This is a genomic window from Rhodococcus sp. P3_B8 (assembly GCF_056402775.1).
The window spans coordinates 1-57,671 of record NZ_JBFUGT010000007.1 but is presented as its reverse complement, the minus strand read 5'-3'; the positions used below and the strand labels follow the sequence as shown (position 1 = coordinate 57,671).

Below are 57,671 nucleotides of genomic sequence, written 5' to 3'. Positions count from 1 at the left end.
AGCAGACTAAACGTCACGTACGGACGGATGATCGCAATTGCGCCCCGCCCCTCGACTGGGATGCTCCCAGGCACGCACCGAATGAGAAGCAGCCCACCATGTTGATCACGAGGGTTGTAACGGAAACTCGGCGTCGCCATCTGGCCATCAATTTCACAGATTGTATCAAGGGGCCGTGTGGGCTGTGGCGGCTGTATGAGGTGCCATTTGGCGACTAATTGCCGCAAGCCGGCACGTTCACCGTGACGGCCGGATTATCCACCAGCGGCTGTACCGGAACTCGCGCCTCACCGGGAGAGGTGGGCTCTGTCAGCTCGTATTTGACCTCGGTCGTCTGCCCCTGTCGAACCGGGACCAGCACGTCGAACAGGGGGTGGCCCAACTCCTTACCGGTAAGGAAGATGGTCGGCTTACCATCCACCGTCACTTTTCGGAGCTGTGCACCTTGCGTGGCAAGGAGCGACACAGCAGACACGTTAGTGCCCTTAGGGACATTGAGTGTATTGATGAATGTTCCCGCAACGTAGTCGGGGAAGTTGCCAGCCGGGGTGTTGTTTGTCAGCTTCACCGTGACACTCGAGCGGCGGGTGTCGCCGCCCGTGCAACTCTCAGCCGTGTAGTCGATCTCACGCGTCGAGTGGTAGTCCAGTTTCCCGCCGGCCTGGTTGTTGATGACCACACCGGCAAACGGGGCAGAGTCGTCGGGCACGGTGTGACCAAGGACGGTCCCGGCGAGAATCTCCTGTTCCTCAGGGTAAGAGCTCCACACCGCAATGCGGCGCTCACCGGCCGCGCGGCCGAGGGCGTCGAGAAGCTTCTGGGGGGACGTGATCTCACCGGTCATCTTGTCGATCACACGGGCGGCCACTGTCTGAAGATATTGCTTACGGGCGTTGTTGTCGTCCGCAAACCGGACGTAGGCGGTCGACTCGGTTAGCTCCACGACATTGTCGGCGTTGATCACCTCTCCGTCCGGCATTTTGATCGGGCCGATGGCGCCAAGCACATAACTGAGCGCAATCGGGTCGGTGGCAATGGCACCGTCCACCTGCTCGCCTGATTCCTGGGCCCACATCGATTTCCAGATCTGCGCAGCGTAAGGAAAGTGTGAACTCAAGTTACTGTTACGAATATCTGTGGTTGGGCGGCTCTGCCCGTATTGGGCGGCGAATTCTGGACCCAGGTCCAACGGCGCTGCTGCGCCGACAAGGTCCGAGTTCCGTCCCAGTGTGTCTACCCGCGCCACACCGTCATTCGCACGAATGACACCGTAGCCACCCAGCAGGCCGCCCGTACCGCGAGCCTCGGCGTTGGTTTGGAAGGCCATGAAGTAGTTGCGTGGGCCGTCTGCGCCCAACATCGTTGGTGCCAGCTTTGCACCAATAGCGGTATTTCCCAACAGTTTCGACAGCTCCGAAAGCTGGTCCTGCAGTTGTGTACGGGCATCGGAAACCGACGTCAGGTATGTCGGTTCGTCGATGGCCTGTGCCTGATCGTTCCACCGTTGCGCAGCGACGGCAGTCTGATCCAGTACTGGTGCAGCTTCCTGCAGGGGCTGCAAATTCACCTTGCCGCCTGAGGCGATGAGTTGGTTTGGCGCCAGAGAAGTTCCGGCTGCCACGGCCGGTGTGAGCACCTCCGACGTCAGGCCGCGTACCACCTCGGAGATCTGCTGCGAAGTCTCGAGCGGGCTGCCCAGCCATGGAATGGCGGACGCGACACTCCACGGGACATTGTGGGTGTAGTCGTAGGCCTTGTTCGCATACTTGTCGGCGTCGGCCGATGACCGCTCCGCGTCTTCGGTATTACCGTCCAGTAACGCGTCTTTCGCGAGCTGCGCGTGGTTGCGTGCCTCGTACAGATTTGCGCGTGCTTCCCTGGCTGAATAGCCGAGCCACAGACCCAGTGCCACCACTACCAGCAAGGCCGCAAAACCGCCCGTGATCAGGCCACGCTTGCGTTTATAGGACTTGCTGCGGACATTCGTTCGCTTGCGGATGCGACGAACCGAGGGCTCGCCCGCGGAAGTGCCCGAAGCGCCGGGGTTCTCGGCGTCACCGCGGGAATGATCGTTCACGGATCGTGGCTCCTGTCATCGTGGTTGCGTAGAGGATACTGTGACGTGCGTCGCAGGTTTGACCCCCGCGTGGTGAGCAACGCGCTTGCTCATTATTGTCTGAGTAGCGAATTTCGCGAACCGGGGAGTCAGCAAGGTTCAGGCCCATCCAGATCGAGGGTGGGCCAATTCACAGTAACGAAGCGGCGTGCAGGCCCGATTTCTGCTCGGATCGGGAAACATGGACGGGGGACAATCACTGTGAGTGAGTTCCCCCTGTCGAGAGCGCAACAGGGAATCTGGTTCGCCCAGCAACTCGACCCTAGCGTTCCCCTCAACGTCGCCCAGTATGTGGAGATTCAGGGGCACGTCGACGTGGGGTCCCTGGTGGACGCCACCGACCGTGCATGCCGCGAGCTCCAGTCACCCTGCGTCAGCATCATCGACAACGGCGACGAGGTTGTGCAGGTGGTGGATGTCGAGATCGACGATGCGATCTCCTACCGCGACCTACGCGCCGTCGACAATGCAATCGCCGAGGCCCACCGCTGGATGACCGCCGAGTACAGCCGTCCGCTCGACGTGCTGAAAGACCGGCTGATCATGGCCAGCCTGCTGCACGTCGGCGACGACCATTACTTCTGGTTCTCCCGCGTCCACCACATCGTCATCGACGGCCACGGCGGCATGGTGCTCACCAACCGTGTGGCCGAGATCTACAGCCACCTCGTGAACGGCACCGAACCGCCGCCGTCCAAGGCGCTGAGCCTGCGCGAGCTGTACGACGCCGAAGACGCCTACCGATCCACGAGCCGGTTCGAGACGGACGGAAACTACTGGGCCGAGCGCATCGCCGGCCTGCCCGACCCCGCCCGGCTCACCGACCGGGAAGCGCCACCCGTCGCACCCTCACTTCTCCTCGGCGGCACCATCGCCGACGGCATTTCCCAGAGCATCGGCGACGTTGCCCGACGCTGGAATTCGTCCGGCGTCCCCGTCGTCGTCGCCGCATTCGCCGCCTACCTCGCACGGATGACCGGCACCACCGACATCGTGCTGAGCCTGCCTGTGTCTGCCCGCACCACCGCGGCCACACGTCGTTCGGCGGGCATGGTGTCGAACATCGTGCCGCTGCGCGTGCAGGTGGACGGCGAGGTGAGCGGTGCGGAGCTCGTCCGACGGGTGCAGCTCGAGCTCACCGGGGCACTGCGGCACCAGCGCTACCGCTACGAAGACATGCGACGCGACCTCCCCGACGGCGGTGCGCGGCGCGGCGGCTTCGGCCCCACCGTGAACCTGATGATCTACCACCAGGAGATCGTGCTCGGAGACGTCGTCGGTGTCTTCCATCCACTCACCAGCGGTCCGGTGGACGACCTCGCCCTCAATCTTTACCCATCGGTAACTGGGCGGGGTACACGCATCGACTTCGAGGCCAACCCCACGCTCTACGAAGAACGCGAGCTGCACACTCGTTACCGCCGGTTCCTGGACTTCCTCGAGACGTTCGTCCGCGCGGAGGACGACACCCCGGTCGGGGCACTGCCGATTCTCGATGAGGCCGAGCAATCGGAATTGGCGCCCTGCGCCGGCCCGCCCGCCGTCCCGCCGGCGACTCTGCCCGAATTGCTCGACGCCGGACTGCGTGACCCCGACGCAATCGCACTGCGGCATGCGGGTGCCGACCTTTCCTACGGACAGCTGGACGCATGGTCGAACCGGCTCGCCCATCGGCTGATCGAGCGCGGTATCGGCCCCGAAGACGTGGTGGCCGTGATGCTGCCGCGCTCACCCGAATCGGTGGTGGCACTGTGGGCCGTCGCGCGCTCGGGCGCCGCCTACCTGCCCGTCGACCCCGGCTACCCGGCAGAGCGGATCGCGTTCATGCTCGCCGATTCCGGGACCACGGTGGCATTCGCCGCGGACGCCTCGGTGGTGCCCGCCGGAATCGACTGGGTTGAGGTGACAGACCGGCCCGGCGACTCGTCACCCGTTGGCGACGCCGATCGTGTCCGCCCGCTGCGCATCGACCACCCCGCGTACGTGCTCTACACGTCCGGCTCCACCGGAACGCCCAAGGGTGTGACGGTGACGCACCGGGGCCTGGCTGGCCTTGCCCACGCGCGCGACGGACTCTACGACGTCGACGACTCCGCCCGCGTCGCGCACTTCGCCTCCCCGTCGTTCGACATCTCCCTGGACGAACTGCTGCTCGCGTTCACCGCCGGAGCCACGCTGGTGATCGTGCCGCCCGACGTCTTCGGGGGCGAGATTCTGACGGAGCTGTTGCGCACGGAGCGCGTGACGCACGCCATACTCACCCCCGCGGTCGTAGCCACCCTGGTGCCGTCGGACCTGCCCGACCTCCGAGTCCTCGACGTCGGCGGCGAGGCTCTGACCGGCGCACTGGTCGAGGCGTGGGCCCCCGGCCGCGTCATGGTCAACGGCTACGGGCCCACCGAGGCCACCGTCACCACCCTGTTCAGCCCACCGCTGATACCGGGAGAGCCGGTCACGATCGGCCGTCCCGTGCCGGGCACCGACGCACTCGTGCTCGATACCCGACTCCGTCCGGTCCCGGTCGGCGTGGTCGGGGAGTTGTATCTGGCGGGGGAGAGCGTCGCGCGGGGATATCACCGGCGCACCCGGCTGACAGCCGAGCGATTCGTCGCCTACCCGCACGGCGCCGGGTCGCGGATGTACCGCACCGGTGACCGAGTGCGGTGGACCCCCGACCACCTGCTCGAGTTCGTCGGCCGCACCGACACCCAGGTGAAGATCCGCGGCTTCCGGGTGGAACTCGGCGAGATCGACGCCGTGCTCACCACCGCGCCCGGCGTCGACCATGCCGTCACCGTGGTGCACGGTGGCGGAATATCCTCGGGCACAGTGGTGTCGTACGTCAGCGGCGCGACCGACCCATCCGCAGTGCTCGATTTCGCCACCGCCCGGCTGCCGCACTACATGGTGCCGGCCTCGGTGACCGTGCTCGAGCAGATGCCGCTCACCCCCAGCGGCAAGATCGACCGCGCACACCTCCCCGAACCGGTCGTGTCACCGTCCCGTGCGCCGCACGGCGAGGTCGAAGAACTCGTGGCCGCGGTGATCGCCGAGATTCTCGGACTGCACTCCGTCGGAGCCGACGCCGACTTCTTCGCGATGGGCGGAAATTCGCTGTCCGCCACGCAGGTCGCTGCCCGGCTCTCGGCCCGGGGACACGCGGTAGGGGTGCGCGACATCTTCGAGGCACCCACCATCGCGCTGCTGGCCGCCAGGGTCGGCGCTTCGCATTTGCGCGTGGACACACCGCCGCTGCGGCCTGCCGACTCGGACGGGGGCGCAGCACCACTCGCGCCGGCGCAGCAGCGACTGTGGCTCCTGGCGCAGGCCGCGCCTGAATCGCCCGCCTACAACGTGCCGTTCGTCGTCGAACTCGACGGTGAGCTGGATGCGTCGAGTCTGGCTGCGGCGGTGCACGACGTCCTCGACCGGCACGTCCTGCTGCGCACCGTCTACCCCGACACCGACAACGGTCCCGTGCAGGTGGTCACTCCTGCCGTCGTGAATCTGACACCCATTCCGCTCGTGCCCGAGGCACTCGACGCCGCCGTGGCCGAACTGGCGGGCCGCGGCTTCGACGTGACCACCGAGACGTCGGTGCGCATCCGTCTCTACCAGCTCGCCCCCACCCGCCACGCCCTCGTCGTGATCGCCCATCACATCGCGATGGACGGTTTGTCGTTCGCGCCGCTCACCCGTGACGTGATCACCGCCTACGAGGCACGTCGCTCCGGCACCGCGCCGGGCTGGCCCGAGCTCGACGTGCAGTACACCGACTACGCCCGATGGCATCGCGACATCGTGGAGGCCGCCGCCCCCGGCGACATCGACTACTGGACCACCCAACTCGATGGTGCGCCCGAGTTGCTGCCGCTGCCCACCGACCGCCCGCGTCCCACGGCAGGGTTGCACCCGGCAGGGGCAGTACCGCTGGCGTTCGACGCCGCCCTGCACCGGTCGGTGGAAGAATTCGCGCGGACGCATGATTCGACGCCCTTCATGGTGGTGCACGCCGCGCTGGCAGTCACATTGAGCGCGCTGGCGGGCACCGACGACATCGCCATCGGGACCGCGGTATCGGGGCGCACCCATCCCTCGCTCGACGCGCTGGTCGGCATGTTCGTGAGCAATGTCGTGCTCCGCACCCGGGTATCCGCGCATCAGACCTTTGCCGACGTGCTGTCGGACGTTCGCCGCACCGACCTGGACGCCTTCGCACATTCCGAGACACCGTTCGACCAGGTGGCCGATGCCGTGACGGGTGGGGTGTCGGCGCCGCATCATCCGCTGTTCCAGGTCGCCCTGGCATTCGAGAACGCCGCCACCGAACCCGAACTGACCCTGGGCGATCTCACGGTGCGCCCGTACGCCGTCCCCGCTCCGGTCGCACGTTTCGATCTGGAACTGGCATTGGCCGAAAGGCATTCACCGGACCGTTCTGCGGCCGGGTTGCTCGGTGCCGTCACGTACTCCCGCGCACTGTTCGACGACACCACCGTGCGCCGCTGGACGCGACTGCTCGAACGGGTGCTGCGAGCCATGGTCGCGCGCCCCGACAGCCCAGTGCGGACGGTGGACCTGCTCGACCCCGCCGACCGGGCCGCACTGATCCCGCAACACGGACCCGCCGCCGCACCGGCCGTCACCCTGCCCGCGCTGCTGGACGGCACCGGCATCGCAGTCGTGAGCGATTCCGTCGAGCTCACCCCCGCGGAACTCGACGATCGGGCCAACCGGTTGGCGCACCAACTGATCGAGCGCGGCCTCGGACCCGGCGACGTGGTGGCCGTGCAACTGCCGCGGTCCGTCGAGTGGGTGACTGCGCTGTGGGCGGTCACCCGCACCGGTGCGGCGTTCGTGCCCATCGATCCCACCTACCCCGAATCGCGTGTGGCGCACATACTCGCCGACTCCGGGGCGCGCGCTGTACTCACCGACAGCGACATGCAGCACCTCGGCGACAACCCGTCCCCGGTCGCCGACGCCGACCGGGTGCGCCCGCTGTGGGTGGACGATCCCGCGTACGTCATCTACACCTCCGGGTCGACCGGAACTCCCAAGGGTGTCGTCGTCACCCATCGCGGGCTGTCGAGTCACGCTGCGGCCCTCCGTAAGTCCTACGCCGTGGACAGCGGGTCGCGGGTACTGGCGTTCGCGTCGCCGAGCGTCGACGCCTCCGTCCACGAACTGCTGTCGGCGTGCGGCGCGACTCTGGTCCTCGCGCCCACCGACGTCTATGGCGGCGACGAACTGACGGAACTCCTGCAGCGTGAGCGCGTCACCCACTGGACCACCACCCCGGCCGTCCTTGCTCTCACCAAGCCCGACGGTCTCGACCGCCTGCGTGTCGTCGCCGTGGCCGGGGACGTGTGCCCGCCGGAACTGGTGTCGCGGTGGGCGCCCGGCCGAACCCTGCTCAACCTGTACGGGCCCACCGAGGCCACCATCTGGGCCACCGGCACCGCACCACTGGCCGCGGATGACCCGGTAACCATCGGCAGTCCCATCGACGGCATGTCGGTGCTGGTGCTCGACGCGGCGCTGCGTCCGGTCCCCGTCGGCGTCGTGGGGGAGCTGTACCTGGCCGGACCGGGCCTCGCCCGCGGATACGTCGGCAGACCCGGGTGGACGGCGGAACGCTTTGTCGCCAACCCGCACAGCGACGGTCGCGTGTACCGCACCGGGGACCTCGTCCGGTGGACCGCCTCGCGCCACCTCGACTTCGTCGGACGCGCAGACGATCAGGTGAAGATCCGCGGCTACCGCGTAGAACTCGGCGAGATCGATGCGGTCCTGGGGGCGGCGCCCGGCGTCGACACGGCGGTCACGATCGCGCGCGGCGACACCCTGCACTCCTACGTCCACGGAACCGACGTGGACACCGACGCGGTGACGGCCTTCGCGACGCAGCACGTGCCCCGGCACCTGATTCCCGCATCCGTGACCGCCCTCGAGCACCTCCCGCTGACGCGTGGCGGGAAAGTCGACCGGACGGCGTTGCCCGAACCCGTGATCCGGACAGCATCGAGCCGGGAAGCGCGCACCGCGACGCAGGAACTGGTGGCCGCCGCCTTCGCAACCGAAATCGGGACCCCGGACGTCGGTCTCGACGACAGCTTCTTCGACCTCGGCGGAAACTCGCTGGGAGCGACACGTCTCGCCGCCCGTGTGGGATCGGCGCTCGGGCGCCGGGTCTCGGTGCGCGACATCTTCGACCACCCCACTGTGGCCGAACTGGCCGCCCACGTGACGGGGGCCGCCGATCGCCCGGCGCTCGGCCGCCGCGAGACGGCGGGCCCGGTGCCGCTGTCGGCGCAGCAGCAGGGACTGTGGCTGGTCAACCAGCGCGACCCCGCCGCCGATCCGTACGCCATGGGATTCGAGGTGGACCTCGACGGCACCCTTGACGTGGAGGCTCTGCGGAGCGCTGTCCGGGATGTGCAACACCGGCATCGGATGCTGCGCACGGTGTTCCCCTCGCTGGACGAGCAAGTGGTGCTCGAGGAGGCGGACTGCGTTCTGGAGGGCGTTGCCGGCTCAGGAATCGACCTCACTCGTGAGGTTCCGATTCGTGTGACCCTGTCGCAGCGTGCCCGCGACCGGCACACCGTTGCCATCCTGCTGCACCACATCGCCGTCGACGGACTGTCCCTGCGGCCGCTGCTGCGCGACCTCGCCGTCGCCTACTCCGCGCGCACCGCCGGCCGCGTCCCCGACTGGGCGCCGCTGCCCGTGGAGTACTCGAGCTACGTGCTGTGGCAGCGAGAAGTACTGGGAGACGCGGAAGACCCTGACAGCCTCGCCGCCCGCCAACTGGGCTATTGGGCAGAGGCATTGGACGAGCTTCCGGCGGTGTTGCCGTTGCCGCTGGACCGACCGCGGCCCGCCGGCGCGCTGACGCTGGGACACACAACGTTCGCTGTGGGCGCCGAACAGCACCGTGCGCTGGTCCGGTTGGCACGCGAGCACGACGTGACTCCGTTCATGGTTCTGCACGCAGCGGTCGCCGTCCTGCTGCGTGCCCTCACCGGTACCGACGACATCGTCGTCGGTACTTCCACGGGTGGTCGCGCGGATCCGGCACTCGACGATCTGGTCGGCATGTTCGTCGGCACCCTGGCGCTGCGCACTCGGATCGACCCCGCCGCGAGCTTCGCGGATCTCCTCGAGACGGTGCGGGCAGCAGACCTCGGGGCGTTCGAGCACGCCGACGTGCCGTTCGAACAGGTCGTGCGACAGCGGGGTACGGAATCCGGCCAGCTCGAGCACCCGCTGTTCCAGGTGATGTTGGCGTACGAGAACTTCGGCGAAGCCGAGGTGACACTGCCCGGTCTCGCAGCTCGGGTGCGGGACGTCCAGACCCACGCCCGACCGTTCGACCTGGACCTGACCGTACGCGAGCGACGCTCGGACGACGGCAGCTTGGACGGACTGCACGCGGACGTGAACTTCCCGGGCGAACTCTTCGACGCCGAAACCATCGACCGGTGGATGGCGTTGCTCCAGCGAGTACTCCTCGCTGCAACATCGGATCCGTCGGTGACTTTCGGGAATCTGGACCTGCTCGAGCCGGACGACCACGCCGCACTGGTACCGCGCGTCGGGCCGATCGCCATACCGTCCGCGACTCTGCCCGAACTCCTCGACGGCAGACGCGACGGGGTGGCGGTGCGGTGCGCCGGCGTCGAGGTCACCTACCGCGAGTTGGATGCCCGGGCCAACAGGTTGGCCCGGCGGCTGATCGCGCGAGGGATCGGACCCGAGGATCTGGTTGCCCTGATGCTCCCGCGGTCCATCGAGTCGATCGTCGCCGTATGGGCCGTCACGCGCAGCGGCGCCGCATTCCTCCCCGTGGACCCGGGATATCCGCCGGAGCGGATCGCATACATGCTCCACGACTCCGGTGCCACGGTGGCACTTGCCGCCGACGCGTCGCACGTGCCTGACGGTATCGCGTGGATCGACGCCGCCGACGGCCCGGGTGACGCGGCCGCGGTGACCGACGGGGACCGCGTTCGTCCGCTGCGGGTCGACCATCCGGCATACGTGCTCTACACGTCCGGCTCCACCGGAATGCCCAAGGGCGTGGTGGTTACTCACCGCGGGCTGGCACCGCTCGCGGACGCGAACGCGATGCTGGGACTCCTCGATTCGGAAGCGCGCGTGGCGCACGTCGCGTCGCCGTCGTTCGACCTCTCCATCAACGAGATGCTGCTGGCGTTCACCGCCGGCGCCACCCTGGTGATCGTGCCGCCCGGGGTGCTCGCCGGCGACGAACTGGCCGATGTGCTGCGCCGCGAACGGGTCACCCACGTGATGGTGACACCGAGTGTGCTGGCGTCACTGGAGCCCTCGTCGGTACCGGACCTGCGGGTGATCGACCTGGCCGGCGAAGACCTGCCGTGGGAACTCGCTCAGCGATGGGCGCCCGGACACATCGTCGTCAACGGGTACGGGCCGACCGAAACCACCATCGTCAACTTCATGAGCGACCCCCTCACACCGGGCGGTCCGCTGACCATCGGCGGCCCCATCGAGGGAACCGAAGTGCTGGTGCTGGATTCGCGGCTGCGTCCGGTTCCGGTCGGTGTGACCGGCGAGGTGTACTTGGCAGGGGAGAGCCTCGGCCGGGGCTATCACAGCAGACCAGGACTGACGGCCGAGCGGTTCATCGCCTACCCGTCCGGCAACGGCGCGCGGATGTACCGTTCCGGCGACCTGGCCCGATGGACGCCCTCGCACGAACTCGTGATCGTGGGGCGCGCTGACAACCAGGTGAAGGTCCGTGGGTTCCGGGTGGAACTGGGCGAGGTGGACGCCGCACTGCGGACGGCACCTGGCGTCGAGAGCGCGGTGACGCTGGTGCACGGCACCACCCTGGCGTCGTACGTGACCGGATCTGTGGAACCGGCTGCAGTGCAAGCATTCACGGCCGACAAGCTGCCCCACTACATGGTGCCCGGTTCGGTGACGGTCCTGGACGCGATGCCGCTGACCGCCAACGGCAAGGTGGATCGGGCCGCGCTGCCCGACCCCGGATCGACCGTGGTGCGGTCACGGAAGCCGCGCGGCGCCACCGAAGAGGTCGTGGCCCGGGTGATCGCGGACGTGCTCGGCCTGCCGTTCATCGATGCCGAGACGGATTTCTTCGCGGTCGGCGCCAGTTCCCTGACCGCCACCACCCTGGCGTCGCGGGTCGGGCATGCGCTCGACCGGCAGGTGAGTGTGCGCGACGTCTTCGAGGTTCCCACCGTGGCGGCGTTGACATCCAGGCTGCTCCGCAGCCCGTGCGTGCGCGAGGAGTCTCTGCACTCGTCGACCACACACGGGCGCGAAGCGCCTCTCTCGCCGGCGCAGGACCGGTTGTGGCTGCTCGACCGGATGACCCCCGGCTCCGCCGACTACGTCGTCCCGTTCGCAATGGACCTGAGCGGCGACATCGACATCGACGCACTGGCCGCCGCCGTACGGGACGTGGCGGACCGCCACGAGCCTCTGCGCACCGTGTTCCGGGACACCGAGACCGGAGCGGTGCAACTGGTATCCGAGGTCGCACTCGATCTCACCCCGGTCGCGGTCGACAAACACGAACTCGACGAGGCGATCACCGCACTGACAACCGCCGGGTTCGACCTCACCCGGGATACGCCGGTTCGCGTCCGGCTCTTCGACCGTGGAAGCCACGGCTACACCGTGGTCGTCGCCGCCCATCACATCGTCTTCGACGGACTGTCGGTCGCTCCGCTCACCCGCGACCTGATGGCCGCGTACCGCGCGCGCCGGGAGGGCGACGCCCCCGGTTGGGACGCCCTACCGGTCCGGTACGGCGACTACGCCCGCTGGCACCGCCGAATCGTGGAGGAGGGCGCCGACCGAGATCTCGCGTTCTGGAAGACCACCCTCGACGGACTGCCGGAGCGGCTGCCGCTACCCACCGATCGGCCACGGCCGGCGACGGCGACCACCCCGGATCGCGTCCCCTTCACGGTGGACGCGAGTACCCACCGTGCCGTGGAGGAACTGGCCAGACGATGCAGCGCCACCCCGTTCATGGTGGTGCACAGTGCCTTGGCCGCCACCCTGGCCGTCCTCACCGGTACCGACGACATCGCCGTCGGCACACCGGTATCCGGTCGCGGCGATCCCGTCCTGGACGATCTGGTGGGCATGTTCGTCGGCACCGTCGTTCTGCGTACCCGGGTGGATCCGAGCATCCCGTTCGCCGACCTCGTCTCGTCCACCCGCGTCGCGGATCTGGCGGCATTCGCGCACAGCGAGCAACCGTTCGACCGAGTGGTCGACGCCGTCGCCCCGACTCGCTCCACCACGCATCACCCGCTGTTCCAGGTGTTGCTCGCCTACCGGAACTTCACCGAACCCGAGATTCGATTCGACGGCGTCACCGTACGCAGTCGCGACACCCCGAGCAGCGTCAGCCGCTACGACCTGGAGATCGAGATTCGGGAACGGCACGCCGAGGACGGCGCCGCAGCCGGACTCGACGGCGTGATCGCCTACCCGAGAGAACTGTTCGACCGTGCCACCATCGCCCGGTGGTCGAGACTGCTGCAGCGGCTGCTGCAGGCAGCCGTGGCGGACCCGTCGGCGGCGGTCGGCGATCTCGACGTGCTCGAGCCGTCCGAGGATGCTGACCTGGTCCCCGCGCGCGGGGAGGTGGCACTCTCGCCGATCACCCTTCCTGAGCTTCTCAGTGGCAACTCCACACACGTTGCGGTGCGGTGCGGCGAGGACGAACTGACCTACCGTGAGCTGGACGAGCGAGCGAACCGGCTGGCGCGCAAGCTGATCGGACTGGGAATCGGACCCGAGGACGCGGTGGCGCTGATGCTGCCGCGCTCGATCGACTCGGTGACCGCGGTGTGGGCCGTTGCCCGTAGCGGTGCCGCGTCGCTGCCGATCGACCTGGACCATCCGGCCGAACGCACCGCCCGCATCCTTGCCGCCGCTGGAGTGCGCGTCGCGATCGCACACGACGCCGAGCTCGTTCCCGACGGCATCGTGTGGATCGATGCGCGCGAGAGTCAGGGGGATTCGGCACCGATCGGCGACGGCGAGCGCGTCCGGCCGCTCTCGGCGGATCACCCCGCGTACGTGGTCTTCACGTCCGGGTCGACAGGCGAACCCAAGGGCGTCGTGGTAACTCACCGCGGCTTCGCGAACCACGCCGCCGAGGTCCGTGCCCGCTACCGAGTGGGGCCCGACTCCCGCGTCCTGCACTTCGCGGCCCCCAGCTTCGACGGCGCCTTCCACGAAATTCTGGTGGCCGCTATCGGTGGCGCCACCCTGGTGATCGCCCCACCGGGCGTGGTGGGCGGCGACGAGTTGAGGGACCTGCTCCGCGGCGAACGCGTCACCCACTGGACCACCACCCCCTCGGTGCCTGCGCTGATGGACGCGGAAGGCCTGGACTCGCTCGAGTTCCTGGCCGTGGTGGGGGAGGCGTGCCCGCCGGAAGTGCTGGAACGCTGGGCCTCCGGACGCCGGATCGTCGTGGATCTGTACGGACCCACCGAACACACCGTGTGGGCTACCGGAAGCAGCGAGTTGCAGTCCGGCGACCCGATCACCATCGGCCGTCCGATCCGCGGTGCGTCCGCGGTGGTGCTCGACGCCCGGCTTCGGCCGGTGCCGGTGGGTGTCATCGGTGAGCTGTACCTGTCGGGTCCGGCGCTGGCCCGCGGCTACCTCGGTGCACCCGCCCTGACGGCGGAACGATTCGTTGCGAACCCGTACGGATACGGTCGTATGTATCGGTCCGGCGACCTGGTGCGCTGGACCGCAGACCACACCCTCGAGTTCGTCGGTCGCGCCGACAGCCAACTCAAGATCCGTGGATTCCGTGTGGAACTCGGCGAGATCGACGCGGTGCTGTGGTCGGCGCCCGGAGTCGACACCGCCGTCACCGTGCTGCACGACAACGTCCTCGCCGCGTACGTCCACGGCACCGTCGAGCTCGACCCCGCAGCATTGCGGGGGTACGTGGCGGAGCGTCTGCCGCACTACATGGTGCCCGCGACTGTGACCGTGCTGGACGCCGTGCCGCTCACGGTGAACGGCAAGGTGAACCGTCACGCCCTGCCCGCACCCGAACTTCCGGCGGCGACCCGGCCCCCGCGGACCCCCGTCGAGCAAACTGTCGCGGACGCAGTGGCAGCTGTCCTCGGGATCCCCGACATCAGCGCCGACGCGGATTTCTTTGCTCTCGGCGGAAATTCGCTGTCAGCGACCCGGGTTGTCTCGCACCTGTCAGCGATGTCCGGACTGCGTATCGGTGTGCGTGACCTGTTCGACCGCCCCACCGTTGCCGCGCTCGCCGCCCTGATCGAGGAGGGCGGTGACCAGCGTCCACCGCTCGTCGCCGAGCACGCCGACCAGCCGGCGCCGCTCGCCTACGCGCAGCAACGGCTGTGGTTGCTCAACCGGGTCGACCCCCAGTCTCCCGCCTACAACGTGCCGTTCGCCGTCGACCTCGACGGTGACCTGGACGTCACTGCATTGACTGCCGCCCTGCACGACGTGGTCTCCCGGCACACCGTGCTGCGCACCGTCTTCCCCGACACCGAGACCGGACCCGTCCAGAAGGTCGTGCCCGCCGCCGTCGACCTCACGCCCACCGGGCACGAGACCGCCTTCGCCGTCCGCGGATTCGATCTCACCACCGAGCCACCGCTGCGCGCCGCTCTGTTCGAGGTCGCGCCGTACCGCCACACCCTCGCAGTGGTGCTGCACCACATCGCCGTCGACGGCCTGTCATTCGGGCCGCTGATCCGGGACGTGGCTATCGCCTATCACGCGAGGACATCCGGCCGTGTTCCCGACTGGGCACCGCTTCCCGTCGCCTACACCGACTACGCCCGGTGGCAGCGCAGCCTCCTCGGCGACGCCGCCGACCCTGACAGTCGTATGCGACGCGAACTCGACTACTGGACATCCGCACTCGCCGGACTGCCCACCCTGCTGCCGCTGCCCACCGACCGGCCACGACCCGGCACCGATCGGCTGACCGCCCGGCACCTCCCGTTCTCGGTTCCCGCCGAGTTGCACCGACGCCTGGAAACAGTGGCTCGGCAGCAGAACGCGACGCCCTTCATGGTGCTGCACGCCGCACTCGCCGTCCTGCTGTCCAAGCTGACCGGTGCCGACGACCTCGCCATCGGCACACCCACGTCGGGGCGCATCGACCCGGCGCTCGACGACGTGGTCGGCATGTTCGTCGGCACCGTGGCCCTGCGCAGCCGGATCGACCCACGTGCTGGGTTCGACGCCCTACTCGCCGCCGTTCGCGAAACCGACCTCGCCGCGTTCGCCCATTCCGAGGTGCCGTTCGACCTGGTCGTGGATGCGGTCGCGCCTACCCGCTCGGTCGGGCATCACCCGTTGTTCCAGGTGATGCTGGCGTACGACAACTTCGGGTCTCTTCCGGCTGCGACGATGTCGGGGCTGGATGTGCGCGGCCGTGACCTGGGCACCGGCACCAGCCGGTTCGACCTCGAGGTATCGATAAGAGAACAGCGCGGCGAAGATGGTGAACCGGTCGGTCTCGACGGCGTATTCGTCTATCCGGCAGAGCTGTTCGATTCCGAGACGGTCGAGGGGTGGGCGGAGCGTCTGCTGCGGGTGCTGCGGGCGATAGCTATCGATGTGCAGGTGCCCGTGGGGTCGATCGACGTCCTCAGCGAGTCCGAACGCAACGCGAGTGTTTCGGGTGTCGACGGCGCGCTATGGGAAGCGTCATCGTTGGCAGAGCTGTTCGAGCACCGCGCCGCCGAGAATCCCGACGCGGCGGCGATCACGTTCGGTGACACCACGGTGACCTACGGCGACCTGGATCACCGCTCAGCGGAGATGGCCGAGGGCCTACGGGCAACCGGCGTGGGAGCCGAAGACCTGGTTGCCCTCGTGCTGCCTCGCTCGGTCGATCTGGTGGTGGCGATGCTCGCGGTGATCCGCGCCGGTGCCGCATACCTGCCCATCGACGTCGACTACCCCGCCGAACGTATCCGCTACCTGCTCGACGACGCTGCGCCGGCGGTTGTGATCTCCGAGATGCCGCAGGTGAGTGGCACGGTGTCCACGCGTGCGCCTCGCCGCTCACCTGGGGGAGCGGCGTACGTGATCTACACGTCGGGCTCCACCGGGCAGCCGAAGGGCGTGACGGTCACCCACGCCAACGTACTGTCGCTGCTCGCGAACACACGCGAGGACTTCGGCTTCGGCCCGGGCGACGTGTGGACGATGTTCCACTCACACACCTTCGACTTCTCGGTCTGGGAGATGTGGGGCGCCCTCACCACCGGCGGACGACTCGTACTGGTCGACCACTACCTCGCCCGCTCACCCCACGAATTCGCCGATCTGCTGGTACGCGAAGGCGTCACCGTCCTCAACCAGACGCCGTCCGCCTTCGGGCAACTCGTCGAGCACCTCGACAGCTCCTCGCTCCGGCTGCTGATCTTCGGCGGTGAGGCACTCGACCACACGCTCGTGGCATCATGGCTCGGCCACCACCCGAACGTGCGCGCGGTCAACATGTTCGGCATCACCGAGACCACCGTGCACGTCACACGACACGACCTGAAGTCGGGAGATGAGCGCCGGTCGGTGGGCAGGGCGCTGCCGGGACTGCGGACCTACGTTCTGGATGCGTCGCTGCATCCCGTGCCCCCGGGGACGGTCGGCGAACTGTACGTCTCCGGCGCACAGGTCGCGCGCGGCTACATGGGACGCCCCGCGCTCACCGCGGAACGGTTCGTCGCCGACCCCTTCACCCCCGGCACCCGCATGTACCGGACGGGAGATCTCGCCCGATACCGCTCGAACGGTGAACTCGACCACCTGGGCCGCGCCGACACCCAGGTGGCGGTGCGCGGCTACCGCATCGAGCCCGGAGAGATCGAGGCGACACTTCTGCGGCGCCCCGACGTCGAGCACGCCGCAGTGATGCTGCGGGGCAGCGCCGTCGGCGACCAGCTGGTGGCCTACGTGGTGAGCGCAACGGACCCGCGCACACTCCTCGGCTACCTGCGGTCGGTGTTACCCGAGTACCTCGTACCGGGCGCGGTGGTGCCCGTCCCGACCTTCCCGCTGACCCCCAACGGGAAATTGGACCGGCACGCGCTGCCCGAACCGACCGTCCTCGCTGCAGACTCCCATGCACCCCACGGGCCGATCGAGGAAGTGGTCGCAGGTGTATTCGCCGAGCTTCTCGGCGGCATCGAGGTCGGCGCCCGGCAGAGCTTCTTCGACCTGGGCGGCAACTCGTTGATCGCCACCCGGGTGGCCGCCCGGCTCAGCGCCGTCTTCGACACGGACGTGACGGTCCGCGACCTCTTCGAGGTACCCACCGTCGCCGAACTGGCAACGCGGGTGGAGGAGCGGGCCGGGGACGGCCGCCGCCGACCGCCTCTGGTGCCAGCCGCCCTCGGTGAGCAGCTTCCGCTCTCTCCGGCGCAGGAACGGATGTGGATTCTCAACCAGTTCGACACGGGCGCAGCAGGATACAATATTCCGCTCATCGTCCGACTCGACGGCGACCTCGACGTGGAGGCGCTGGCCGCGGCGGCACGCGACGTCGTGCAACGTCACCGCACCCTGCGCACCGTGTACCCACGGACCGCCGACGGTGTGCGGCAGGTGGTGCTCGACGCCCACGAGATCCCGCTGGACCTCACTGCGATCGCCATTCCCGACGACGCCGTCGACGCCCGCGTCCGGGCACTCACCGGTGACGGTTTCGACGTGGCCGCAGAACCGCCGCTGCGGGCGCGCCTCTACCGGACCGCCGCAACCACCCACGTGTTCACCCTGGTGGTCCACCACATCGCCGCCGACGCATGGTCGCTGACCCCGCTGATCAGGGACACCCTGGAGGCGTATCAAGCCCGGCTGAGTGGCGTCGGACCCCAATGGTCCTCGCTGCCCGTGCAATACAGCGACTACAGCATCTGGCAGCGTCGGATGCTGGCCGAGGACAGCGCGAACCTCGAGAACGCACTGTCGAACTACTGGTCGACTGCCCTGGCGGGGCTGCCCGAACAGGTGACGCTCCCGCCCGACCGTGCCCGCCCCGCCATCCCGTCGGGGGACGGCGCCGCCCACTCGGTGGTGGTGGACGCCGCGCTGCACGAATCACTGACCGCGCTGGCGCGCACCTACCGGGCTACGACGTTCATGGTGTTGCACGCCGCACTCGCGGCGCTGCTGTCTCGGTACAGCGGCAGCCCGGATGTGCCCATCGGCACCGCCGTAGCCGGCCGCACCGACCCGCAACTCGACGACGTAGTCGGCATGTTCGCCAGCACCCTGGTGTTGCGGGCAACCGTCGACCCGACCGCCAGCTTCGCCGAACTGCTCGCCCAGGTACACGAACGTGACATCGCGGCCTACACCCACGCCGACATGCCGTTCGAGACGCTGGTGGAGTTGCTCAACCCGCCGCGATCGGCATCGCAGCACCCGCTGTTCCAGGTGGCACTGTCGATGCAGCGACACCGCCCCGGACACCTCAGCCTGCCCGGGCTGACCGTGACCCCGGTGATCCCCGACGTCGAGCACGCGAACTTCGATCTGCAGCTCACCGTCGCCGAGTCCGGCCCCGGTGAGCCGATGGCACTCCACTTCGGCTACAACGCGGAACTCTACGACCACGCCACCGTCGTCGAGTTCGCAGCGCAGCTGGTGCGGTTTCTCGAGGCTGTCACAGCCGACCCCGACAGCTCCGTGGGCGATGTGGACCTGCTGAGCGCGCGCGAGCGTTCCGTCCTGGTTCCCGCAACCGGACCCCGCACACCGGGTGCGCTGACGTTGCGGGGCATGATCACTCGCGGCGCCCAGGTGGCGCCGAATGCCGTGGCGGTCCGCGACTCCGGCACGCAACTGACGTACCGGGAACTCGACGCCCGCTCCGACGTCATCGCGCGCGAACTGCTCGAATCGGGTGTGCGGCCGGGTGAGGCCGTCGTCTGGTCGGCGCCTCGTTCGACCGAGTCGGTGGCGAGGTTGTGGGCGATCGCGAAAGCAGGCGCAGCGCCCGTCCTGATAGACCCGGCTCTGCCCGCAGCGCGGGTGGCCGTGATGAGGGGTATCGCCGACAGCCTGCCGCGGGCGACCGGCACGGCGTATGTGGTGTTCACGTCCGGCACCACCGGCACACCCAAAGCCGTGGTGGTGACAGACTCCGGCCTAGGCGCGCTGGACGCGGACGTCGCGTCGCGCTTCGGCGCCGCACCGGGATCGCGCGTGCTGCACCGCGCCGCCGCCGGGTTCGACATGACCCTGCTCGAGGTACTGATCGCAGGGGCATCCGGGGCCACACTCGTGATTGCCTCCGACACCGAGTTCGCCGGCCCCGCACTGGGTGAGCTGCTTCGCCGCGAACGGATCACCCACGCCTGTGTCACCCCCACCGTTCTCGCGACCGTCGGCGACTTCGCACTGCCCGACCTGGAAGTACTGATGGTGGGCGGCGAGCGGCTCGGAGCCGAACTGGTCGACCGTTGGGCCCCTGAACGCCGGCTGATCAACGGCTACGGCCCCGCCGAGTCGACGATGTACACCATCGCGACTCGTCCGCTGTCGTCCGGAGCGCCGGTGACCATCGGCACACCCATCCCGGGCGTTGCCGCCCTCGTGCTCGACGAGCGGCTACGCCCCGTGCCGGTGGGCGTGCCCGGCGAGCTGTACCTGTCGGGCGGTGCGCTGGCCCGCGGCTACGCCGGACAACCCGGGCTGACGGCGGAACGCTTCGTCGCCGGCCCGGACGGCACACGCTTGTACCGCACAGGTGACCTGGTGCGCTGGCGAGGCGGTGACGAACTGGAGTACATGGGCCGCAACGACAGCCAAGTCAAGATCCGAGGAGTCCGCGTCGAACCGGGTGAGATCGACGCCGCCATCGCCCGCGTCGCCGACGTCGACTTCGCGGCCACGATCGTCCGCCCCACACCCACCGGCTCCGACTCACTCGTCTCGTACGTGTTGCCGCGGCACATAGGCTTCGACGCGGACAGACTACGGCGTCGCCTGGCCGAACTGCTGCCGTCGTACCTGGTACCGACGGCCGTCGTGGTGCTCGATTCGCCGCCGCAGACGATCAACGGCAAGCTCGATCTGCGATCCCTGCCCACGCCCGAACTCGCTGCGGGCGAACACGAACCGCCCGCCACGGATACCGAACGTGCCGTGGCCGCGGTCTTCGCCGAGGTCCTCGAACTGCCCGAGGCCGGTCGCGGAGCGCACTTCTTCGATGCGGGCGGCAACTCGCTGCTGGCCACACAGCTGACAGCCCGGCTTTCCGAGGTGATGGGCCACCCGGTCCCGTTGCGCAGCCTCTTTACGCACCCCACGATCGCGGAACTTGCCACCGTACTCGATGGTGCCGTCCGCGAACCGGACCTGCGGCCCGCGCTCGTCTCGCAATCGCGTCCGGATCGAATTCCATTGTCGCGCAGTCAGTACCGGATGTGGGTGCTCAACCGCCGCGACCCGTCGTCCGCGGCCTACAACCAGCCCGCGACACTCCGCCTGGACGGGCCACTCGACGTGCTCGCGTTGTCGGCGGCGCTCACGGACGTCGTTGCCCGCCACGAAGTACTGCGCACCCAGTACCCCGCCGCGGCGGGGGAACTGCCCCACCAGCAGATCCTCCCGGCCGGCGAGCTGGACCTCACGCCCCAGGACACGCACCCGGAGTCGGTGGAATCCGTGGTGGCCGCATTCGCGTCCGAGGGGTTCGACCTCACCTGCGAGATGCCGTTGCGGGTCCGGCTGCTGCAGATCGGTCCCGACTCGCACGTGTTGGCCGTGGTGCTCCACCACATCGCCGCCGACGGCTGGTCGCTCACCCCTCTGGTGACCGACATGCTTGCCGCCTACGACGCTCGTCGCGCCGGCCACGCACCCGGCTGGGCGCCGCTGTCCATCCACTTCGCCGATTACGCGCTGTGGGAGCAGGAACTGCTCCGCAGCGAGTACTCGGCGCGCGGTATCGAGCACTGGCGGCGCGCGCTCGACGGTGCCGAGTCGGGTGCCGCACTCATCCCGGATAGGCGACCGACCATCGATGCACCGGACGGCGCCGCCGAGGTGGTGACCTTCCGGATCCCCGCCGCGGTCCAGCGAGCGGTGCACCGGTTGGCTCACGACCACCGCGCCACGCCGTTCATGGTGCTGCACGCGGCGCTGTCGGTGCTGCTGTCGCGGCTCGGTGCCCAGCGCGACGTCACCGTTGCCACCGCGGTCGCCGGCCGCGGGGATCGCATCCTCGACCCGCTGGTCGGAATGTTCGTCAACACCCTCGCGCTGCGAGCGCAGGTCCAGCCGGACATGCCGTTCGCAGGACTACTGGCCCAGGTGCGCGACTTCGACGTGGATGCGTTCGATCACGCCGACGTGCCCTTCGAATCGATCGCCGACCTACTCGGGGGACGCACACCACAGGTTGCGCTTGCAGTGGAGAACCTCGACCTACCTGCCGTCGACGTGGCCGGCCTTCGCGTGGAAGTTCAGGAAGTCGATACTCGTACAGCAAAATTCGACCTCCACGTGACGGTTCGCGAGCACTGGGACGACGAGGAGCCCGGCGGTATGGACGGGGCCGTCGCCTACGCCGCCGACCTGTTCGATCGCGGTACCGCAGCCTCGCTGGCGTCACTGCTGGGGCAGGTGCTGGACGCTGTCACACTCGATCCGCAGGTGCTGGTGGGAGAGATCCCTCTGGCTCCGGCACCGCCGCTCACCGGTGGGCCCGCGGACGACACCCGCACCCTCAGCGACATCCTCCTGTCCACCGCTGCCGCGCACCCCGACCGTCCGGCTCTCACCGACGGCACCCGGACACTCACCTACCGCGAACTGGCCGCGGCGTCGGAATTGCGGGCCGGTCAGCTTCGCGCCGCGGGTAGCGGACCGGGAACGGTCGTGGAAATCTGCATGCCGCGCTCGATCGACTTCGTGATCGAACTCTGGGCCGTAACCCGGACTGGGGCCACCTTCCTGCCGCTCGACCCGGCCCACCCGGCCGAACGCCGGGAGGCGATGGTGGCGCAGGCGCAGGAGTCGGCGCAACCCTCGGTGGCGTACATCATCTACACGTCCGGATCGACCGGCACCCCGAAGGGCGTGGCCGTCACGCACCGCGGACTGGGCTCCCTCGCCGACGAGGCCGTCCGCCGGTACCGAGTACATCCCGAGGCGCGGGTACTGCACGGCTACAACCCCACCTTCGACGCAGCGCTGCTCGAGATGCTGCTGGCCTTCCGGTCGGGTGCCTGCCTCGTGGTCGCACCCCCTGACGTCTACGGCGGCGCCGAGCTGCAGCACCTTCTCACCGCTCAGGGCGTGACGCATTACCTCTCCACACCCTCCGTCTTGGCGACCCTCGAACCGCGGGAGCTGGACGCCCTCCAGGTCGTCGCCGTGGGCGGCGAGCCTTTGAGCCCGGAGCAGGCCGCAGCGTGGAGCGAGGGGCGGCTGATGCTGAACGCCTACGGGCCCACCGAGTCCACGGTGGTGGCCACCCTGGCCGAGGTGGGCGCCGGCGTCACCATCGGCGTACCCGTCCCAGGCACGACAGCGACGGTCCTGGACGACCGGTTGCGTCCGGTACCGCTCGGGGGCGTCGGCGAACTGTACTTGGAGGGACTGGGACTGGCCCTCGGCTACGTCGCGGACCCAGCGCTGACGGCCGCGAACTTCGTTGCCGGACAATCCGGAATCCGCCGTTACCGCACCGGCGACGTGGTGCACCGTCGCGTCGACGGCACACTGTCCTACGTCGGACGCGCCGACCGTCAGGTGAAGGTGCGCGGCATGCGCATCGAGCCCGCCGAGGTGGAAGCCGCACTGCTGGTGCAGCCCGGTGTCACCCAGGCAGTGGTGCTGCTGCACCACGGACGGCTGGTCGCCTTCGTCACGGGGTCGGCTGTGGACGCCGAGTCGCTCCGCGCGAAATTGATCCGGCATCTCCCGGCACACCTGGTGCCGCAGCGGATCATGATCCGCGACAGCCTACCGCTCACCCCCAACGGCAAACTCGACGTGCAGGCGCTGGAAGCGAACGACATCGACAACGACACCAACTCGCCGGAGCGACTGCGGACCGTGACCGGGGAACTGGTTGCCGCGGTGTTCGCGGCAGTGCTCGGCGAGGTGAGCGTCGGTGCCCACAGCAACTTCTTCGACATCGGCGGCGACTCCCTCTCCGCCACCGCGGTGACAGGACGGCTGTCGGCGGCGTTCCGCGTGGACGTACCCGTCAGAGCGCTGTTCGAGCATCCCACCGCCGCCGGAATGGCGGTGTGGCTCGACCAGCGGCACACGGTCGCGACCCGCATTCCACTGGTGCGACGGGACCCGGACGCCCGGATTCCGCTGTCGCCGGCGCAACAACGGATGTGGCTGCTTCACCGCGTCGATCCGAGCGCCTCCATGCACCATCTCGTGTTCGTGCATCGTCTCGGAGGCGACATCGACCTGGGCGCACTGCGGCACGCACTCGCGGACGTGGTGCAGCGGCATGCCGTGCTGCGCACCGTCTTTCCCATGGACGACAGCGGACCACGCCAGGTGATCGTCCCCGTGGACATCGACCTGCATCCCGTCCACGGCGCCGACGTGTCCGCCGAGGTCGCGGAATTCGTGCGGCGACCCTTCCGCCTGGAGTCGGATACCCCGCTGCGCGTGCGACTGTGGTCCGAAGCCGACGGTGACCACGTGCTTGCCGCCGTCGTGCATCACATCGCGCTGGACGGCGGATCCATGGACCGGTTGGCCACCGACCTCGAGGCCGCCTACGCCGCTCGCCGCGGAGGACGCGAACCACAGTGGGCGCCGCTTCCCGTCGATTACGCGGATTACAGTGTGTGGCTGCGCGACGTGCTCGGCGACCCCGCGGACCCTGCCAGTGTCGCCCATGCCCAGCTCGGCTACTGGACCCGGACGCTCGACGGCGTCGACGCCCCGATCGCGTTGCCCACGGACCGTCCGCGGCCCGCCGAACCGAGCCACACGGGCGCCACTGTCGAGTGGACCCTGGACCCCGAAGTGCGTCAACGGTTGTCCGACGTCGCCCGCAGTCAGGGCGTCACGGTGTTCATGGTGCTGCACGCGGCGCTCGCCGTTCTGCTGTCGCGCGAAGGTGGGCACCCGGACGTCGTGATCGGGACCGCTGTTTCCGGTCGACCCGACCCGGCGCTCGACGCGCTGGTGGGGATGTTCGTCGGCACCGTCGCCCTGCGCACCGAAGTGAACTCTGCCGCAACCTTTGCCGCGCTCCTCGAACAGGTGCGTTCGGTTGACCTCGACGCGTTCGCCCACGCCGACGTGCCGTTCGACGACGTGGTCGCGCGCGTGGCACCCCGCCGCTCAACCTCGTACAACCCGCTGTTCCAGGTGATGCTCGCGTACCAACACGCGGCGCCGCGGCGGGGCGGTCTGCCCGAAACCGAGACCGAGACCGAGTTGATCGGATCCGCCACTGCCACCGCCGAATTCGATCTGGTGTGGGATTTCACGGAGTCGGTGGGGGAGCTGACACTGCGGCTGTTGTACGCCACGGACCTGTTCGACGACTCCACCGCCCGGGCGCTGGCGCAGCGCTTCGATCGAATCCTCGACGCAGTCCTGATCGATCCGTCCGAGGTGGTCGGCGACATCGACATCCTCGAGGCGGGCGAACGTGCGACCCTCGTCAGTGGCCCTGCACGGAACTATCAGCCGAAGACTCTCGCCGAGATCTTCGAGACACAGGTCCGGGCCACCCCGCACGCCGTCGCCGTAGAAGACGGCGCCGTGCAGTGGACATACGAAGAACTGGACGACGTGGCGGAACGGTGGGCCCGGGCGCTCTCGGACCGTGGCGTCGAACCCGAGGATGTGGTCGCGGTCGCCACCGGTCGTGGCCGGCACTGGGTGGCCGCCGTGTGGGCTGTGGCGAAAGCGGGTGCGGTCTGGCTGTCGCTGGATCCGACGCATCCCACCGAGCGTCTGGAATGGATGCTCGCCGACTCCGGTGCCGTGGTCGGGCTGACCGTGCCCGAGCGCATCGCCGAGCTCCCAGCCACAATCCCGTGGCTCCCACCCGTGAGTACTTATCAACCACCCGTGGTTAAGAAGTACTCACAGGTGGAGGGGGCCGCGTACGTGATCTACACATCCGGCACCACCGGAACACCGAAGGGCGTCGTGGTGCCGCATCGCGGCCTGGTGAATGTGGTTGCCGCACAGGCGCCAGTGCTCGACATCGACGGCGTCGTGCGGGTTCTCCAGCTGGCCTCCCCGACCTTCGATGCCTCACTGTTCGAAATGCTGTACGCGCTGTCATCCGGCGGCAGCCTGGTGATCGCCCCCGACTTCACTTATGCCGGCGATCAGCTGGCCGAGGTGGTGCGCCGGGAGCGCATCACCCATCTCGTCGCGACGCCCACCGTGCTGGCCACTCTCGATGCCGACAGCCTGGGTGACGAAGGGCCCCGGACCGTGGTGTCGGTCGGCGAACGCCTGCCGTCCGCGTTGGCGGCGACCTGGGCGCCGCATCATCGGCTCTTCAATGCCTACGGTCCCACGGAATTCACAATCCTGGCGTCGGTCGCAGGACCGCTCACGCCGGCCGACGTCGATGACGGCGTCGACATCGGGGGCGTGATCGACGCTGCCGCCGCCCTCGTGCTCGACCCGAGGCTGCACCCGGTGCCCGACGGCGTGACAGGCGAGCTCTACCTGTCCGGAAGCAGCGTCGCCCGTGGCTACCTCGGGCGGGGTGGTCTCACTGCAACGCAGTTCGTCCCGAACCCGTATGGGAAACCTGGGGACCGGATGTACCGCACCGGAGACCTGGTGCGCCGCAATGCACACGGTGCCCTGGACTATCTGGGACGTAACGACGCTCAGGTGCAGCTGCACGGCATCCGCGTCGAACCTGCCGAGGTGGACGTCGCCTTGGCGCGGCACTCCGACGTCCGGTTCGTGATCACCACGCCGGTCGAGGTTCCCGGTGGACAGTTCGTCCTCGTCTCCTATGTGGTGATGGAGCCGGACTCCACGCACACCCCCCACAGTGTGCGCGAATTCGCCCGCGCGGTCCTGCCCCGACATCTGGTGCCGTCCGCCGTCGTCGTGCTCGACAGCCTGCCGGTTCTGCCGTCGGGCAAAGTCGACCGATCCGCGCTTCCCGAGCCGGAATTCGATTCGGACATGCCAGGAATGACATCGCCATCCGGATATCTGGAGACTGTGGTCGCCGAGGTAATGGCGAACGTCATCGGAATGGATTTCATCGGCGCGGACCAAGATTTCTTCGCGCTGGGCGGCACCTCGATGGGCGCGGTGACGGCGGCCGATGAACTGCGCACGAGGCTGGGCCGGGACGTGCCCCTGCAATGGCTCTTCACCGATCCCACCGCCGCGCGACTCGCCAAGCGCATCGAATCCGGTAAGTCGTCGTCCGACGATCCGTTCGCCGCTGTGGTGCGCCTCGGAGGAGAGGGTGATGGTCCGCCACTGTTCTGCATCCACCCGGCGGCGGGAATCGCGTGGTGCTACACGGGCCTCGCAGAACATCTCCCCGGACGTGTGTTGTACGGAGTGCAGGCAACCGGTGACGCGGACTTGCCCCTGTCCATAGCCGAGCTCGCCGCTCGCCACATCGACGCCATCCGCACGGTGCAACCGGCCGGACCGTACCACCTGCTCGGCTGGTCGCTGGGCGGCACCGTGGCACAGGAAATGGCCGTGCAACTACACGAAGCTGGCCACGAAGTGGCCACCCTCGCGATGCTCGACACCCTGCTACCGGAACACCGCGCGGCGCTCGTGAACCTCGGCGACAACCGGCCCGATCTGGACCTTCCAGCCGAGCTCGGAGCCGCGGTGTCGGCCGATCGGGTGCAGTCGCTGGGCGAGCTCCTCATCCGTCTCGAACAGATCGCGTCGACACATCAGCCCCGGCGCTTCGACGGCGACGCCGTGTTCTTCACGGCCGCATATGATCTCGATCATCATCCGGAACTCGTTCCGGACTGGCGGACACACTTCGGCGGTGACGTCACCGAACACCGCATCGATGCTGTGCACGCAGACATGGTCGGGCGTGTACCGGTGTCCGTGATCGGCCGCAGACTGCGGGGATCGGGAGGCCACTCCGGACCGTGAAGCAGCTGCCGCCCCTGACCGCGGCCATCACTACGATGCAGAGGTTCAGTCGGGTCGAAACGAAGTAGATGACAGCACGATCACGCAAGCCCCGAGCGTGAAGTCGATGGGAGACTCGATAATGGAAATACAGGACTACCTGCGGATACTGCAAGCACGATGGAAAATCATCGCCGTGACGACCGTAGTTGCAATTCTCGGCGCGCTGGGAGCATCATTGCTCACCACGCCGATGTACGAGGCGTCGACCCGCATGTTCGTGTCCACGTCGTCCGGGGCATCAGTCAACGAGATATACCAAGGCAATCTGTTCTCGCAGCAGCGAGTGACGTCTTACACCAAGCTGCTCACCGGTGAGAATCTCGCGCAGCGAACCATCGACAAGCTCGGCCTCGACATGACGGCGCCCGCACTCGCATCGCAAGTGAAGGCCAGCTCGGCGCCGGACACGGTGCTGATCGACGTCAAGGTGCAGGATCCGTCGCCGGAACGCGCCCGCGACATCGCCAACGCCCTGTCCGACGAGTTCGTCGTCATGGCACGAGAATTGGAGACGCCCGAGCGTGGCGGCGCCCCGGCGGCGCGCGTCGTAGTCGAGCAGCAGGCTCAGACGCCGTCGGTGGCGGTCTCCCCGAAGCCCGAACGGAACCTGGCGCTGGGTGCAGCGGTGGGCTTGCTGCTCGGCCTCGCGCTGGCAGTCCTACGTGATCGCCTCGACAACACGGTCAAGGACCGGCGCACCGTCGAGGAGCTGGCCGGATCCGCACTGATCGGCACCATCCCGTTCGACAAGGAGCGGCAGACGCAGCAGGCCATCAACTTCGCCGAAGGCAACTCCTCGAGCGCCGAGTCCTACCGGGAACTGCGCACCAACCTCCAGTTCCTCGAGGTCGACAACCCGCCGCGGGTCATCGTCGTCACCAGTTCGCTGCCCACCGAGGGTAAAACCACCACCGCCATCAACATCGCGCTCGTGCTGGCGGAGGGCGGCCAGAACGTGTGCCTGGTCGAGGGTGACCTCCGCAAGCCGCGGGTGTCGAAGTACCTCGGTGTCGTCGGTTCCGTCGGTCTCAGCAGCGTCCTGGCCGGCAAGGCCGACCTCGACGCCGTGCTCCAGCCGACGCAGTACTCGGGTCTCACGGTGCTGGCGTCCGGACCGATCCCGCCGAACCCGAGTGAGCTCCTCGGAACGGAGACGGCCCGCCAGGTGCTGGCCGATCTGCGAGGCCGGTTCGACTACGTGATCGTCGACGCGTCACCGCTGCTGCCGGTCACCGACGCGACCGTGCTGACCGCGATGTCGGACGGCGCGCTGGTCATCGCACGGCACGCCGAAACCAAGCGGGATCAGCTGTCGCGGGCCGTGGGCAACCTGCACAGTGTGGGGGCAACCATCCTCGGAACGATCATCACGATGACGCCGAGCCGCGGACGGGGCGTCTACGAGTACAAGTACTACTACGAGACCGATAAGTCTCTGCCGCAGATGCAGCAGGCCGCCGTCGTGCAGCCTGCCGTGCAGCAGCAGCCCCCTCAACACCAGGCACCTCAGCAGCCGCAGCCGGCCCCGTACGTTCGCGACGAGTACCCGTCGCAGCAGTACGGTCCGAACGGGGGAGATCAGCAGGAAGTGCCCGCCTATCAGGGCGCCCCGGCCTACCAGGGCGACCAGGGTCAGCAGTGGCACGGCGGTCCCGACCACTACGGCAACGAGCAGCAGGCGGGCGCACCGGTGCCTCCCACACCGCGACGCACCCGCCGCTACCGCGACGACCAGGAAGCCTGGTCAGAGACGGACGCTCCGCGCGACCACACCCAGTAGATCGGCGATCTCGGACCCGATGGTGAGGAAGGTGTCCTCGTCCTGCCCCATCGGGTCCGGAACGTCCTCCGGGGTCTCGTCGGCCTTGTGTTTGGGACGTGCCGCAGCCAGGTCGGCCACCGACTTGGCATCCGCCGCCTCCGCGAGCCGAGCCGCCTCCCGGAGCGTGAACGTCTTCTTCAGCTGCTCCGGGGCCAGCGCCAGCACCTTCTCGCGCTGACGCTCGGTCATCGTCAACACCAGATCCGCGTCCGCCGCCAGATCGGCGGTGAGCATCCGCGCGGTGAAATCGCTCGGATTACCGCCGAGACCTTCGAGGACTTGCGCGGCCGTCGGTTCCATCGGGCGTCCGACCGCGGCGCGGGTACCTGCGCTTTCGGCAGTCAGATCGGTGATCCCGAGCTCCTCGGCGTATGCCACTGCGAGGCGCTCAGCCGTTGGGGAGCGACAGACGTTTCCGGTGCAGACGAAGAGAACATGCATGGGCGAAGCATAGGGTCTCGCCTCGCACCGTTCGTACACGCACTGTTGGCTTCGAACATCAGTCGGGTAAATATCGCGCTCACCTGCGCTGGTTATCAAGGGTGCATGCGCTGCACCGTGTTTGGAACCGGATACCTGGGAGCCACCCACGCCGCCTGTATGGCGGAACTGGGCCATGAGGTCCTGGGCGTCGACATCGATCCCGGAAAAGTGGCGAAACTCTCCTCCGGGGAGGTCCCGTTCTACGAGCCCGGGCTGGGGGAGGTTCTGCGCCGGAACATCGACGCCGGCCGACTGCACTTCACCACGTCGTACAGCGAGGCCGCCGAGTTCGCGGACCTCCACTTCCTCGGTGTCGGTACCCCGCAGAAGAAGGGGGAGTACGCCGCGGACCTGCGGCACGTGCACTCGGTGATCGACACCCTCGCGCCGCTGCTCGATCGTCCCGCCGTCATCGTCGGCAAGTCGACCGTTCCCGTCGGGACGGCGGCGGATCTGGGTGCGCGGGCCCGGGCACTCGCCCCGGCGGGGGACGCCGTGGAAGTGGCGTGGAATCCGGAATTCCTGCGGGAGGGCTTCGCCGTCGAGGACACCCTGCACCCCGACCGGATGGTGCTGGGTGTGGACCGGCAACGCCCCGGACGCGCGGAGGCCGAGTTGCGCGAACTGTATGCCCGCCTGCTCGGTGAGGACATTCCGTTCCTGGTCACCGACCTCGCCACCGCGGAACTGGTGAAGGTCTCGGCCAACGCGTTCCTCGCCACCAAGATCTCGTTCATCAACGCCATCTCCGAGGTGTGCGAGGCCACCGGCGCCGATGTCACCCAGCTTGCCGACGCCCTGGGATACGACGCGCGGATCGGCCGGCGATTCCTCAACGCCGGTCTCGGCTTCGGCGGCGGCTGCCTGCCCAAGGACATCCGCGCGTTCATGGCGCGGGCGGGTGAGCTGGGGGCGAACCAGGCCCTGCACTTTCTCCGGGAGGTCGACAGCATCAACATGCGGCGCCGCACCCGGATGGTGGAGTTGGCGGCGCAGGTGTGCGGAGGTTCGCTGCTCGGCGCCAACGTCGCCGTGCTCGGCGCGGCCTTCAAACCCGAATCCGACGACGTTCGCGACTCGCCGGCACTCAACGTGGCTGGGATGATGCAGTTGCACGGGGCGGTGGTCAGCGTCTACGACCCGAAAGCCCTGGACAACTCGCGCAGACTGTTCCCGACGCTGAACTATGCGACGTCGGCGGTCGAGGCATGTGGCAAGGCCGACGCAGTGCTGCTGCTCACCGAGTGGGCGGAGTTCGCGGCCCTGAAGCCGGAGGATCTGAACGAAGTGGTCCGGGCCCGGGTGATGGTCGACGGCCGCAACTGTCTCGACGCCGCGGACTGGCGCACCGCAGGGTGGGTCTATCGAGGTCTCGGGAGGGGATAGCGCGCTCGGATAACGGTTTGTGACCTTGCGGCGACCTGCGATAACGGGTTGACGATCTCCGCGCCCGGGAACATCGCGGGCGGTAGCGTCAGCCTCAATCGCAACGGAGGGCTGGCGATGTCGAAGGCACGTCACGGATCCCGACTCGCATTCCTCGCTGCCGTTGTCAGTATCTGTGCGCTCGGGGTCGCCCCGGCTCAGGCGGCGGAAGTACCGACCCTGCCGGGGCCGGCGCAATCCGACGCCGGCGCGGCCATCTCGTACGCGAAGCACCATCCGCATTCGGCGCCGCCCGGGACCAACGATTTCTCGTGCCGCCCCGGTCCCGCGCACCCTCACCCGGTGATCCTCGTGCACGGGAGCGACGGCAGTGCCTATTCGAACTGGGCCGGGTTGAGCCCGAAATTGAAAGACGCCGGCTACTGCGTGTTCGCCCTGAACTACGGACGGAAACCGGGCACCGAACACTTCGGGATGCAGACGATGACCGAGGGAGCGGCCGAACTCGAGGTGTTCGTCGACGACGTACTGGCCGCAACCGGTGCGGACGAGGTCGACCTGGTCGGGCACTCGCAGGGCGCGACGGTGGCCCGGTACTACATCAACAGGCTCGGCGGGGCCTCGCAGGTGAACCGCTGGGTCGGTCTCGCGTCGCCGTCCTACGGTGGAACGTTCTTTGGGATCGCCACGGCCCTGCAGACGCTGCCCGGCGGCAACGCACTGATCGAAGGGATCGGTTCGGAAGCGCTCGCCGAGCAGGTGCAGGGATCGCCGTTCCTCACCGCGCTCAACGCCGGCGGTGACACCGTCCCCGGCGTCGAATACACCACGATCGGCACGCGGTACGACGAGGTGATCCAGCCGTACACCAACGTCGCGCTGCACGATCCCGGTGCCACCAACATCCTCGTCCAGGACCTGTGCCCGCTCGATCAGACCGGACATTTCAACCTGCCCTACGACCCGTTCTCGCAGCAACTGGTCCTCAACACGCTCGATCCCGCACACGCGATCGTGCCGCCGTGCACGTTCGTGCCGCTGGGCACGGGCATCGCGGGAGTGATCATCGCGAGCAACTTCTGAGTTGCCTCCCGCCGAACGGTTGCTCGGTTGCCCCGTCGGACCGCTTCGCTAGACTGCGGGCCATGGAGTGGGGGGATTCCGGATCGAACCCGTGCACAGTCGAGTTAGGCGGCCCATGAGTTCGGTTCTAGGTGTGTCGGTCGGTGCGAGCGCGGTGCGCTTGGCACGACCCGACTCCGTGAACCGTGACGACGCCGGGAGCCGGCACGTCCCCGATTTCCGGGCCCAGGTCGTCGCCGCGGGGCGGGACCTGCCGGAGGAACTCGCCGCCGAATCGATCGGCGTCGTCCTCGCCGGGGCACCCGACGCCGGGCAGGTCCGCGCCACCGGGGTCGCCTACCGCGACGAAGCCCAGGCAGGCGCCGTCCAGGCGGCGATGGCCCGGCAGCAACTCGCCAACTACCAACTCGTCACCGAAGCGTCGGCGGCACTGAAGTTCCTCGACGTCTCGGGCGCCCTCGGCGACCATGCGACGCTCGTGTTCTACGACCTGGGCAGCGCCGGCCTCACCGTGAGTGTCGTCGACCGGGCGACGGGGGAGGTGGTGGAGACGGTCCGCACCGACACGGTGAGCGGCGACGTCTTCGACCGGCTGATCCGCGACAACCAGTTGGCGAACAAGCGGATCGAGGAGCCCGGCGACGCGGCCGCCGGGCTCGCGCTCGACCTCCGCTGTCGTGAGGCGAAGGAGCGGCTGTCCACCGGCGGCGCCGTCGCGGTGCCCGGTGACGGCGGGCTGCTGTTGCTGTCTCGCGACGTCTTCGACGCGCTGATCGGTGTCACCGTCGAATCCTCGGCACGCCTCGCCTGCGACGTCGTCACGAGGTCGGGACGAACCCCCGATGCCGTGGTGCTCATCGGCGGCGGTGCCCGCATTCCCCTCGTCCGGTCGGTGCTGCAGTCGTGGCTCGGGTTGCCGGTCGTGGTTCCCGATCACCCCGAACTCGTTGCGGCACAGGGTGCTGCGCTGCTCGCCCAGCAGGTGGTGCCGCCACCCGCCGAGGTCGCCAGGGTCCTCCCGCCGCCATACACGCCGCAGTCCGCACCGGACGCAGTCGTATCCACCTACCAGGCGCCGAGCGCGACCGTCGCACGAACCGGTGCGCCGTCGAGTACTCCGTCCTGGCTGAGCGCCGCGGCGCCGCCGCCGAGTCAGCAGGTGGCCAAGCCCCAGATCCGGGGGGCCGCGCTGGCGGGCAGCGCTCTCGCCGTGGTCGCGGTGATCGGTCTCGGGCTCGGGTACGGCAAGAACCTGCTGGCCCGCACCGAGGGCTCGTCTCAGCCGGTGACCACGCAACTCACCCCCGAGTCGCCGGTCATGACCGAGGTGGCCACGCCGTCGCCGACGACGCTCCCGCCCCCTCCGGCGTCCGAGGCCGTCGAAGCGCCGATCCAGACGGCCTCGCAGATCCGGATTCCCGAGCCGGCGCCCGCGCCCCCACCGCCCGTGCCGTTGTTCCCCGGTCTGCCGCAGATCCAGTTGCCGCCGCTCCAACTGCCCGAACTTCCCAGGTTCCCCGGAACGTAGTCGCCGCCGTTCTCCGGGCCTACGATGGGAATGGTTCCGGCGTAGAGAGGATGTGTGCAGTGACTGCAAATCCGGCGGAGTTCCACAGCACTCCCAACGTTCCCAGGTCCTCGGCGGCCTCGCCGGCAGACACGCGCCGGCTCGTCGCCTACTCCAAGCCGATCCTGAAGATGTTCCCGCCCACCAGCGAGCATGCGGCCAAAGTGACGATGCTGACCGTCTACGCGCTGATGATCATCGCCATCATCTTCATCGTCCTCCGGGAGTTCGGCGTCTTCAGCTAGCGGACGCCGCGCTACTTGGAGTGGCGGCCACCGCGTGACGGCTTGATCGCGGGCACCCTGTCGGAGGGACCCGCGCCGATCGGACGTGCCAACATCACCGCGATCGCGGTGGTCAGCGGAACCGACAGTGCCAGGGCGATGCCACCGACCGCCGAACGCACGATCTCGATGGCCACGGCATCACTGAGCAGCACGTCCTGGATCGACCGCCCCGCCACACTGAACAGCAACAGCAACGGCAACGCCCCGCCGGCGTACGCGAGGACGAGGGTGTAGACGGTGCTGGCGATGTGATCGCGACCGACGCGCATCGCCGAACCGAAGATCTGCCGCCGGGACGCGTCGCGGTCCAGCGACGCCAGTTCGAACGCCGACGCCGCCTGCGTGATGGTGACGTCGTTGAGCACACCCAGCGAGCCGATGATGAAGCCGGCGAGCAGGAGTCCGGTGATGCTGACGTGCTGTATGTACGTCTGGACGTTGGTGTTCTGCTCCTCGGAAAGCCCAGTGAGACGAGTCATCTCGATGGTGGCGTAGGAGAGGATCGCCGCCACCAGCATCGACGCGAGAGTGCCCAGCAACGCCGAACTCGTTCGCAGGGAGACACCGTGCGCGAGATACAGCACGGCATACAGGATCACGGCGCCGGAGACGAGGGCCACCGGGATCGCGGGTTGTCCGTCCAGCAGGGCCGGGAGCGTGAACAGGACGAGCACGCCGAACGAGACGACGATGCCGACGAGTGCCCGGAATCCGCGCCACCGCGCGACCGCGATCACGACGACGGCGAACGCGAGGGCAATGAGGGTGACGGGCAGGCCGCGGGCATAGTCCTCGAACGAATACTCCGTGGTGCCGTTCACGTCCGTCTGACGGGACAGCCGGATTTTCTCGCCCACCCGGAGGTCGGGCTGCCCGGGGCCGGGAATGATTTCGAGGAGCGTCTGGGTGCCGGTGTTGGGACCGGACTCGATGCCGACGATGCTGCGCTGGCACTCGTACGCGCCGGCGGGCGGCGGCAGCGGGGTGCCGGTGAAGACGCGTCCGGCCGACGGACTTCCGCAGTCGCCGATGTTCTGCATCGTGACCGTGCCCGACTCCGTGACGACCGCGCCGCCCTGGGCGCTCTGGAAGGGCTGTTCGACGTCGACGCCCGGCTTGCCGGGCCACAACGCGATGACGCCGATGAGCACCGCGACGCCGATGGCGACGAGGAGTCCGACGACCACCTTGGCGGCCACGGGCCCCATCGGGGCCGGTCCGTCGCTGTGGCCGTGGCCATGTCCGTGTCCGTGGAATTCGCTCATCGGCCGCATCGCGTCGGCTGCTGGGGGGATTGTCTCGGCACGCACGACAGGGTAGTCGGACGGTGACCGGAGGCGCTGTGACGGAAGTGGCGTGCGATGCCAGTGTTGCCACGCTGTCCGGCTCGTATTGCTCTCGTGTCGCTTATATGTCGCCGGTGTGATTAGATATCGGAGCATGGCACGCAGCAGCTAATCTGCAGCGAACGCCGAACTCCACGCAGGGTGGTCCGGAACTCCGAACGAGGGGTGTGTTCCGCGGACAGAGCCGCTGCGTGGAGAGATTTGCCGAGCTGGGTGGCGGGGTACAGGGGGGGTTGACCCCGCCACCAACCTGGCGCCCACAGGGGGGGGGGGGGGGGGGGGGGGCGACAGGTGCTCGAGGCACACGAGGTGCCGGTTGCCAATCTACCGACACGGTAGGGGTATTCGTCAACCGGGCAGGTGAAATCGCCCACATGTCGTGACCTCGTACCCCGACGGCCTAGGATTATGGCCGTTCGGAGGTGTTCCAGTGCGAATCTCGCGGCAGTCGCGATCCAGCAACCATCTTCGCCGGATCGTGGCGGAGATGGGTATTCCCGTGCCCTGGAACAGGGATCAGCTCGTCGCCGGCGTCGCGGCCCGTCGTGGGCGCCCGATTCACCTGGTCCCCGTCTCGCACGCCCTGGTCCAGGGCGGTCATTCCGGCCTCTGGCTCGCACGGGCCGAGGACGACGTGATCCTGTACGCAGCAGGGACGTCGGACGTGCACGCCACCCACATCATCTGCCACGAACTGGCGCACATGGAGCTCGGCCACGACCGCGACACGATCGGGGACACCTCCGTCGACTCGACGGTGTTGTCGGCGGCAGCGCCGACGGTCGACACCGCGCGCGTGGTCCACATGCTCGGCCGGTCCAACTATTCGAACGACCAGGAATACGAGGCGGAGCTTCTCGCCACCCTGATCATGGCGGGTCGTCGAGCGGGGACGAGCGACGACACCGTCGGTGACGCACGGGTGTCGCGGATGCTCGGAACGTTCTGACGCCGTGTACGAACCGCCCACCTATGTGAGCTGGCCGCTCCTCGCCGTGGTCTGGGGAACGACTCTCCTGCGCCTGGCTCTCGTCCGGTCGACGGTCGCCGAACGCCGGATGAACGCCGCCCTCGTCTTCGCGTCCCTCTCCCTGGTCCTGCAGCGATCACTGGCACAGACCTGGCTCGACCGCTGGTTCGGGTACGGGTTCGCGAACACCCTCAGCAACGTCTGCATCATCCTGACCGCGGCATCGCTGATCAGCCTGTTCTCCGCGTGGGCGCTCGGCCCGGCGCGCCTTCCCCGTATCCACGTCGTCTCGCTGTCGATGTGTGCCGTCGCGGGAGCGATCCTCATCGGCCTGAGCACACCGGCGCGATCACGCGGCGTCGCCATCGCCGACGAGGGTGGCTGGCCCTTCGCGGCGTACTGCATCACCTACGCGGTTCCGATCCTGTCCGTCGCCCTGCTCAACCTCTGGATCTCGCTGAAGGCCGTGCGCACCGCGACACCCGGACGCGAGCGCCGGGTGTTTCTCGCGGTCATCGCCCTGTCGTTGTTCGAGGTGTTCGACATGGGGGTCGTCGTGACGACGGGCGTGGTCAACGCGGTCAGCGAAGACAACGCCCTGACCGAATCGCACAGCGACTCGGGGGCGTTCATCCGCCTGCTCGTCGTGTCGGCGGGCGCGCTCATCTCGGTCGGACCGGTGGCGCGGGTGCTCGGTCACCGGCGGCGGTCGCGGCAGGTGGCCCGGCGTCTGCAACCGATGTGGCGGACCCTGACCGCCGCTGTGCCCGAAGTGGTCCTGGAACTGCGACCCGCGGATCGCCGGGCACTGTCGGCCCGGAGCCGCCTCGACCGCATGAGCGTCGAGATCCGCGACGCGATCATGATCCTCGACCGGCACGTGGTGTTCGAACTCGGCGGGCATACCGGCACCGCACCGCCCGTGGTCACGGCGACGCGGCTGCACCTCGCGTGCCTGGCCCGCAGGGCCGGTCACCGGGCGCACGGCACGGGCGGGACGGCCCACCTGTTCACGACCGACGTCGGCGGCGAACCGTGGGAGCTGGCCCGGCTGGCCGAGCACTGGCGGGACGCCGAGCACGTGGCGGCCGCACTGTGGGCGCGTCGCCTCCCTCAGTTCGGCGGCCCCGCCGACCCGTCGGCGCGCGTCCCCGCTCAGGTCTGACGGGGGTCCGGCGTCGCGACCGGCAGCGGTCCGTGACTCCGCCGCAGATTCTCCAGAAGGGGAATCAGCGATTCCATCTCCGCGGTGGTCGGCTCCGCGGACGCATCGAGCGATCGCATCGACAGGTGCCGGACGCCGGCCTCGCGGACCGCGATCTTGAAACGGACCAGCGTGTCGTAGTCGTGGTAGCCGTCGGCGGCGAGGTACTGCTCGGGGGCGTGGAAGTGCTGCGCGACCGCCCGCAACACGTCGGGCTCGGGCGCGTGATGATCGTTGCTGCGCAGGGACTCGATCTCGGACGGCTCGACGGGACGGCCGAGTATCCGCGACACTCCCGCGGCGACGGTGTCGTCACCCGGTTCGGGACCGTCGAGGTCGTGAGCCAGCGAGAAGAGGCGGTTGACCCGCACCGACAGTGGCACGCCGTTCATGCGTTCACCTCCGCGTCTCCGCTGCGTTCGGGATCCTCGGTGGCCACGAGTTTCACCGCGTCCTCCCATCGACGCCAGAAGCGCTCCCGGGTGGCCGCGTCGAGATCCTCTCCTCTGCCGTAGAGGAAGCGGCGATACCGCGCTTCCTCGAGTTCACGCGGGTCGGTGACCGTGGACGGTTCCTCCAGCAGGTGTCCGAACGCGAATTCCACCAGCGGTTGGCGCGGCCCGGCGGGTCCTCCGTTGACTTCCAGCAACCGCGTCACGTACGCGCCGGTGATCTTCGAGACAACCCGGCTCAGTTCCCCCGCTGCCTCGGCCAGCCCCGGAACGTCGGGATGCGCCACGCTCAGCTTGGTGATCTGGGTATGCGGCCCCAGGATCTCGATGATCGTGTCCAGATCCAGCGGAATCTCCGACGGCCCGAGCGTCAGCGGGCGCGCGGTCGGCGACCGGTCCTCCCCGTCGAGCGCCTCGAGCGGGGTCGGATGACCGCCGTCAAGGGTGCGAGCCGCGCTGCCCGGCGCCCACCGGAGCGCGACGTCCAGTTTGCGGAGGGTCTCGATGCTCGGATCCGGGCCGGTCCCGTTCTCGGCACGCGTCTGAGCTGCGTCGGACGGGCCACCCGCGGCCGTGACCTCGTCCTGTGTGAGGTTCAGCAAACGCCGTCGCCGGTGGACGAATTGTCCGAAACGCGCGCGGGTGCTGGTGACCATGCTTTTCCCCCAGGAGACACGCAAGCGACGCGCGTGTCGCTTGCTGTGTCTCGATCCTACTGCTTGTAGCTGGTGAGGAAATTTCCGAACCGCTCGATGGCGACAGCGAGATCACGCGCCCACGGCAGCGTCACGATGCGGAGATGGTCGTGGTCCGGCCAGTTGAAGCCGGTGCCCTGCACCATCAGGATCTTCTCCTGCAGCAGAAGGTCCTGGACCAGCTTCTCGTCGTCGTAGATCTCGTACACGTTCGGGTCGAGGCGCGGGAATGCGTACAGCGCGCCCTTCGGCTTCACGCAGGAGACACCGGGAATCATGTTGAGGCGTTCCCAGGCCACATCACGCTGCTCGAGCAGTCGCCCACCCGGCAGGATCAGGTCTTCGATGCTCTGGTGCCCACCGAGGGCCACCTGGATGGCGTGCTGACCGGGCACGTTCGGGCACAGACGCGTCGACGCGAGCAGGTCGAGTCCCTCGAGGAAACCCGCGGCGTGTTCCTTCGGGCCCGTGATGGCCACCCAACCGGACCGGTAGCCGGCGACGCGGTACGCCTTGGACAGGCCGTTGAACGTCAGGCACAGCAGGTCCGGGGCCAGCGTGGCGAGTGAGATGTGCTTGGCGTCGTCGTAGAGGATCTTGTCGTAGATCTCGTCCGCGAGAAGCAGCAGCTGATGCTTGCGCGCCAGGTCGACGAGCTGCTGCAGCACCTCCATCGAGTACACCGCACCCGTCGGATTGTTCGGGTTGATGACCAGCAGCGCCTTGGTCTTGTCGGTGATCTTCGACTCGATGTCCGCGATGTCGGGGTTCCAGTCGTTGCCCTCGTCGCACAGGTAGTGCACCGGGGTGCCGCCGGCCAGGCTCGTCATCGCCGTCCACAGCGGGTAGTCCGGTGCCGGGATCAGCACCTCGTCGCCGTTGTCGAGGAGCGCCTGCATCGTCATCGTGATGAGCTCGGACACACCGTTGCCCAGGTAGATGTCGTCGACGTCGAGTTCGGGGAATCCGGCGACCAGTTCGTAGCGGGTGACGATCGCGCGCCGTGCCGACAGGATGCCCTTGGACTCGGAATACCCCTGCGCGTACGGGAGCGCGGCGATCATGTCGCGCATGATCACGTCCGGCGCGTCGAAACCGAAGGGCGCAGGGTTGCCGATGTTGAGTTTGAGGATCCGGTGGCCTTCCGCCTCCAGCCGGGCGGCGTGGGCATGTACCGGTCCACGAATCTCGTAGAGCACGTTCTGAAGCTTGGTGGACTGCTCCAGCTTGCGGTGCGGCATGCGGTGATGGCCGTGGTCTGGGTTGCTCACGAGCGTCATTCTCCCACTCCCGGGCAACCCGATTTCTACTGGTGGGTATCAGACCGCCGTCGCGTCGTGGAAACACCCCGCCCGCGCAGGTGCCCGTCGTACCCTCGAGAGGGGGTCGGATCCGTCTCGCATTCACCGCGCCCGGAGGGAATGACGCACATGTCAGCACCGGTATCCCGTCGCCCCGGACCCGTCGACATCGCGCACCACAGCCATCTCGTCGGGGTGTTCGCGCCGCAGCGGGAGGAGGTGGACGTCCGGGGTCTCGAGGTGATCGGCGAGCTGCCCGCCGATCTGCACGGCGCCTATCTGCGCAACGGTCCGAACCCGCGGTTCGACCCGATCGGCACGTACGTCTACCCGCTCGACGGCGACGGCATGGTCCACCGAATCGAAGTCGCCGACGGTGCCGCCCGGTACACCAACCGCTTCGTCCGAACCCCGATGGTGCAGGCGGAGGAGAAGGCCGGGCACGTCATCTGGCCCGGGGTCACCGACCTCTACACGCCGACCGAGGACGAGGTGGGGCCCGACCTCGCGGGCACGTCGCGCGAGTTGCCCGACATCAACATCGTCCGGCACGGTGGGCGACTGCTGGCGATGGCCGAGACCACGCTGCCGTTCCGCCTCGACCCCGCCGACCTGAGCACGCTGGGGCGGGAGAACTGTGACGGCGCCATGGGTGTGGGGAGCACCGCGCACCCCAAGATCGACCCGGTCACCGGACAGATGGTGCTGTTCAATTACATGCTGGAAGCCCCGTATTTGACGTGGTCGGTGGTCAACCCCGACGGCTCGGTGGCGCGGACACCGACGACGGTCGAGGGCGCGGACACCCCGCTGATGATCCACGACATGGCGCTTACGGAGCGCTACATCGTTCTGATGCTGTGCCCGCTGGTCTTCGACATCGCCGCCGTGCTGACCGGCGGGTCCGTGCTCGACTGGCGGCCCGAGGACGGCACGAGGATCGCGCTGGTGCCCCGCGACGGCGGTCCGGTCCGGTGGACGACGCACGATGCCTACTGGGTGTGGCATTTCGCGAACGCCTTCGATCTGCCCGACGGGCGGGTGAGCGTCGACTACGTGGAGTGGACGTATCCCGGTGGGTTCGCGAAGGCTCCGGAGCCGTCGCTCGGCTCGCTGGTTCGCGCCGTCGTCGACCCCGGCAGCGGACGGGTCACGCGAGAGGTGGTGTGCGACCGCGACGTCGAGTTCCCGCGAGTCGACGACCGTGAGCTGACCCGAGGGCACCGCACGGTGGCGACCGTCGGCAAACTCGACCGCAGCCAGGGACGGCAGGATTCGCTGTGGTTCTTCGACACGGCCCGCGGCACCGAGGCGCACTGGGATCCGGGGAGCGTGTCGGTGGGTGAGCCGATCTTCATGCCCGGCGCCGAGCACGAGTACTGGGGAATGATCGGGACCGACCGACGCGACATGTCGTCCTGGTTCTTCGTGCTGCCCGCCGACGACCCCGGGGCGGGGCCGATCGGGAAGGTGCGGCTGCCGATCCGGGTTCCGGCGGGCCTTCACGGCGCGTGGCTGCCTGCGGAGTAGGGGACGGCGGAATATCCTCGGCGGATGACCTCTGCGCCTTACGGTTCCTGGCCCTCTCCGATCGCGGCGGCGGATCTCGCCTCCAGCGGCCACCCCGTCGAGGGTGGCCGGTACGTGGGCGACGACGTGTGGTGGTCGGAACTGCGACCCAGCGAAGGTGGCCGGGTCTCGGTGCGGCGCCTCGGTCTGGACGACGAACCGGAAGATGTCCTGCCCGCGCCGTGGAACGCCCGCACCCGGGTTCACGAGTACGGCGGCGGCGCCTGGACCGTCACCGATGCTAGCCGCCTGGTGTTCGCCGAGTTCAGCGATCAGCGTCTGTACCTGCTGGAAGGCGGGACCCCGGTGCCGCTGACACCGGAGCCGCCGCAGCCCTGCTCGCTGCGGTACGGCGACCTGTCGGTGGTCGACGGTGAGGTGTGGGCCGTCCGCGAGAGGCACGACACGGACGGCCGCGTCTCCCGCGACATCTGCGTGATTCCGCTGGACGGGTCGGCGGCGAACGATCCGCACCGGGTGCGGTCCGTCGTCGCCGGCTCCGACTTCCTGGCCAATCCGCGGCTGTCCCCGGATCGCAGGCACCTCGCCTGGATCGCGTGGGATCACCCGCAGATGCCGTGGGACGGCACCGAGCTCAGGGTCGTGGCGGTCGAAGGCGGCCGCGTGACCGGGAAGGTACGGACACTTCTCGGCGGTCCCGAGGAATCGGTGCTGCAACCGGAATGGGTCGGGCCCACCGAGCTGTACACGATCAGCGACCGCAGCGGCTGGTGGAATCTCTACCGGGTCGGCATCGACGATCCCGACCCGGTCGCGTTGTGCCCGATGGACGCCGACTTCGGCGGCGCGCTGTGGATGCTCGGCGGCCGCTGGCACACCCGCCGCGACGACGGCACGCTCCTGACCGTGCGGACGTTCGGAACCGACACCCTCGCCGTCCTCGATCCCGCGACGGGTTCGCTCGTGGACATCCCGCTGGACGGCCTCACCAGCGTCGGCCTCGGGGACCGCAACGGCAACCGGATCCTGCTGCTGACCGGCGGCGCCCAGACCCCGTCGGGCCTGCGCGAACTCGACCTCGACACCGGTGCACTCCGCACCGTCCGGCTGTCGGTCACCGAACTTCCCGAGGCGGCATATCTCCCCGAGGCCCGGCAGCTGACGTTCCAGGGCGACGAACGTGAAGTCCACGTGATCGCCTACCCGCCGCGTCACCCGCGGTACCGGGGCGAGGACGGGGAGTTGCCGCCGTATGTGGCGTTCGTGCACGGCGGACCGACGTCGCGGGTCGCGCCGTCGCTGAATCCGGTGTTCGCGTTCTTCACCAGCCGCGGCATCGGCGTCGTCGACGTGAACTACGGCGGCTCCACGGGATACGGGCGCGAGTACCGCAACCGGTTGCGGGGACAGTGGGGGGTCGTCGACGTCGAGGACGTGGTCACGGCGGTGACCGGCCTCGCCGAGGCGGGCATGGCGGACCCCGGCCGGCTCGCGATCGAGGGCGGATCCGCCGGCGGGTGGACCGTGCTCGCGGCGCTGACCACGTCGGACGTGTTCGCGTGCGGTGCGTCCTACTTCGGGGTGGCCGAACTGGACGGGTTCGTGAAGGAGACACACGATTTCGAGTCCCGGTACATCGACGGCCTGATCGGCCCGCTGCCCGAGGCGGCCGACCTCTACGCCGAGCGTGCACCGCTGAACAACGTTGCCGGACTGAACTGCCCGGTTCTGCTCCTGCAGGGGCTCGACGATCCGATCGTGCCGCCGTCGCAGGCGGAACGGTTCCGGGATGCGCTCGTGGAGAAGGGCATCCCGCACGCCTACCTCGAGTACGAGGGGGAGTCGCACGGATTCCGGAAGCTGGCCACCCTGATCAGTTCCCGCAACGCCGAACTGTCCTTCTACGGCCAGGTACTGGGATTCGAGCCACCGGACATTCCGCGACTCGAACTCTGGCGGCCGCCCAACGGCTGACCGTCCACCCGGAATCCAAACGGTGTGATGCACAAAACAAACCATCTGTTGTGCTCTTCTCTGATCGCCGAGATTTAGAGACCGCGCGGTATCAACGGAGCGAGGTCTCGCGTCGGCGGCTGGGCCGCGAGTAGCGTCGGAAAGAGGAGTCGATAACCGCAGCTGAGTGAAATGGGTGTTCCCCTTCGCGCGCTTCAGTGTCGATATATGGATTGCCGAGGGCCGAGGGTGTCATCGCTGGACGATTTCGATACGACTTCGGTCCTTTCGGACACGGTGATGGCGAATGTTGTATGGCCGTCCGAGCTGTTCCCACTCTCCGCCGCTCAGCGTGGAATGTGGTTCGCCCAGCACCTGCTGGGCGACGTTCCGATCGTCATTGCTCAGTACGTAGAGGTCGGTATCGCTGATCTCGACATCGGCCTGCTCGCACGGATCGGACCCGCCGCACTCCGGGAACTCGGTACCGGACTGCTCCGAATCGTCGAGTGGGACGGTGAGCCGCTCCAGACGGTCGACGAGTCGCTCGGCTTCGAGATGACACATCTCGACTTCCGTTCCGACCCTGATCCGCGGGCTGCGGCTCTCGCGTGGATGCGCGCCGAATACAGAAACCCGATTGATCTCCTCCATGATCGGCTGATCCGTTCGGCAATGTTGCGCGTCGCCGACGACTGCTACTTCTGGTACTCGCGAATTCACCACATCGCCCTCGACGGCTTCGGCGCCATGACGTTCATGAACCGTGCCGCGGAGCTGTACACCGCGGCGGTCGAGGGTCGCGCGCCCGCCGAGTTCACCGCCAGTGGATTGCGGGAGGTCGTCGAGGAAGAGGCCCGCTACCGCACGTCGAGCCGGTTCGAGACGGACCGCAAGTACTGGGCCGAACGCAGCCACAATCTTCCACCGACGATCAGCCTCGCCGGGCGAGCGGCCGAGATCGGCGCGCAGTCGCTGGTGAGCAGCGCACCGCTGTCCGCCGCTACGACAGCCGCGCTGCAGAGTCTGACCGACCGGGAACCCGGGGCGACGTTCGCGACAGCCGCGGTCGCTGCCGTCTCTGCATTCTTTTCCCACCTGACCGGCCAGGACGACGTGGTGTTGAGCTTGCCGGTCTCGGCACGCACCACCTCCCGGTTGCGCCGCTCGGGCGGCATGATCTCCAATGTCCTTCCGATCCGACTCTCGGTCGGGGACGAAACGACCTCCGTCGACTTGATGAGACGTACACAACTGGCGCTGACCGGAGCGCTACGTCACCAGAGATACCGGCACGAGGACATACGACGGGACGCGGGCGTCCTGGGTGGTCGTCGCGGCTTTTTCGGTCCGTCGATCAACATCATGATGTTCCACGCCGAGATTCGGCTCGGTCCGTCGATCGGCAGGCTCCACGTGCTGACCACCGGTCCGGTGGAGGACCTCGCAGTGAACATCTATCCCGGTGTCGCAGGCGACGTTGCGCAGGTCGACTTCGAGGCCAACCCGAATCTGTACACCGAACAGGAGCTGCGCGGTCACCATGCCCGGTTCCTCGAATTCTTTGCCGCCTTCGCCGCGTCAGCCGCAACCGACCGCATCGCCGCTCTCGATGTGCTGCACGCCGACGAACGCGCGGATCTCGTGCCATGTCGCGGTCCGCAGGCAGAGCCGGAGCGGCTCCTCCCCGACTTGCTGGCCGACGGCGTTGCCGCCGCACCGGACGCAGTCGCGATTCGGGCATCGGGACGGGAGGTCACCTACCACGAGCTCGACCAGCGATCCAACCAACTGGCCCGACTACTGATCGAATCGGGGGCCGGACCGGAAACCTTCGTCGCGCTGAGTCTCCCTAGGTCGGCGGAGTCACTCGTCGCGTTCTGGGCGGTCGCCAAGACCGGGGCCGCCTTCGTGCCTGTCGATCCGAAGCTCCCACCCGAGCGAGTCGCGCACATGCTGTCCGATTCGGGGGCACTGGTGGGACTCACACTGCACGAACTGCGTGCAACACTGCCCGACGGAATTCACTGGCTCGTCCTCGACGACGACGAGGTGCGCGCACGCTGTGAACGACAGCGGAGCGCCGCGATCGGCGACGTGGATCGCCGCGCCCCGCTGTCAATCCGTCACCCCGCGTACATGATCTACACATCGGGATCGACCGGGCTTCCGAAAGGGGTCGTCGTCACCCACAGCGGTCTGTCGAACTTCGCGGCCGCCGCCCGCCCGGAACTCGGCATTCACCACGAATCGCGGATGCTGCGGTTCTCGTCGGCCAGCTTCGATGCCTCGGTGTTCGAGATGATCCAGGCCTTCAGCGCCGGTGCCACGATGGTCGTCGCCCCGCCCGAGGTGCACGGTGGAAGCGACCTCGTCGACCTGCTGAGCGAACAGCAGGTGACCCACATCATCACGGCTCCCACAGTGATGAACACAGTCGACCCGCGTGGGCTCGAACATCTCGAGGCGGTGGTGGTCGGCGGTGACGTGTGCACCCCCGACCTCGTGGAGCGGTTCGGGCAGGTGTGCCGCTTCACCAACAGTTACGGACCGACCGAGACGACCATCATTATCACCGCAGGTGAGCCGCTGACGCCGGGCGAACCGATTGCCATCGGCCGCCCGATCCAGGGTACGAGCGTCGTGGTGCTCGACCGCAAGCTCCGCGCCGTGCCCGCCGGGGTGGTGGGTGAGCTCTACCTCGCAGGCCCCGGAATCGCACGCGGCTATCACCATCGGCACGGGCTGACGGCGAACCGATTCGTGGCCAACCCCTTCGGTGAGCCGGGGTCGCGGCTCTACCGCACCGGTGACGAGGTGCGCTGGGTGCGGTCGTCTCAGGGCACCGAGGCGGGGCACTACACGCTCGAGTTCATCGGCCGGTCCGACACCCAGGTCAAGATCCGTGGCTTCCGCATCGAACTCGGCGAGATCGACTCGGCACTGCTCGCCCAGGCCGGCGTCAACTTCGCGGCGACGGTGGTTCATCGGACGGCGGGCGGCACGACGGCGCTGGTCTCGTACGTGCGCCTCGACACCGGTCGTGAATTCGATCCGGTCGCGATTGTCGAGGGCGTCGCCGAAATCGTGCCGTCCCACATGATCCCGTCGGCGGTAATGCGGCTCGAACACGTGCCGGTGACGGCGGCCGGCAAACTCGACCGCAGTGCACTGCCGCAACCACACTTCGGATCAGCTGAACACGGGTTCCGCGCCGCGTCGACACCGGCGGAGGAGCAGCTCTCGGGTCTCGTCGCCGAGGCACTCGGCCTCGACCGGGTCAGTGTGGACGACAGTCTCTTCGCGCTCGGCGGTGACAGCATCGTCGCGATGCAGATCGCCGCCCGAGCCAGGGAGTTCGGTCTCAGCTTCAGTGCGCGGGCCGTGTTCGAGCACAAGACGATCGCCGGAATCGCCGCGGTGGCGGTGCCGGTGGAGGCAGAATCGGCGGTCGTCCTCGAGGAGCTCGAGGGTTGCGGCGTCGGGCGTATCCCACCGACGCCGATCATGTACTCGATGCTCGAGCGGGGCCCCTTCGCCGACTTCTTCCAGGCGCTGCTGCTGACCCTGCCGTCTGATGTCGATACGGATCGGTTGAGTGCGACGCTCGCGGCGGTGCTCGATCATCATGATGCCCTGCGTTCGAAGTTCGTCCCTGACGGCGACGGTACCTGGGCGTTCGAAACGATGGCTGCCGGTAGCGTGCCGGCCGGCGATCGGATTTCGACGATCGTCACGGCGGCGGCACCTGGCAGCCGCGCGTTCACCGACGTGGTGAGCGCCGAGTGTGCGGCGGCTGCGGCCCGCCTGGACCCGGAAAACGGGATCATGCTCCAGCTGGTGTGGTGTGTCTCCGAATCTGCGGGCGCACCAGGGCGACTGCTGGTTATCGCGCATCACCTGGTGGTGGACGGTGTGTCGTGGCGCGTGCTGTTGCCGGACCTCGCGACGGCGTGGCTGCAGCTGGGCGCGGGGCAGACGCCGACGCTGGCCCCGGTGGGCACGTCGTTCCGCCGCTGGGCGTATGGACTGCAGGATGCCGCAGGTCGAGGAGCGCACACAGACGAATTACCCTATTGGCGAGAGGTTCTCAGCGGTCCTGACCCACAGATCGGCACACGACCGATCGCGCCCGCGATCGACACGATGCGCACGACCGAGCGGGTACATATCGACGTGAGTCCCGCAGTGACCGATGCGGTGCTCGCTCGACTTCCCGATGTGTTCGGCTGCGGCGTCAACGACGGACTCCTGTCGGCGCTGGCGATGGCGGTCGTGCAGTGGCGACACTCGCACGGGATCGACGAGCGTTCGGTTTTACTGACGTTGGAAGGTCATGGGCGCGAGGAGGAGGCGGTGGCCGGCGCGGATCTTGCACGTACCGTCGGTTGGTTCACCAGCGCCTTCCCGGTCCGGCTCGGGCTGCCGGCCGTTGATCTCGGCGGGGCCTTCGAGGGTGGACATGCTGCCGGTGTCGTGATCAAGACCGTCAAGGAACAGCTCGTCGCGGTGCCTGCCCGTGGCGTCGGATTCGGATTGCTTCGGCATCTCGACGAGAGCGCGAGGTCGATTCTCGGGTGCCTTCCTGAGCCGCAGATCAGTTTCAACTACCTGGGCCGTATGGGCGTGCAACACCTCGGCGACTTGCAGGATCTCGGCTGGCTGCCGGACCTCGAGGCACCGGACCTGATCACAGCGAGCGGATCCGGCATGGCCGTGGCTGCGGTGATCGACATCAACGCGATGGTGGTCGACGGCCCCGAGGGACCCCGGTTGACGGCATCGTTCGCGTATCCGACCGGGGTGATCCGCGACTCCGACGTCGCGGCCCTCGCGGATCTGTGGCGAAGCGCCCTCGACGGTCTTGCCGCGCACACAGTTCAGCCTGTCGCGGGTGGTCTGACACCGTCCGATTGCCAGCTGGTCACGGTGAGCCAGAGTCGGATCGAGCGTTGGGAACACTCGTACCCGGGGCTACGAGAGATCTGGTCGCTGTCCCCGTTGCAGTCCGGTCTGCTGTTCCACTCGACGCTGGCCGCCGATTCGCTGGACATCTACACCGCGCAACTGCGCATCGACCTCGAGGGCGCGGTCGACTCCGCGAGGTTGCGCCGTGCCGCAGCAGGCGTGCTCGCACACCACGCGACTCTGCGTGCCGCATTCGAGTACGACGACGCCGGTATCCCGGCGCAGTTGGTTGTCGACAGGGTAGACGTGCCGTGGCGTGAGGTGGATCTGACCGGGTGCGGGTCGGCGGCGGGAGTGGAACTCGAGCGTCTCCTCGACGACGACCGTGTCGCCCGATTCGACCTCGCCCGTCCTCCGCTTTTGCGCCTGCTGTTGATCCGCACCGCACCCGAGCGTCACGTGCTGGCACTGACCAACCATCACATCATCCTCGACGGGTGGTCGATGCCACTGCTGGTGCGCGAGTTGCTGGTTCGCTATGTCGCGGACGACGCTCCCGCCCTGCCGGAGCCGCGGCCGTACAGCACGTACCTGGAATGGGTGGCGACACTCGACCGGGACGCGTCCTTACGCGCCTGGGAACGTGCGCTGGCGGGGCTCGACGAGCCGACACTGCTGGCGCCGCACGCGTCCTCGGAACAGCACGGCGTGCCGGGTGAGGTCGACATCGCACTGCCCGCGGCCCTGATCGGTGCGCTCGACACGGTGGTGACGCGCCATGGAGTCACCATGAACACCGTCGTCCAGGCGGCGTGGGGAATACTGCTGTCCCGGTTGCTCTCCCGTCGTGATGTGGTGTTCGGTGCCACCGTGTCGGGTCGGCCGCCGCAGCTGTCCGGTGTCGAGAGCATGCTGGGGCTTTTCATCAACACCGTGCCCGTGCGGGTGCGGATGGACCCGGACGAGACGTGCGCGCAGCTGCTCACCCGCCTCCAGGGTGAGCAAGTTTCCCTGCTCGATCACCACTACCTCGGACTGGGTGACATCCAGGCACGCATAGGTCTGGGCAACCTGTTCGACACGTTGTCGGTCTTCGAGTCGTACCCCGTCGACAAGTCCGGATTCGACGAGCACATCGACATCGCGGGAATGCGAGTGACCGCTCTCGATGCGCGTGACGCCACGCACTACCCGATCACCCTGCTGTCCATCCTCGAACCTCGACTGCGGCTGAGTCTGCGTTATCAGCACGGAATTTTCGATCGCGATACCGTCACGACACTCGCGGCGCGCGTGATCGGGATTCTCGAGACCATTGCGCGCGACGCGGACACACCGGTCGGCGACGTCGACCTTTTCGTTCCGAAGGAACGGGAGCAGGTGGTCGACACCTGGAATGCAACGGAACACCAGGTACCGCGCCTCACCCTCGCCGAGCTGTTCGACGCGCAGGTGGCCCACACGCCCGACGCCCCCGCCGTCGTGTTCGAGGGGACGGTGCTGACGTACACAGAGTTCGACGCCCGCGCGAATAAGCTGGCACGGTTCCTGATCAGCGGCGGTGTGGGCCCCGAATCGCACGTGGGTGTAGCGGTGCGACGCTCGGTGGATATGCTGGTGGGAATCTACGCCGTGATCAAGGCCGGCGGCGCCTACGTCCCGATAGACCCGGACCAGCCGGCCGAGCGGATCGCGTACGTCGTGGCAACCGCCGGTCCAGTCGTCGTTCTCACCACCACCGCGGATCGCGTCGCGCTGCCCGCCGAGGTGCCGGCCCTCGACCTCGACACCCTCGATGTATCGGCGCTGCCGGATGACCCCATCCGGGATCGGGACCGGTTGGGGCCGTTGCATACCCGAAACCCTGCGTATGTCATCTTCACCTCAGGCTCCACGGGCACACCCAAGGGGGTGTCGGTGCCGCACGAGGGCATCGTCAACCGGCTGCTGTGGATGCAGCATCGGTACCCACTGAGCGACGACGACACGGTTCTCCAGAAGACCCCCGTGACATTCGACGTGTCGGTGTGGGAGTTGTTCTGGCCGTTGCAGACCGGCGCGCGACTGGTGATCGCCGAGCCCGACGGGCACCGGGACCCCGCCTATCTCGAGCGGGTCATCCGCGCAGAATCTGTGACCACGGTGCATTTCGTGCCGTCGATGCTCGCCGTATTCCTGGCCGGAGCGCATGTCGATGGGTGCAAGTCGCTGCGCCGGGTGTTCACCAGTGGTGAGGCATTGCCGACCGTGACGGCGGCGAATCTGCACCAGGTGAGCGGGGCGGCGCTGCACAACCTGTACGGTCCCACCGAGGCAGCGGTGGACGTGACCTACTACGAGACCGGGCCGGACGAGACCACCGTGCCGATCGGAGCACCGGTCTGGAACACCCATACGTATGTGCTCGACGGACGCCTGCGTCCCGTCCCCGTCGGAGTAGCGGGGGAGTTGTATCTCGGCGGTGTCCAGCTCGCGCGCGGATACCAGGCCCGGTCCGATCTGACGGCGGACAGGTTCGTCGCGAACCCCTTCGCGGCCGCGGGAACCGTGCAAGACGGCAGTCGGCTGTACCGCACCGGCGACCTTGTTCGGTGGCTGCCGACCGGGCAGCTCGAATACCTGGGCCGCACGGACTTCCAGGTCAAGCTTCGCGGCCAGCGCATCGAACTCGGTGAGATCGAGGCGGCGCTGCACCGGCACGCAGATGTTGCACAGGCGGTGGCACTGGCCCGCAACGACGGGTCCACCGGCGACTACCTCGCCGGTTACGTGGTGCCTGCGCCCGGGAGGTCCCCGGACGTGCGGGCGCTTCTCGACGCTGCCGCAACGGTGCTTCCCCGGTACATGGTGCCGTCGGCGCTGGTCGTGCTCGCGGAACTGCCGTTGACTGCGAACGGCAAACTCGACCGCAAGGCACTGCCGGTTCCCGAGTTCGCGAGTTCGGCGCAGTTCGTCCCGCCCGGCACCCCGACCGAGTACGCCCTCGCGGAGATTCTCGCGGACGTACTCGGCGCCTCGCGGATCGGGATGTCGGACAATTTCTTCGACCTCGGGGGTAACTCCCTCATCGCGACCCGTGTTGTCGCCCGGATCAACAATGAGCTCGGCACTGGGTTGACCGTGCGGTCGCTGTTCGAGGCGCCCACCGTCGGGGTTCTGGCCACCGTCGTCGACCGGATACATGCCGGTGCAGGACCGCGCCCCGCGCTCGTGTCCGGCCCGAGGCCCGACAGGCTTCCCCTGTCCCTGGCTCAGACCCGAGTGTGGTTCCTCAATCGGTTCGACCCCACGTCGAGTGCCTACAACGTGGCGGCGGCACTGCGGCTGTCCGGTCCCCTCGACGTCGACGCACTCCGCCGGGCCGCCGCGGACATCCTGGAACGGCACGAATCGCTGCGGACGATGTTTCCCGAATCCCCTGACGGCCCGTCTCAGCTCGTGCTGCCGGTCGATCACACCGCGACCGGCGATCTGATCGACGTTGCGCCCGACGTCGTCCCGGCCGCTGCTCTGGATACACGGATCCGGGAGGCAATGGCACGCGGATTCGACGTCACCACGCAAATCCCGATCGCTCTGACATTGGTGCGGTGCGAGGCTCCTGACGAACACGTGTTGGTGATGGTGGTGCACCACATCAGCATCGACGGCTGGTCGATCCAGGTACTCGCCCGCGATCTGGTGCACGCCTACTCCACGCGCACAGCCGGCGACGCGCCGTCGTGGACCCCGCTGCCGGTGCAGTATGCGGATTACACCCTGTGGCAACGAGGCTTTCTCGGCTCGGAGGACGATCCCACGTCGCTGATTTCGCAGGAACTCGAGTACTGGGCGGATGCGCTCGCGGGTCTGCCGGACGTGCTGGCTCTGCCGCTCGACCGGCCACGTCCCGCCGTACGGTCGGGGGTGGGTGCGAGTGTCGATTTCGCGGTGCCGGTGGCGACGGTGGTGCGTCTCGCGGCGCTGGCCCGTGAGCAGGGTGCGACCCCGTTCATGGTTGTGCATGCGGCGTTGGCGGTGCTGTTGGCGAAGTTGAGTGGGACATCGGACATCGCGATCGGGTCGCCGGTGGCGGGTCGTGGTGATGCGGCGTTGGACGATCTGGTGGGCATGTTCGTCAACACATTGGTATTGCGGGCCGATTGTGAGCCGAGTCAGTCGTTCACGGGTCTGGTGGGGCGGGTGCGCGATTCGGACCTCGAGGCGTTCGGCAGGGCTGATGTGCCGTTCGAGCGGTTGGTGGACAAGATGAATCCAGTGCGGTCGCAGTCCTTCTCGCCGCTGTTTCAGGTGCTGTTGGCGTTCCAGAATTTCGCGCCGTCGAGGGTGGAGCTTCCGGGTTTGACGGTGTCACCGGTGGAAGTGGAGTGGGAGGCTGCGCAATTCGACCTCTCGATGGCTCTGAGTGAGGCGGCCGGGGGCGGGTATGCGGGGAGGCTGTCGTATGCGGCGGACATCTTCGATGGTCCGACGGTGTGCGGGATCGCCGAGGGATTCGTGCGGGTTCTCGACGCGGTCATCGAGAATCCGTCCGTCGCGGTGGGCGACGTCGACTTGCTGGGTCCGGCCGAGCGGCAACGGGTGCTCGCGGCTGGGGCCCCTGAGCCACTGCCTGTGCAGGCACGGACGTTGCCGGAGATTCTGGCGGCCGGCGTCGCGTCGAACCCCGTGGGTGTTGCGTTGACCTGCGGTGGCGTGGAGATGTCGTATTCGGACCTCGACTCCCGATCGAACCGACTGGCCCGAGTGCTGATCTCTCGTGGTGTCGGTCCTGAAACATTTGTCGCGTTGGCCTTCGCTCGGTCCATCGAATCAGTGGTTGCGGTGTGGGCGGTCGCGAAGGCGGGCGGCGGGTTCGTGCCGATCGATCCGAAACTGCCGGTCGAGCGCATCGAATACATGGTGGCCGATTCAGGGGCCGTGATCGGTCTTACCAGCGCCGAGACCACGTCGCTGCCGGGAAAGGTTGCCTGGCTGGTACCCACCGCGGGTGACGTGCAGGATCGGTGCGACGAGGTTTCGGCGGCACAGATCACAGACGGCGAGCGCGGTGCGCCGGTCGCGTTGTCCAATGCGGCCTACATGATCTACACGTCGGGTTCGACCGGGGTCCCGAAGGGTGTCGTTGTAACCCATGCCGGGCTGGCGTCGTTCTGTGCGGACGCCCGCCTCGAACTGAACTTGACCGGCAACTCGCGGGTGCTGAGGTTCTCGTCGTCGAGCTTCGATGCGTCGGTATTCGAGATGATCGCGGGGTTCAGTGCCGGCGCCACCTTGGTTGTCGCTCCACCCGAGATCATCGGTGGCGGCGAGCTCGCGGAGTTGCTACGCGTCGAGCGGGTCACCCACATCATCACAGCGCCGGCGGCGCTGGGGATCGTCGACCCGGACGGGCTCGACGACCTCCAAGCCGTGGTCGTCGGAGGAGACGTCTGCCCGCCGGAGTTGGTCGCGAAGTTCGCACCCGCCTGTCGCTTCTTCAACAGTTACGGTCCCACAGAGACCACCATCATCATCTCCATGACCGAGCCGCTCGTGCCGGAGGAACGAATCACGATCGGCACCCCGATCGAGGGCGCCGGAGCTGTTGTCCTCGATGCAAGGCTGCATCCCTCCCCGGTCGGCGTGATCGGCGAGCTGTATCTGTCGGGCAGTGGGCTCGCCCGCGGCTACCATGCCCGCGGTGCACTCACGGCAGCTCGATTCGTGGCCAATCCCTTCAGGGGTTCCGGCGAACTGATGTACCGCACGGGCGATCTGGTGCGGTGGACGAAAGACGGACGACTGGACTTCGTCGGGCGAATCGACTCGCAGGTGCAATTGCGGGGTCTGCGGATCGAACTCGGTGAGATCGAGACAGCGCTCAGCAGGTGCGAAGGAGTCGCGCAGACCGTCGTGGTCTTGCGCCACGATCCCCACACCGGTGAACAACTGGTGGGATACGTCGTTCCCGATACCATGGCTGCCCTGGACCCGGAGACCCTGCGCATCAGGGTGGGCGAGACTCTGCCGACCTATATGGTGCCGTCGCAGGTGATGGTCGTCGACGCGTTGCCGTTGAATCCCAGTGGGAAGCTCGACCGACGGGCGTTGCCCGCGCCGTCGTTCGTCGTTCGGGAGTTTCGGGCGCCGACTACGCCGGTCGAGGAGGTCGTGGCGGGTATTTTCGCGGAGGTGCTGGGGCTCGAGCGGGTCGGTCTGGACGACGACTTCTTTGCGTTGGGCGGCAATTCGTTGGTTGCGACGCAGGTGGTGTCCCGGTTGGGTGCGGCGTTGGACACGCGTGTGCCGGTTCGGGTGATCTTCGAGGCGTCGACGGTGGCGGCGCTGGCGGTGCGGGCCGAGCAGCATGCCGGTGAAGGTGGGCGGCCGGCGTTGACGCGGCGGGTGCGGCCGGCGCGGATTCCGTTGTCGTTGGCGCAGCAGCGGATGTGGTTCTTCAACCAGTTCGACCCGGAGTCGGCGGCCTTCAACATTCCTCTGGCGATTCGGCTTTCCGGCGATCTGGACATCGAATTGCTGCAGACAGCATTGCTCGACGTGATCGACCGGCACGAAGCCCTGCGCACCATGTTCCCGGACTCGGGCCACGGGCCGTCTCAGGTAATCGTCCCCACATCTGCGCTCCCGCTGAGTGTGGCGCCGGAGCGGGTCGCTCCGGAGGAGGCACATGCCCGCGTATTCGACTTCGTGGGGCGCGGGTTCGACGTGACCCGGGAAGTTCCGTTGCGCGTGAGGCTGTTCCAGCTCGACGATCACGAGTTCGTGCTGGCGATGGTAGTGCATCACATTTCCAGTGACGGCGGCTCAGCAGCGCCGATGTCGCGCGACATCGTGGTGGCGTATGCCGCGCGGCGTGAGGGACGGGAGCCAGGCTGGTCGCCGCTCGAGGTGCAGTATGCGGACTACACCCTGTGGCAGCGGGAGATTCTCGGCGCGCAGGACGATCCGACGTCACTGATCTCGGAACAACTGCGATACTGGACCGAGGTTCTGGCAGATCTGCCGGAGATGGTGGAGCTGCCGACGGATCATCCGCGTCCGCCAGTGCAATCACCGCGCGGCGCAAAGGTCGGCTTCACTCTGAGTTCGAATCTGGCCGAGCGTATCGATCAGCTGGCGCGAGAATATAACTCGACCTTCTTCATGGTCGTCCACGCGTCGCTGGCGGTGCTGATGGCCCACCAGAGCGGAACTGAGGACATCCCCATCGGCACACAGATCGCCGGACGCGGCGACCCGGCACTCGACGACCTCATCGGCATGTTCGGCAACACACTGGTGCTGCGCAGCCGCGTCGACCCCGCAATGTCGTTCGCCGACATTCTGGCCGACGTCCGGGAAGTCGACCTCGCCGCATTCGGCAACCCCGACGTTCCGCTGGAACGCCTGGTGGAAGTCCTCAATCCCACGCGCTCCACGGCCCATTCAGCGCTGTTCCAGGTACTGCTGGTGGTTCACAATTTCGTCCGATCCAGGGTAACTCTGCCGGGCCTGGAGATCGCCCCGCTGAAAACGGACATCGTCGGTGCCAAACTCGATCTCGAATTCCACTTCACCGACACCTCGGATTCGGAGGGGCATCGGACCGGAATCGAGGGATCAATCGTCTATGCGCTCGACCTGTTCCAGGAATCGACAGTCGCCCGATTCGCGACCCAACTCGTCACCATCCTCGAGACGGTCACACGCGATGTGACCATACCGGTCGGCGAGCTCGAGTTGCGAAGCGTCGACGAGCGTGCGGCGATGGATCGGTGGAATGCCACAGCTGTGGTTGTCGAGGGCGGGACCCTGGTGCAGCTGTTCGACGAGCAGGTACGCCGGACGCCGGATGCGGTGGCGGTGGTGTTCGAGGAACAGTCGTTGACCTACGCCGAGTTCGATTCTCGCGCGAATCGGCTGGCCCGATACTTGATCTCACGAGAGGTAGGACCGGAGTCGCTGGTGGGGCTGGGCATGAGTCGCTCCCTCACGATGATGGTGAGCATTTACGCTGTGCTCAAAGCCGGTGCCGGGTACCTGCCGCTGGATCCGGAGCATCCTGCAGACCGCACCGAGTACGTGATTGCGACCGCGAAACCCGCCGTGGTGCTGACCACGTCCACGGACCGTGGTGACCTGCCGGCGTCGGTGGACGCCGACGAGGTCGACATCCTGGACCTGTCGGTCTTCGACTCGGAGACGGTGACCGACGCGTCCAGGCTGGCGCCACTGCGGCCCGAGAATCTCGCCTATGCGATCTTCACGTCCGGGTCCGCAGGGCGACCGAAAGGCGTCGCTGTCAGCCACCGCTCGGTGGTGAACCAGATTGCGTGGATGCGTAGCCGCTACGCGCTCGGCGATCGCGACACGGTGTTGCACAAGACGCCCATCACCTTCGACGCGTCGGTGTGGGAGTTGTTCTATCCACTACAGGTCGGTGCCCGATTGGTGATTGCCGCGCCCGGGGGACATCGTGACCCCGAGTACCTGATGCGGATGTCGGACCTGTGGCACGTCACGATCTTGGAATTCGTGCCGTCGATGCTCGCGTTGTTCCTCGCGGAATCATCGCTCGCACTGCCGCGGTCGCTGCGGTACGTCTCGGTCGGCGGAGAAGCGCTGCCCTCGGACCTGGCCGCTCGGTTCGCTGCGCGCACCGACGCAGTGCTGGACAATACCTACGGTCCCACGGAAGCCACGGTGACCTCGACCGTGCGTCGCTGCCTGCGGGGCGTGTCCGGTCCGATACCGATCGGGAGACCGATAAGGAACACCCGCACGTTCGTGCTGGACCGCCGGTTACACCGCGTGCCCGTCGGCGTGCCGGGGGAGTTGTATCTCGCCGGAATCCAGCTCGCCCGCGGCTATCACGCCCGCGGGGCGCTGACGGCAGAACGTTTCGTCGCCCATCCCTTCGCCGACTCCGGTGAGCGGCTGTACCGCACGGGTGATCTGGTGCGGTGGAATTCGAGTGGTGACCTCGAATACCTGGGTCGCACCGATTTCCAGGTGAAGCTACGTGGCCTGCGGATCGAACTCGGGGAGATCGAGACCGCGCTGACGGCAGACGAGTCGGTGGACCAGGCCGTGGTGGTCGTACGCGACGGTGAATTCGGTCAGCAATTGATCGGGTATGTGCTGCCGACCCGCGGACGGACCGTCGACGTCGAGGCGACACGCGAGGTGGTGAGCACATCGCTGCCGAACTACATGGTGCCTGACGTGCTGGTCGTGCTCGACGCGTTGCCGTTGAATCCCAGTGGGAAGCTCGACCGACGGGCGTTGCCCGCGCCGTCGTTCGTCGTTCGGGAGTTTCGGGCGCCGACTACGCCGGTCGAGGAGGTCGTGGCGGGTATTTTCGCGGAGGTGCTGGG

General features: G+C 67.8%; 17 protein-coding genes. 11 read left to right on the top strand and 6 right to left on the bottom strand.

The window, feature by feature from the left end; all coding sequences use genetic code 11:
* Positions 1 to 214: 214 nt before the first annotated feature.
* Positions 215 to 2,077 carry a DUF4012 domain-containing protein gene (locus AC1D1G_RS05050; RefSeq protein ID WP_477951414.1) on the bottom strand — a complete coding sequence of 621 codons (1,863 nt, stop codon included), beginning with the start codon at positions 2,075 to 2,077 and terminating at the stop codon, positions 215 to 217.
* A 240-nt stretch (positions 2,078 to 2,317) separates the two neighbouring features.
* On the opposite strand from AC1D1G_RS05050, the gene AC1D1G_RS05045 reads away from it, so the two are divergent.
* Positions 2,318 to 27,283: a non-ribosomal peptide synthetase gene (locus tag AC1D1G_RS05045; protein WP_477951413.1), complete on the top strand. Its 24,966-nt coding sequence runs from the start codon at positions 2,318 to 2,320 to the stop codon at positions 27,281 to 27,283.
* Positions 27,284 to 27,404: 121 nt separating this feature from the next.
* Positions 27,405 to 29,105, top strand: coding sequence for a tyrosine-protein kinase domain-containing protein (locus tag AC1D1G_RS05040; protein ID WP_477951412.1), 1,701 nt, complete (start codon positions 27,405 to 27,407; stop codon positions 29,103 to 29,105).
* Here AC1D1G_RS05040 and AC1D1G_RS05035 read toward each other — a convergent pair.
* Positions 29,070 to 29,588, bottom strand: coding sequence for an arsenate reductase/protein-tyrosine-phosphatase family protein (locus tag AC1D1G_RS05035; protein WP_283333470.1), 519 nt, complete (start codon positions 29,586 to 29,588; stop codon positions 29,070 to 29,072). The two genes, AC1D1G_RS05040 and AC1D1G_RS05035, sit on opposite strands and share 36 nt — an antisense overlap.
* Positions 29,589 to 29,693: 105 nt before the next feature.
* Between AC1D1G_RS05035 and AC1D1G_RS05030 the strand changes: the two genes are divergently transcribed.
* The 4 genes from AC1D1G_RS05030 (at position 29,694) to AC1D1G_RS05015 (ending at position 33,911) form a co-directional block, all read left to right on the top strand.
* On the top strand, positions 29,694 to 31,016 hold the full coding sequence (locus AC1D1G_RS05030; protein ID WP_477951411.1) for a UDP-glucose dehydrogenase family protein: 1,323 nt from the start codon (positions 29,694 to 29,696) through the stop codon (positions 31,014 to 31,016).
* Positions 31,017 to 31,133: 117 nt separating this feature from the next.
* Positions 31,134 to 32,099: an esterase/lipase family protein gene (locus AC1D1G_RS05025; protein WP_477951410.1), complete on the top strand. Its 966-nt coding sequence runs from the start codon at positions 31,134 to 31,136 to the stop codon at positions 32,097 to 32,099.
* 115 nt (positions 32,100 to 32,214) lie between these two features.
* The gene (locus AC1D1G_RS05020) at positions 32,215 to 33,627 is read left to right on the top strand and encodes a DUF7159 family protein (RefSeq protein WP_477951409.1); all 1,413 of its coding nucleotides are present in this window, start codon (positions 32,215 to 32,217) and stop codon (positions 33,625 to 33,627) included.
* A 59-nt stretch (positions 33,628 to 33,686) separates the two neighbouring features.
* Positions 33,687 to 33,911, top strand: a complete 225-nt coding sequence (locus AC1D1G_RS05015; RefSeq protein ID WP_477951408.1) for a hypothetical protein — start codon at positions 33,687 to 33,689, stop codon at positions 33,909 to 33,911.
* 11 nt (positions 33,912 to 33,922) lie between these two features.
* Here the strand turns inward: AC1D1G_RS05015 and AC1D1G_RS05010 are convergent, their stop codons facing one another.
* Positions 33,923 to 35,218 (bottom strand): YibE/F family protein, encoded by a 1,296-nt coding sequence (locus AC1D1G_RS05010; RefSeq protein WP_477951407.1) that lies wholly within the window; start codon positions 35,216 to 35,218, stop codon positions 33,923 to 33,925.
* A gap of 511 nt (positions 35,219 to 35,729) precedes the next feature.
* Here AC1D1G_RS05010 and AC1D1G_RS05005 point away from each other — a divergent pair.
* Positions 35,730 to 36,248, top strand: a complete 519-nt coding sequence (locus tag AC1D1G_RS05005; RefSeq protein WP_061042200.1) for a hypothetical protein — start codon at positions 35,730 to 35,732, stop codon at positions 36,246 to 36,248.
* A 4-nt stretch (positions 36,249 to 36,252) separates the two neighbouring features.
* Entirely contained in the window at positions 36,253 to 37,434 is a 1,182-nt protein-coding gene (locus AC1D1G_RS05000; RefSeq protein ID WP_477951406.1) for an MAB_1171c family putative transporter, read from the top strand.
* On the opposite strand, the gene AC1D1G_RS04995 is transcribed toward AC1D1G_RS05000, so the two are convergent.
* The 3 genes from AC1D1G_RS04995 to AC1D1G_RS04985 are packed head-to-tail and all read right to left on the bottom strand — an operon-like array spanning position 37,425 to position 39,900.
* Entirely contained in the window at positions 37,425 to 37,865 is a 441-nt protein-coding gene (locus AC1D1G_RS04995; RefSeq protein ID WP_061042202.1) for a hypothetical protein, read from the bottom strand. The genes AC1D1G_RS05000 and AC1D1G_RS04995 overlap by 10 nt on opposite strands.
* Entirely contained in the window at positions 37,862 to 38,581 is a 720-nt protein-coding gene (locus AC1D1G_RS04990) for a helix-turn-helix domain-containing protein (protein ID WP_061698345.1), read from the bottom strand. Before AC1D1G_RS04990 ends, AC1D1G_RS04995 begins: the two co-directional genes overlap by 4 nt.
* A 56-nt stretch (positions 38,582 to 38,637) precedes the next feature.
* Positions 38,638 to 39,900 carry a pyridoxal phosphate-dependent aminotransferase gene (locus AC1D1G_RS04985; RefSeq protein WP_005238257.1) on the bottom strand — a complete coding sequence of 421 codons (1,263 nt, stop codon included), beginning with the start codon at positions 39,898 to 39,900 and terminating at the stop codon, positions 38,638 to 38,640.
* A gap of 150 nt (positions 39,901 to 40,050) precedes the next feature.
* Here AC1D1G_RS04985 and AC1D1G_RS04980 point away from each other — a divergent pair, with 150 nt between their 5' ends.
* From AC1D1G_RS04980 to AC1D1G_RS04970, 3 genes are all read left to right on the top strand, one after another.
* Positions 40,051 to 41,451, top strand: a complete 1,401-nt coding sequence (locus AC1D1G_RS04980; protein ID WP_477951405.1) for a carotenoid oxygenase family protein — start codon at positions 40,051 to 40,053, stop codon at positions 41,449 to 41,451.
* 24 nt (positions 41,452 to 41,475) lie between these two features.
* Positions 41,476 to 43,425: a S9 family peptidase gene (locus tag AC1D1G_RS04975; RefSeq protein ID WP_477951404.1), complete on the top strand. Its 1,950-nt coding sequence runs from the start codon at positions 41,476 to 41,478 to the stop codon at positions 43,423 to 43,425.
* A 207-nt stretch (positions 43,426 to 43,632) separates the two neighbouring features.
* The coding region (locus AC1D1G_RS04970; RefSeq protein WP_477951403.1) for a non-ribosomal peptide synthetase at positions 43,633 to 57,671 on the top strand (14,039 nt) is incomplete at its 3' end.

What these genes read in the sequence shown, in the direction of transcription:
- AC1D1G_RS04985 (WP_005238257.1), bottom strand. Translation starts at nt 39,900, where the DNA reads ATGACGCTCGTGAGCAACCCAGACCACGGCCATCACCGCATGCCGCAC.
- AC1D1G_RS05040 (WP_477951412.1), top strand. Translation starts at nt 27,405, where the DNA reads ATGGAAATACAGGACTACCTGCGGATACTGCAAGCACGATGGAAAATC.
- AC1D1G_RS05020 (WP_477951409.1), top strand. Translation starts at nt 32,215, where the DNA reads ATGAGTTCGGTTCTAGGTGTGTCGGTCGGTGCGAGCGCGGTGCGCTTG.
- AC1D1G_RS05010 (WP_477951407.1), bottom strand. Translation starts at nt 35,218, where the DNA reads ATGAGCGAATTCCACGGACACGGACATGGCCACGGCCACAGCGACGGA.
- AC1D1G_RS04995 (WP_061042202.1), bottom strand. Translation starts at nt 37,865, where the DNA reads ATGAACGGCGTGCCACTGTCGGTGCGGGTCAACCGCCTCTTCTCGCTG.
- AC1D1G_RS04990 (WP_061698345.1), bottom strand. Translation starts at nt 38,581, where the DNA reads ATGGTCACCAGCACCCGCGCGCGTTTCGGACAATTCGTCCACCGGCGA.
- AC1D1G_RS04975 (WP_477951404.1), top strand. Translation starts at nt 41,476, where the DNA reads ATGACCTCTGCGCCTTACGGTTCCTGGCCCTCTCCGATCGCGGCGGCG.
- AC1D1G_RS05025 (WP_477951410.1), top strand. Translation starts at nt 31,134, where the DNA reads ATGTCGAAGGCACGTCACGGATCCCGACTCGCATTCCTCGCTGCCGTT.
- AC1D1G_RS05035 (WP_283333470.1), bottom strand. Translation starts at nt 29,588, where the DNA reads ATGCATGTTCTCTTCGTCTGCACCGGAAACGTCTGTCGCTCCCCAACG.
- AC1D1G_RS04980 (WP_477951405.1), top strand. Translation starts at nt 40,051, where the DNA reads ATGTCAGCACCGGTATCCCGTCGCCCCGGACCCGTCGACATCGCGCAC.
- AC1D1G_RS05030 (WP_477951411.1), top strand. Translation starts at nt 29,694, where the DNA reads ATGCGCTGCACCGTGTTTGGAACCGGATACCTGGGAGCCACCCACGCC.